This window comes from Streptomyces californicus, assembly GCF_000717645.1.
GTDB lineage: Bacteria > Actinomycetota > Actinomycetes > Streptomycetales > Streptomycetaceae > Streptomyces > Streptomyces californicus.
On the sequence record NZ_JNZZ01000006.1, the window covers coordinates 227,834 to 283,046 of the forward strand.

At 73.7% G+C, this 55,213-nt stretch carries 50 protein-coding genes, 1 other RNA gene and 1 pseudogene (2 of these 52 cut by a window edge); 25 read left to right on the forward strand and 27 right to left on the reverse strand.

Annotated elements, in window-relative coordinates; translation table 11 throughout:
- From IF19_RS0110330 to npdG, 3 genes are all read right to left on the reverse strand, one after another.
- Window positions 1-311, reverse strand: the 5' portion of a protein-coding gene (locus tag IF19_RS0110330) for an ABC transporter permease (protein WP_394297158.1). It extends 826 nt beyond the left edge of the window; only the first 311 of its 1,137 coding nucleotides appear in the window; its start codon is at window positions 309-311; its stop codon lies beyond the left edge, outside the window.
- 179 nt (window positions 312-490) lie between these two features.
- Window positions 491-682: a hypothetical protein gene (locus IF19_RS0110335; protein ID WP_030191442.1), complete on the reverse strand. Its 192-nt coding sequence runs from the start codon at window positions 680-682 to the stop codon at window positions 491-493.
- Window positions 683-903: 221 nt separating this feature from the next.
- A complete protein-coding gene (npdG, locus tag IF19_RS0110340) occupies window positions 904-1,614 on the reverse strand; it encodes an NADPH-dependent F420 reductase (RefSeq protein ID WP_030117950.1) in 711 nt (236 codons plus the stop codon).
- A gap of 245 nt (window positions 1,615-1,859) precedes the next feature.
- Here npdG and IF19_RS0110345 point away from each other — a divergent pair, with 245 nt between their 5' ends.
- A complete protein-coding gene (locus IF19_RS0110345; RefSeq protein WP_030276428.1) occupies window positions 1,860-3,119 on the forward strand; it encodes an MFS transporter in 1,260 nt (419 codons plus the stop codon).
- Between the two features lie 116 nt (window positions 3,120-3,235).
- Here the strand turns inward: IF19_RS0110345 and IF19_RS0110350 are convergent, their stop codons facing one another.
- Window positions 3,236-3,478: a hypothetical protein gene (locus tag IF19_RS0110350; protein ID WP_030117947.1), complete on the reverse strand. Its 243-nt coding sequence runs from the start codon at window positions 3,476-3,478 to the stop codon at window positions 3,236-3,238.
- Between the two features lie 58 nt (window positions 3,479-3,536).
- On the opposite strand from IF19_RS0110350, the gene map reads away from it, so the two are divergent.
- On the forward strand, window positions 3,537-4,394 hold the full coding sequence (gene map / locus IF19_RS0110355) for a type I methionyl aminopeptidase (RefSeq protein WP_030117946.1): 858 nt from the start codon (window positions 3,537-3,539) through the stop codon (window positions 4,392-4,394).
- 282 nt (window positions 4,395-4,676) lie between these two features.
- Complete coding sequence (locus tag IF19_RS0110360; RefSeq protein ID WP_030117945.1) at window positions 4,677-5,342, forward strand: biliverdin-producing heme oxygenase; 666 nt, start codon at window positions 4,677-4,679, stop codon at window positions 5,340-5,342.
- Between the two features lie 201 nt (window positions 5,343-5,543).
- Here IF19_RS0110360 and IF19_RS0110365 read toward each other — a convergent pair whose 3' ends face one another.
- From IF19_RS0110365 to IF19_RS0110375, 3 genes are all read right to left on the reverse strand, one after another.
- Window positions 5,544-6,221, reverse strand: coding sequence for a PhzF family phenazine biosynthesis protein (locus IF19_RS0110365; RefSeq protein WP_030117944.1), 678 nt, complete (start codon window positions 6,219-6,221; stop codon window positions 5,544-5,546).
- A gap of 122 nt (window positions 6,222-6,343) precedes the next feature.
- On the reverse strand, window positions 6,344-7,960 hold the full coding sequence (locus IF19_RS0110370) for an HtaA domain-containing protein (RefSeq protein WP_030276430.1): 1,617 nt from the start codon (window positions 7,958-7,960) through the stop codon (window positions 6,344-6,346).
- Window positions 7,961-8,051: 91 nt separating this feature from the next.
- Window positions 8,052-9,503: an HtaA domain-containing protein gene (locus IF19_RS0110375; protein WP_030276432.1), complete on the reverse strand. Its 1,452-nt coding sequence runs from the start codon at window positions 9,501-9,503 to the stop codon at window positions 8,052-8,054.
- A 259-nt stretch (window positions 9,504-9,762) separates the two neighbouring features.
- On the opposite strand from IF19_RS0110375, the gene IF19_RS0110380 reads away from it, so the two are divergent.
- The 4 genes from IF19_RS0110380 (at window position 9,763) to IF19_RS0110395 (ending at window position 14,040) form a co-directional block, all read left to right on the forward strand.
- Complete coding sequence (locus IF19_RS0110380) at window positions 9,763-10,863, forward strand: heme/hemin ABC transporter substrate-binding protein (RefSeq protein WP_030276434.1); 1,101 nt, start codon at window positions 9,763-9,765, stop codon at window positions 10,861-10,863.
- Complete coding sequence (locus IF19_RS0110385; protein ID WP_030117938.1) at window positions 10,860-12,023, forward strand: FecCD family ABC transporter permease; 1,164 nt, start codon at window positions 10,860-10,862, stop codon at window positions 12,021-12,023. Before IF19_RS0110380 ends, IF19_RS0110385 begins: the two co-directional genes overlap by 4 nt.
- Window positions 12,020-12,859 carry a heme ABC transporter ATP-binding protein gene (locus IF19_RS0110390; protein WP_030117937.1) on the forward strand — a complete coding sequence of 280 codons (840 nt, stop codon included), beginning with the start codon at window positions 12,020-12,022 and terminating at the stop codon, window positions 12,857-12,859. The genes IF19_RS0110385 and IF19_RS0110390 overlap by 4 nt, the downstream gene beginning before the upstream one ends.
- Before the next feature lie 158 nt (window positions 12,860-13,017).
- Window positions 13,018-14,040: an SCO2278 family lipoprotein gene (locus tag IF19_RS0110395; RefSeq protein ID WP_030117936.1), complete on the forward strand. Its 1,023-nt coding sequence runs from the start codon at window positions 13,018-13,020 to the stop codon at window positions 14,038-14,040.
- Window positions 14,041-14,289: 249 nt separating this feature from the next.
- Here the strand turns inward: IF19_RS0110395 and IF19_RS0110400 are convergent, their stop codons facing one another.
- Both IF19_RS0110400 and IF19_RS0110405 read right to left on the reverse strand, forming a co-directional pair.
- On the reverse strand, window positions 14,290-15,036 hold the full coding sequence (locus tag IF19_RS0110400) for a bifunctional DNA primase/polymerase (protein WP_030117935.1): 747 nt from the start codon (window positions 15,034-15,036) through the stop codon (window positions 14,290-14,292).
- 166 nt (window positions 15,037-15,202) lie between these two features.
- Window positions 15,203-15,856, reverse strand: coding sequence for a TetR/AcrR family transcriptional regulator (locus IF19_RS0110405; protein ID WP_030117934.1), 654 nt, complete (start codon window positions 15,854-15,856; stop codon window positions 15,203-15,205).
- Window positions 15,857-16,060: 204 nt separating this feature from the next.
- Between IF19_RS0110405 and ddaH the strand changes: the two are divergent.
- Window positions 16,061-16,897 (forward strand): annotated as a pseudogene (ddaH, locus tag IF19_RS0110410) (dimethylargininase); the annotation flags it as partial.
- Here the strand turns inward: ddaH and IF19_RS0110415 are convergent.
- On the reverse strand, window positions 16,894-17,886 hold the full coding sequence (locus IF19_RS0110415; RefSeq protein ID WP_030117932.1) for a small ribosomal subunit Rsm22 family protein: 993 nt from the start codon (window positions 17,884-17,886) through the stop codon (window positions 16,894-16,896). The pseudogene ddaH and the gene IF19_RS0110415 overlap by 4 nt on opposite strands.
- Window positions 17,887-18,115: 229 nt before the next feature.
- Here IF19_RS0110415 and IF19_RS0110420 point away from each other — a divergent pair, with 229 nt between their 5' ends.
- The gene (locus tag IF19_RS0110420) at window positions 18,116-19,435 is read left to right on the forward strand and encodes a hypothetical protein (RefSeq protein ID WP_030117931.1); all 1,320 of its coding nucleotides are present in this window, start codon (window positions 18,116-18,118) and stop codon (window positions 19,433-19,435) included.
- Between the two features lie 151 nt (window positions 19,436-19,586).
- Here the strand turns inward: IF19_RS0110420 and IF19_RS0110425 are convergent, their stop codons facing one another.
- Window positions 19,587-21,008: a multidrug effflux MFS transporter gene (locus IF19_RS0110425; protein WP_030276436.1), complete on the reverse strand. Its 1,422-nt coding sequence runs from the start codon at window positions 21,006-21,008 to the stop codon at window positions 19,587-19,589.
- 89 nt (window positions 21,009-21,097) lie between these two features.
- Here IF19_RS0110425 and IF19_RS0110430 point away from each other — a divergent pair, with 89 nt between their 5' ends.
- Window positions 21,098-22,126, forward strand: coding sequence for a Gfo/Idh/MocA family protein (locus tag IF19_RS0110430; RefSeq protein ID WP_050492596.1), 1,029 nt, complete (start codon window positions 21,098-21,100; stop codon window positions 22,124-22,126).
- Between the two features lie 12 nt (window positions 22,127-22,138).
- Here the strand turns inward: IF19_RS0110430 and IF19_RS0110435 are convergent, their stop codons facing one another.
- Window positions 22,139-23,806, reverse strand: coding sequence for an alkaline phosphatase D family protein (locus IF19_RS0110435; RefSeq protein ID WP_030117927.1), 1,668 nt, complete (start codon window positions 23,804-23,806; stop codon window positions 22,139-22,141).
- 144 nt (window positions 23,807-23,950) lie between these two features.
- On the opposite strand from IF19_RS0110435, the gene IF19_RS0110440 reads away from it, so the two are divergent.
- From IF19_RS0110440 to IF19_RS0110450, 3 genes are all read left to right on the forward strand, one after another.
- The gene (locus tag IF19_RS0110440; protein ID WP_030117926.1) at window positions 23,951-24,760 is read left to right on the forward strand and encodes an SDR family oxidoreductase; all 810 of its coding nucleotides are present in this window, start codon (window positions 23,951-23,953) and stop codon (window positions 24,758-24,760) included.
- A gap of 261 nt (window positions 24,761-25,021) precedes the next feature.
- Window positions 25,022-25,501 (forward strand): lamin tail domain-containing protein, encoded by a 480-nt coding sequence (locus IF19_RS0110445; RefSeq protein ID WP_030117925.1) that lies wholly within the window; start codon window positions 25,022-25,024, stop codon window positions 25,499-25,501.
- Between the two features lie 143 nt (window positions 25,502-25,644).
- Entirely contained in the window at window positions 25,645-26,499 is an 855-nt protein-coding gene (locus tag IF19_RS0110450) for a PhzF family phenazine biosynthesis protein (protein ID WP_030117924.1), read from the forward strand.
- Between the two features lie 103 nt (window positions 26,500-26,602).
- On the opposite strand, the gene IF19_RS0110455 is transcribed toward IF19_RS0110450, so the two are convergent.
- Together IF19_RS0110455 and IF19_RS0110460 are read right to left on the reverse strand one after the other, a co-directional pair.
- Window positions 26,603-27,655 (reverse strand): hypothetical protein, encoded by a 1,053-nt coding sequence (locus IF19_RS0110455; RefSeq protein WP_050492586.1) that lies wholly within the window; start codon window positions 27,653-27,655, stop codon window positions 26,603-26,605.
- Window positions 27,656-27,923: 268 nt separating this feature from the next.
- Window positions 27,924-28,592, reverse strand: a complete 669-nt coding sequence (locus tag IF19_RS0110460; protein WP_234310373.1) for a TetR/AcrR family transcriptional regulator — start codon at window positions 28,590-28,592, stop codon at window positions 27,924-27,926.
- A 208-nt stretch (window positions 28,593-28,800) separates the two neighbouring features.
- On the opposite strand from IF19_RS0110460, the gene IF19_RS0110465 reads away from it, so the two are divergent.
- The 3 genes from IF19_RS0110465 to IF19_RS0110475 all read left to right on the forward strand — a co-directional run bounded on the left by IF19_RS0110465 (window position 28,801) and on the right by IF19_RS0110475 (window position 32,057).
- Entirely contained in the window at window positions 28,801-30,201 is a 1,401-nt protein-coding gene (locus IF19_RS0110465) for an MFS transporter (protein WP_172674275.1), read from the forward strand.
- Window positions 30,202-30,367: 166 nt separating this feature from the next.
- On the forward strand, window positions 30,368-31,075 hold the full coding sequence (locus IF19_RS0110470; protein ID WP_078625091.1) for a GNAT family N-acetyltransferase: 708 nt from the start codon (window positions 30,368-30,370) through the stop codon (window positions 31,073-31,075).
- A 79-nt stretch (window positions 31,076-31,154) separates the two neighbouring features.
- Window positions 31,155-32,057, forward strand: coding sequence for a glycosyltransferase family 2 protein (locus tag IF19_RS0110475; RefSeq protein WP_030117918.1), 903 nt, complete (start codon window positions 31,155-31,157; stop codon window positions 32,055-32,057).
- A gap of 72 nt (window positions 32,058-32,129) precedes the next feature.
- Here the strand turns inward: IF19_RS0110475 and IF19_RS0110480 are convergent, their stop codons facing one another.
- Entirely contained in the window at window positions 32,130-32,633 is a 504-nt protein-coding gene (locus IF19_RS0110480; protein WP_030121940.1) for a GNAT family N-acetyltransferase, read from the reverse strand.
- A 121-nt stretch (window positions 32,634-32,754) separates the two neighbouring features.
- On the opposite strand from IF19_RS0110480, the gene IF19_RS0110485 reads away from it, so the two are divergent.
- Both IF19_RS0110485 and bglS read left to right on the forward strand, forming a co-directional pair.
- Window positions 32,755-33,768 (forward strand): LacI family DNA-binding transcriptional regulator, encoded by a 1,014-nt coding sequence (locus tag IF19_RS0110485; RefSeq protein WP_030117916.1) that lies wholly within the window; start codon window positions 32,755-32,757, stop codon window positions 33,766-33,768.
- Between the two features lie 327 nt (window positions 33,769-34,095).
- On the forward strand, window positions 34,096-34,875 hold the full coding sequence (gene bglS, locus IF19_RS0110490) for a beta-glucanase (protein WP_030117915.1): 780 nt from the start codon (window positions 34,096-34,098) through the stop codon (window positions 34,873-34,875).
- Window positions 34,876-34,958: 83 nt separating this feature from the next.
- Here the strand turns inward: bglS and rnpB are convergent.
- Both rnpB and IF19_RS0110495 read right to left on the reverse strand, forming a co-directional pair.
- An RNA gene (rnpB, locus tag IF19_RS1000000135380) (RNase P RNA component class A) lies at window positions 34,959-35,366 on the reverse strand.
- Window positions 35,367-35,423: 57 nt separating this feature from the next.
- The gene (locus IF19_RS0110495) at window positions 35,424-35,993 is read right to left on the reverse strand and encodes a Uma2 family endonuclease (RefSeq protein WP_030117914.1); all 570 of its coding nucleotides are present in this window, start codon (window positions 35,991-35,993) and stop codon (window positions 35,424-35,426) included.
- Between the two features lie 179 nt (window positions 35,994-36,172).
- Here IF19_RS0110495 and IF19_RS0110500 point away from each other — a divergent pair, with 179 nt between their 5' ends.
- The 4 genes from IF19_RS0110500 to eda all read left to right on the forward strand — a co-directional run bounded on the left by IF19_RS0110500 (window position 36,173) and on the right by eda (window position 39,573).
- Window positions 36,173-36,922 carry a MerR family transcriptional regulator gene (locus tag IF19_RS0110500; RefSeq protein ID WP_030276437.1) on the forward strand — a complete coding sequence of 250 codons (750 nt, stop codon included), beginning with the start codon at window positions 36,173-36,175 and terminating at the stop codon, window positions 36,920-36,922.
- Window positions 36,919-37,908 carry a hypothetical protein gene (locus IF19_RS0110505; protein ID WP_234313204.1) on the forward strand — a complete coding sequence of 330 codons (990 nt, stop codon included), beginning with the start codon at window positions 36,919-36,921 and terminating at the stop codon, window positions 37,906-37,908. The genes IF19_RS0110500 and IF19_RS0110505 overlap by 4 nt, the downstream gene beginning before the upstream one ends.
- Window positions 37,909-38,015: 107 nt before the next feature.
- The gene (gene yaaA / locus IF19_RS0110510; RefSeq protein WP_030117910.1) at window positions 38,016-38,816 is read left to right on the forward strand and encodes a peroxide stress protein YaaA; all 801 of its coding nucleotides are present in this window, start codon (window positions 38,016-38,018) and stop codon (window positions 38,814-38,816) included.
- Between the two features lie 85 nt (window positions 38,817-38,901).
- Window positions 38,902-39,573, forward strand: a complete 672-nt coding sequence (gene eda / locus IF19_RS0110515) for a bifunctional 4-hydroxy-2-oxoglutarate aldolase/2-dehydro-3-deoxy-phosphogluconate aldolase (RefSeq protein WP_030117909.1) — start codon at window positions 38,902-38,904, stop codon at window positions 39,571-39,573.
- A 97-nt stretch (window positions 39,574-39,670) separates the two neighbouring features.
- Here eda and IF19_RS0110520 read toward each other — a convergent pair whose 3' ends face one another.
- The 4 genes from IF19_RS0110520 to IF19_RS0110540 all read right to left on the reverse strand — a co-directional run bounded on the left by IF19_RS0110520 (window position 39,671) and on the right by IF19_RS0110540 (window position 44,123).
- Window positions 39,671-41,143, reverse strand: coding sequence for a bifunctional RNase H/acid phosphatase (locus IF19_RS0110520; protein ID WP_030121937.1), 1,473 nt, complete (start codon window positions 41,141-41,143; stop codon window positions 39,671-39,673).
- Entirely contained in the window at window positions 41,143-41,886 is a 744-nt protein-coding gene (locus IF19_RS0110525) for a zinc ribbon domain-containing protein (protein WP_179887776.1), read from the reverse strand. The genes IF19_RS0110520 and IF19_RS0110525 overlap by 1 nt, the downstream gene beginning before the upstream one ends.
- Complete coding sequence (locus tag IF19_RS0110530) at window positions 41,883-42,719, reverse strand: Nif3-like dinuclear metal center hexameric protein (RefSeq protein WP_030276441.1); 837 nt, start codon at window positions 42,717-42,719, stop codon at window positions 41,883-41,885. Before IF19_RS0110530 ends, IF19_RS0110525 begins: the two co-directional genes overlap by 4 nt.
- A gap of 360 nt (window positions 42,720-43,079) precedes the next feature.
- A complete protein-coding gene (locus IF19_RS0110540) occupies window positions 43,080-44,123 on the reverse strand; it encodes an ABC transporter substrate-binding protein (protein WP_030117904.1) in 1,044 nt (347 codons plus the stop codon).
- A gap of 214 nt (window positions 44,124-44,337) precedes the next feature.
- Between IF19_RS0110540 and IF19_RS0110545 the strand changes: the two genes are divergently transcribed.
- Both IF19_RS0110545 and IF19_RS1000000137615 read left to right on the forward strand, forming a co-directional pair.
- The gene (locus IF19_RS0110545) at window positions 44,338-45,765 is read left to right on the forward strand and encodes a hypothetical protein (RefSeq protein WP_030121934.1); all 1,428 of its coding nucleotides are present in this window, start codon (window positions 44,338-44,340) and stop codon (window positions 45,763-45,765) included.
- Window positions 45,766-45,895: 130 nt separating this feature from the next.
- Window positions 45,896-46,066 carry a hypothetical protein gene (locus IF19_RS1000000137615; RefSeq protein ID WP_167345052.1) on the forward strand — a complete coding sequence of 57 codons (171 nt, stop codon included), beginning with the start codon at window positions 45,896-45,898 and terminating at the stop codon, window positions 46,064-46,066.
- Between the two features lie 187 nt (window positions 46,067-46,253).
- Here the strand turns inward: IF19_RS1000000137615 and IF19_RS0110555 are convergent, their stop codons facing one another.
- The 4 genes from IF19_RS0110555 to IF19_RS0110570 form a co-directional block, all read right to left on the reverse strand.
- Window positions 46,254-47,201, reverse strand: a complete 948-nt coding sequence (locus tag IF19_RS0110555) for a 3-oxoacyl-ACP reductase (protein WP_030117901.1) — start codon at window positions 47,199-47,201, stop codon at window positions 46,254-46,256.
- A 186-nt stretch (window positions 47,202-47,387) separates the two neighbouring features.
- A complete protein-coding gene (locus IF19_RS0110560; RefSeq protein ID WP_030117900.1) occupies window positions 47,388-48,464 on the reverse strand; it encodes a Zn-dependent alcohol dehydrogenase in 1,077 nt (358 codons plus the stop codon).
- A 196-nt stretch (window positions 48,465-48,660) separates the two neighbouring features.
- Complete coding sequence (locus IF19_RS0110565; RefSeq protein ID WP_030117899.1) at window positions 48,661-49,515, reverse strand: MaoC/PaaZ C-terminal domain-containing protein; 855 nt, start codon at window positions 49,513-49,515, stop codon at window positions 48,661-48,663.
- A gap of 208 nt (window positions 49,516-49,723) precedes the next feature.
- Window positions 49,724-51,160: an MFS transporter gene (locus IF19_RS0110570; RefSeq protein WP_030276443.1), complete on the reverse strand. Its 1,437-nt coding sequence runs from the start codon at window positions 51,158-51,160 to the stop codon at window positions 49,724-49,726.
- A 317-nt stretch (window positions 51,161-51,477) separates the two neighbouring features.
- On the opposite strand from IF19_RS0110570, the gene IF19_RS0110575 reads away from it, so the two are divergent.
- A complete protein-coding gene (locus IF19_RS0110575) occupies window positions 51,478-53,214 on the forward strand; it encodes a BCCT family transporter (protein ID WP_030117896.1) in 1,737 nt (578 codons plus the stop codon).
- Between the two features lie 36 nt (window positions 53,215-53,250).
- Here IF19_RS0110575 and IF19_RS0110580 read toward each other — a convergent pair whose 3' ends face one another.
- Both IF19_RS0110580 and IF19_RS0110585 read right to left on the reverse strand, forming a co-directional pair.
- Window positions 53,251-54,444, reverse strand: a complete 1,194-nt coding sequence (locus tag IF19_RS0110580; RefSeq protein WP_030117895.1) for a lipid-transfer protein — start codon at window positions 54,442-54,444, stop codon at window positions 53,251-53,253.
- 24 nt (window positions 54,445-54,468) lie between these two features.
- Window positions 54,469-55,213, reverse strand: the 3' portion of a protein-coding gene (locus IF19_RS0110585; protein ID WP_030276445.1) for an acyl-CoA dehydrogenase family protein. 1,520 nt of this gene lie beyond the right edge of the window; 745 of the gene's 2,265 nt are visible here — the last part of the coding sequence; its start codon lies beyond the right edge, outside the window; the stop codon is at window positions 54,469-54,471.

The window sequence follows — 55,213 nt, forward strand, 5'->3', positions numbered from 1 at the left end:
TGGAGCGGGTCGCCGGGCAGCGCGTCCAGCCGGGCCACCAGCTCGCGCTCCACGGCGGACGGGGCGACCAGGGTGATCGGGACCTTGTGCGGCTCGGGGGCGTGGAAGGCGCCCATGTAGGAGAGCGCGAAGCCCAGTTGCAGCAGGAGCACCCCGAGCATGACCAGGGCGGAGCGGGTGGAGACGGCGTCGCGCACCTGCCCCAGGAAGCCCCGGGTGCCGTCCCCGCCCCGTGCGGTCGCCCCCGTACCGGTAGGCCCGGTCGCCCCCTCGCCGGTCGCCCCCGGGCTGTCGTCCCTCGCCTCTGCCACGCGGTCCTCCCTCGTCCCTCCCCGCCACGGCAGGGGCGGGGCCGTCACATGCTCGGCCCCGGGCGGCGGGCGCGGTCACGGGCACGCCCGTGAGGGAGAGGGGCTCGACCCGATCGGCCGAACCGGTCGGGCGATCCGGGCGATCGGGGCGGGGTGCGGCGAGGAGGGGAGACCGGGTCTCAGGCCGCGTCGGGGGTGGTGGCGGAGGCGGCCAGCCGATGCCGGCGGACGTAGAACCAGGTCATGTTCGACGAGAGCCCCGCGATGAGCACCCAGACGATCCCGAGCAGGCTGCCCCGGGCGAAGGAGACCACGGCCGCCACGACGGCGAGGACGCAGACGACGAGGGCGTAGAGGGCGATGCGGGGCATGGGGGTCGACTCCTGTCGGAACGGGTCGCGCTCCCTGACGGGAACGGTCGCGGTCCCGTCCAGTGTCCCCCATGCCCCGATGTGCCCGGCCCCGGGGAGTGCCGGGACGGCCCCGCGCGATGCCCCGGGCAGTGGCGGGACCGCCCCGCACCCGGGCGGGCGTCCGGGCGCGGGGCGGTCCCGGGGCCCGTCGGTGGGCGGTGCGCCGGTGCGGGCGGTGCTCAGACGTCGGTGGCGCGCAGGCCGGCGTGGGCCTTGTACCGGCGGTTGACCGAGATCAGGTTGGCGACCAGCGACTCGACCTGGTGCGCGTTGCGGAGGCGGCCCGCGAAGATGCCGCGCATGCCGGGGATGCGGCTCGCCAGCGCCTGCACGATGTCCGTGTCGGCGCGCGCCTCGCCCAGGACCAGCACGTCGGTGTCGATCTCCTCGATGGACGCGTCCTGGAGCAGCACGGCCGAGAGGTGGTGGAAGGCGGCGGTGACCCGGGAGTCCGGGAGCAGGGCGGCGGCCTGCTCGGCGGCGCTGCCCTCCTCGGGCTTGAGGGCGTAGGCGCCCTTCTTGTCGAAGCCGAGCGGGTTGACGCAGTCGATGACGAGCTTGCCCGCCAGCTCCTCGCGCAGGGCCGTGAGCGTCGCCGCGTGGCCGTCCCACGGCACGGCGACGATCACGATGTCGCTGCGCCGGGCGCACTCCGCGTTGTCCGCCCCCTCGACGCCGTGGCCCAGCTCCTGCGCCGCCTGCCCGGCGCGCGCCGCGTCGCGGGAGCCGAGGGTGACCTTCTGTCCGGCGCGGGCGAGCCGGTAGGCGAGGCCGCGCCCCTGCGGCCCGGTCCCGCCGAGCACGCCGACGCTCAGGCCGGAGACGTCGGGCAGGTCCCAGGGGTCCTTGGCGGGGGGCTTGGGCGCGTTGCCGCTGTCCTGTGTAGTCATGGCCCGACCCTACTGCCAGGTAGCGCCCGGGATACCGGCCCGTTCCGCCGGAGCGGCACGCGGTGCGCGTGCCCGGCCGTGACGCGGTGCGGCGGGGCGCTCCGGCCGGGACGCCCGCTCGGGCGGAATACCTGTTTGCCTGGGGCGCCCGGTTGTGCGGATCATGACCCTTCGTGACCTCAGCGCCTCCGCCGCCCTCCCCCTCCTCGCCCCAGCCCGCCCCCGCCCCGCCCCGGCCGGGCCGGATCCGCGCCCTGCTGCCGGACCTCGCGCCGTGGCGCTCCTCGGCGGACTTCCGGCTGCTGTGGGTCCAGGGACTCATCACGTACTTCGGCAGCTTCATGGCGCTCATCGCGCTGCCGCTCCAGATCAAGGACCTCACCGGATCCCCGCTCGCGGTCGGCGCGATGGGCGCGGTGGAGCTGGTCCCGCTGGTGGTGTTCGGGCTGTACGGGGGCGCGCTGGCGGACTCGGCGGACCGCCGCCGGGTCATCCTGCTCACCGAGGCGGGGCTCGGGGTGCTCGCGGCGATCCTGCTGGTGAACGCGCTGCTGCCCGAGCCGCTGCTGTGGCCGCTGTACGTGGTGGCCGGCGGGGTGTCCGCGCTGGCCGGGCTCCAGCGGCCCGCGCTGGACTCCCTGATGGCCCGGATCGTGCCGCACCGGCAGCAGACGGCGGCGGCCGCGCTGAACTCGCTGCGGTGGCAGATCGGGGCCATCGCGGGCCCGGCGCTGGCGGGCCTGGTGGTGGCGTACGCGGGTCACGGCACGGCGTACGGGGTGACGGTGTGCACGTTCGCCGCCTCCGTGGTGCTCTGCCTGCGGCTCTCCCCCGCTCCACCCGCGAAGGAGGCGTCCAAGCCGTCGCTGCGCGGGATCGTCGAGGGGGCGCGGTACGCCTGGAGCCGGCCGGTGCTGCTGGGGACGTACGCGATCGACCTGGCGGCGATGTTCTTCGCCTTCCCGAACACGATCTTCCCGTTCCTGGCGGACGAGCTGGACGCGGAGTGGTCGCTGGGCCTGATGTACGCGGCGGGTTCGGTCGGCTCGCTGGCGCTGGGGCTGACCAGCGGCTGGACGAGCCGGGTGCGGCGGCACGGGCTGTTCGTGGTGTTCGGCGCGGCGGCGTGGGGGCTGGCGATCGCCGCGGCGGGCTGGTTCTCCAGCGTGTGGGTGGTGCTGTTCTGCCTGGCCGTGGCGGGTGCGGGCGACATGCTGAGCGGGCTGGGGCGCTCCACCATCTGGAACCAGACGATCCCGGAGGAGCTGCGGGGGCGTCTGGCGGGCATCGAGGTGCTCTCGTACAGCATCGGGCCGCAGCTCGGGCAGGTGCGGGCCGGGGCGATGGCCGGCTGGACCGGGACCCGCTCGGCCATCTGGACGGGCGGGGTGGCGTGCGTGGCGTCGGTGGCACTGCTGACGGCGGCGCTGCCCAAGCTGGTGCGGTACGACTCGGAGACGGACGAGGACGCGGTGCGGAGGCGGGAGGCCCGGGTCGAGGGATGACCCGGGGCTCCGCCCCGTACCCCGCTCCTCAAGCGCCGGAGGGGCGGGAAGACGTCCTCAGGCGCCGGACGGGCGGGAGTAACCTCTCAGGCGCCGACGAGCTTCGAGGGACGTCCTCAGGCGCCGGACGGGCCGGATTCGCCCTTGCCCTTGTCCTCGTCGTGCCACTTGGGGTCCGTGTCCCACTCCAGGTTCCGCTCGCGGGCCGTGTCCATCGCGTGCTGGGCGGCCTCGCGGGACGGGTAGGGGCCGAATCGGTTCTGCGCCGGGCACTCCGGGCCTTCCTCGACCTTCTTGTGCTCCAGGCAGTAGTACCACTCGCCCGGTTTGCCCACCGTGCGCTTCTTGAACAAGGCCATCGACGGCTCCTTTCCTTATCGCCATGGTGCCCCGAGGTCGCTGGTTAGACTCGCTGACATGTCTGGCCAGTCGCTTCTCGTACCAGGGGAGATCTCTCCCGCCCGTTCCGTACCCGGAAGAATCCGGCGCCCCGAGTACGTGGGGAAGCCGGCTCCGACGCCGTACACCGGCCCGGAGGTCCAGGACGCCGAGACCGTCGAGCGGATGCGCGTCGCGGGCCGTATCGCCGCGCGGGCGATGGAGGAGGCCGCCAAGCTCATCGCCCCGGGCGTCACCACGGACGAGCTCGACCGGGTCGCCCACACGTACATGCTCGACCACGACGCGTACCCCTCCACCCTCGGCTACCGGGGCTTCCCGAAGTCGCTGTGCACCTCGGTCAACGAGGTCATCTGCCACGGCATCCCCGACTCCACCGTGCTGCGCGACGGCGACATCGTGAACCTGGACGTCACCGCGTACATCGGCGGGGTCCACGGCGACAACAACGCCACCTACCTCTGCGGCGACGTGGACGAGGAGTCCCGGCTGCTGGTCGAGCGCACCCGGGAGTCGCTGAACCGCGCCATCAAGGCGGTCCGGCCGGGCCGGCAGATCAACGTGATCGGCCGGGTCATCGAGTCGTACGCCAAGCGGTTCGGCTACGGGGTCGTCCGCGACTTCACCGGCCACGGGATCAACAGCTCGTTCCACTCCGGTCTGATCATCCCGCACTACGACTCCCCGCACGCCACCACCGTGATGCAGCCCGGCATGACGTTCACCATCGAGCCGATGCTGACGCTGGGCACCCACGAGTACGAGATGTGGGAGGACGGCTGGACCGTGGTGACGAAGGACCGGAAGCGGACGGCGCAGTTCGAGCACACGCTCGTGGTCACGGAGACCGGGGCGGACATCCTCACCCTCCCGTAGGCCCGCGGGCCAGTACGTCCTCCGTACGCCCGTACGTCCGTAGGGCGCCCGTCACGGGAGCGCATACCGCACAGAACACCCCAGGGCGCGCATACCGGCACCCTTCGCCATCTCGGTGCGGAGGTTTTTACCGACAGACAGTCGGGAACCAGTTGACTTAGGTAAACCTAAGTAGGAAGATCGGGGCTACGGCACGCGCCGCCGCATCCACGCGGCGGTCGCCTGCCGATATTTCCGTCTCTTTCTGGACTTCCCGTCCCCCTCGGTCCCCGGAGGCCCGCCTTGGACGCAACCGCCACCGTCACTCCCTTCTCGACGCTGATCCGCACCGCGTCGCACGAGCAGCACACCGAGGCCGAGACCTCGACCTTCATGAGTGACCTGCTCGGCGGGCGGCTGGGAGTGGACGCGTACACCCGCTACACCGAGCAGCTGTGGTTCGTGTACCGGGCGCTGGAGGAGGGTGCGGCGGCCCTGCGCGACGACCCGGTCGCCGGTCCGTTCATACAGCCCGAGCTGATGCGCTCGGCCGAGCTGGAGCGCGATCTGGCGCATCTGCGCGGGGCCGACTGGCGAGAGGGCCTGGTGCCGCTGCCCGCGACCGCCGCGTACGCGGACCGGGTCGCGGAGTGCGCGCGCACCTGGCCCGCCGGTTACATCGCCCACCACTACACCCGCTACCTGGGCGACCTGTCGGGCGGTCAGATCATCCGCGACAAGGCGGAGAAGACCTGGGGCTTCGAGCGCAAGGGCGACGGCGTCCGGTTCTACGTCTTCGACGAGATCACCAACCCGGCGGCCTTCAAGCGGGGTTACCGCGAGCTGCTGGACGGCGTGAACGCGGACGATCTGGAGAAGCAGCGGATCATCGAGGAGTGCAAGCGGGCGTTCGCGCTGAACACCGCGGTCTTCCGCGAGCTGGGAGAGGTCTTCCCGCTCAGCGCGTGACCGCCCGGCACCACCGGGTCCGGCTCCACCGCTCCACGGCTCCACCAGGACCTCCTGGTGGAGCCGTTCGCTTTCCGGGCCCGGCGGAGGCCGCTCCTCGCCGCCCCTCGCCGCCCGTCGCCGTTCCGGCCGGGCCCGCCGCCGGTCAGCCGCTTCGGCCCCTCCCGGCCACGGTCAGCCCGGTCAGCCCGGTCAGCTCCGTCAGCCCCGGGAGGCCATCAGGACGCGGCCGCCGACCTCCACCGCGCCGTCCGGCGCGGGGGCGGTGAGGATCTGGGAGCCGCGGCCCTGGGTGATGTTGAGGGCCCGTCCGAGGTGGGCGCTGAGCAGCAGGGCCGCCGCGCCGGTCGCCTCGTCCTCGACGATCCCGGACTCCTCGCCGCGCCTCGGGAAGGCCCGCGCGCGGACCCGTCCGGCCGCCTCGTCCTCCCAGGCCCAGGCGTAGAGCCACCCCTCGCCGGGCGGCGGCCCCGGCAGCGCCTCGACCTCGGCGGCGGACGCGTACCGCTGGAGCGTGCGCGGCGGGACCCACTCGGGGCGGGCCGTGATCCAGGTGAACTCGCCGTCCTGGCGCGCGAACACGTCCCCGACCGCCAACTCCAGGATCTCCAGGTCGAGCAGCCACGCCGTGCCGACCAGCGGGTGCCCGGCGAACGGGAGCCGGACCCCCGGGGCGTGGATGTCCACCCGGCCGCGCTCCGGGTCGTCGACGAACACGGTCTCGCTGAAACCGAGTTGCCGGGCCAGCCGCTGCCGGGACGCCTCGTCGGGGTGGCCCCGCCCGTCGCGGACGACGCCCAGGGCGTTGCCGTGCCGTCCGTCGGGGTCGCAGAACACCCGCAGGACGTCGATGCCTCGGGGTACGTCGTACTCGTTCACGGGGGCATTCAAGCACTGCCGGGCGGCGGGGCGGGAAACGGGCGGGGTACGCCCGCGGGGCCGTACCGGGAGGCTGAGCTGCCGGTACGGCCCCGCGGGGTCGTGCGGGTGGTGCGGGTGCGTCAGGCGGTGGTGCCGCGGCGGCGGCGCGCCGCGAACACGACACCGGCGCCCGCCGCCACGACGACGCCGGAGGCGGCGATCAGGGCGCCGGCCGGGAGGTCGGAGCCGGTGGCGGCGAGGGCGCCGGAGCCGCCCACCGAACCGCCGGCGGAGCCGCCGCCGACCGCGCCGCCGCCACCGGTGGCCGAACCGCCGGTGCTGGAGCCGGAGCCGCCGGTGGAGCCCGAGCCGCCGGTCGAACCGGAGCCGCCGTCGGAACCGCCCGGGAGCTGGGCGTCCTTGTCGAGGGAGACCGCGACGTTCAGCGCGTCGAGCTGGTCGCCCTTCAGGTACATCCCGCTGAACGCCTTGGAGCCCTCCTCGGTGAGGGTCGCCGGGACGCCCTTCAGGTTCACGATGCCGTCCTTGGCGGCGAGCGCGCCCGCGGGCACCTTCAGGTCCGCGAAGGGCACGCCGGTGAGCAGCTTCACCTTGGGCTTCGGGTCAGCCTCGGTCGGGCGCGGCTTGGTGGAGACGTCGGCGAGGAGCTTGCCGCCGGTGCCCTTGACGTCGACCTTCAGGTTGCTGAGGGAGAGGTCGAGTTCGTACTCCCCGGCCGTCTCGTGGCCGAGGAAGCGGACCTTGCCCTGGAAGGCGGCGTTCAGGGTCTTCTTGTCGGCGTCGACGCGGCCTGTGGCCTTGCCGAAGCGGTAGCCGTCGCCGGAGGCGGTGGCGCCCTCGCTGGTCTCGACCTTGCCGTGGGCGATCGGGCCGACGACGTACTTCCGGAACCGCTCCTTGACGCCCCAGTTCAGGGTGCCGTCGACGACCGGGCCGCTGACCGGCTTGGCGGTCTTCGAGGCGGTCGGGGCCGGCTCGGTGCTCGTCTCGTGGGTGGGCTTGACGGAGGCCGGCGGGGTCGCGGGCGGCGACGCCGGAGGGGTGGCCGGGGGCGTGGCCGGCGGGGTGGCGGGGGGCGTGGACTTGGGTGCCTGCTTGACCGAGAGCGTCGCCGGGTCGAGCACCTGGCCCTTCTCGTAGAAGCCCCCGAACGCCTCCGCGCCGTCGGCGGTCAGCTTGGCGGGGATGTCGGCGTAGACCATCGCGCCGTCCGCGCCGCCGCCGGGCTTGGCGGCGGTCATGTCGAGGTCGGCGACGACGGCGTCGTCCTTGGTGACGACGGTGCCGTCCTTCTTCTTGCTGGTGAAGTCGGCGGTGATGACGCCGGTCTTGCGACCGGAGCTGACCTTGACGTCGCTGATCTTGACGTCGAGCACCCCGTGGTGGCCCTCGAACCGGACACTGCCCTTGAACGCCGTGTCGGAGTTGTGCGTCGAGGTGTCGTACGTGCCCTTGCCGTCGGTGAAGGTGAACACCCCGTTGCCGGCGGCCTGCTGGGCGCCGTCCGCCGCGGTGATCTTGCCCTGGGCGATGGGACCGGCGACGTACTTGCGGAAGTCGGCCAGGACGCCCCAGGCCAGCGTGCCGTCCACCAGCTCCAGCTTCGGGGCCGCGGCGGCGGGCGCGGCCTCGGAGGGGCCGTCGGCGGCGATGGCGGGCAGGGCGAAGGTCGCGCCCAGGGCGGCGGCGGTGGCGACGGCCGCGGCGAGGGCTATGGGGCGGCGGGTTGCTGCCATGGCGGTTGATCTCCTTGCGGAACGGGGGGAGGGGGCAGAGAGGCGTGGGGGGCGGGGGTGACGACCCATAAGGCGCGCACGGGTGCCGGGGTCAGGAGGTCGTGGGGGCGTCGGAGCCCGTGGTGGCGTCGGAGCCCGGACCGGAGCCGCGGCGGCGCAGGGCGAAGAAGGCCCCGGCGGCGGCGAGCAGGAGCACTCCGCCGCCGATGGCCGCCCAGGTGCCGGCGCCGGGGCCGGAGTCGGAGGAGGCGGCGGCCGGTGCGGCCGAGGGCTTCTCCGCGGCCTTCTTCACGGGCTCGGCCGCGGCCGCCGTCGGCTCGCTGCCGAGGTCCGGCAGCGCGGGCAGCTGGGCCTTCTCGTCGACGGCCACGGCGAGCGAGACCGGGTCCATCGCGGTGCCCGCCTTGTACATGGAGTTGAACGCCTTGGAGCCTTCGGCGGTGAGGGTGGCGGGCGCCTCGGTGAGGGCGGCGAGACCGTCCTTCGGGGCGAAGTCCTCGGCGGTGAAGGTGACGATCGGGACGCCCTTGGTGGTCGTGCCGCCGCTGGTGACGTCGGCCGACAGGGTGCCCTTGCCCTTGGTGACGGCCACCGTGACGGCGGCGAACGTCAGGTCGAGGTCGTGGGCGCCGGTGAAGCGGACGCTGCCGCTGAAACCGGCGTCGAGGGTCTGCTTCTTCGCGTCGTACGTGCCCTTGCCCTGCGGGAAGCGGAACAGGGCCCCGCCGTCCTGGGCGCCGTCGGCGAGCGTCCACTTGCCCTGGCCGATGGAGCCGGTGACGTACTCGCGGAAGGTGCGGCGCACGCCCCAGTCGACGGCGGCGTCCTCGAAGCGGCCGGCCTTCTCCTTCTTCTCGTCGTCCTTGCCGTCCTCGTCCTTCTTCTTCTCCGGGGCGGACGGCTTCGGCTGCGCTGCCGCGCCCTTGGTGTCGACGGAGAGGCTGATCGGGTCGAGGGGGGTGCCGGCGGTGTAGTAGCCGGCGAAGGCGGAGGCGCCTTCGCCGGTCAGCGTGGTGGGGACGTTGGTGAGGGCGATGGGGGTGGAGCCGCCCCTCATGTCGATCCCGCCGAGACCGAGCTCGGCCAGCGGCACCTGGGAGCGGCGGGAAACCTTGCCGGTCCCCCGCTCCTTGCTGACCATGTCGGCGTGGAGCATGCCGCTGCCGCCGCTGATCCGGATCGTGGGACGGCTGATCGTGAGGTCCAGCTCGTTGCTGCCGTCGGCCTTCTTGTGGCCGGTGAAGTGCACGCCGCCGGAGAATCCGGAGGTGAGCACGCCGGTGTCGGGGGCGTAGGAGCCGGTCGCCGAGTGGAAGCGGAACTGGCTGCCGCCGACCGTGGCCGCGCCGCCGGTCAGGCTCCAACTGCCGCCCGCGATGGGCCCGGTGACGTAGCTCTGGAAGGAGGACTTGATGCCCCAGTCCAGTCGGCCGCCCTGCACCGTGCGGCTTGCCGCTTGCGCGGTGGCGGCGGGGAGCAGGGCCCCCAGCAGAACCGCGAGGAGCGCGACGGCGAGCGCGCGGATGGATCTGGACGACGGCATGAGGGACCCTCCGAGGACTGGATACGCAGGTAAGGCTAACCTAAGGTATTGCCAACCCTCGCCGGAACCCCTCCGGCATCTCCACGACCTCGACACATCCGCTCCACGTCACGGCCGCCTCCGTGCCGCTCCACCGGGGCGGCGACCGGCACGGTTCACCGACGGGCCCCCGCCGGGCACGGCCCACCGGCCGCCCGGGGGGACACGGCCCGTCAGCACGCCACGACCAGCACACCGCAGAACGACAGGACGGTGCCCAGTGCGCATCACGCAGGACTTCGCCCCCCGGGCGACCGGGGGCCCCGCGGGCCCGGACGCCGGACGGACGGCCCGCCGTCGTCCGGCCCGGGGCAGGGCGGTCGCCGCCCTCACCGCCGCGGTGGCCTTCGCGCTGGTGCTGAGCGGGTGCGGCCAAGGGGCGGAGCCCGCGCCGAAGCCGGCGTCCGCCAAGGGCTCCGCCGAGGCGGACCGGGTCGAACCGCTGGCCGCCGCGCCCGCGCCGAAGCTGCCCGTGACGGTCGACTCGGCGGACGGCACGAAGGTCACGATCGACTCCACCGACCGGATCGTGCCGCTGACGGGGTCCCTCAGCGAGATCGTCTTCACCCTCGGCTTCGACCGGCAGGTCGTCGCCCGGGACATCACCGCCACCTTCGAACAGGCGGAGAAGCTCCCGGTGGTGACCCGGGCCCATGACGTGTCGGCGGAGAGCGTGCTCTCGCTGAAGCCGACGATCGTCCTCGCCGACACCACCACCGGCCCGAGCGAGGCGATCGACCAGATCCGCGACGCGGGCATCCCGCTGCTCGTCGTCGAGCCCGCCAAGGAGCTGGCCGACGTCGGCCGCCGGATCGACACCGTCGCCGAGGCGCTCGGCGTGCCGTCGGCGGGCGCCGAGCTGAAGAAGCGGACCGAGGACCGGATCGCCGCCGTCCAGAAGTCCATCCCGGCCGCTCCGGACGGCAGGAAGCCCCGGGTCGCCTTCCTCTATCTGCGCGGTTCGGCCGCCGTCTACCTGCTGGGCGGCGCGGAGTCGGGGGCCGGTTCGCTGCTGGAGGCGGCGGGCGCGGTGGACGCGGGCAAGGAGTCCGGGCTGAAGAAGGACTTCACCGCCATCACCAGCGAGGCCCTCGCCAAGGCCGCGCCGGACGCGATCCTCCTGATGACCAAGGGGTTCGAGTCGGTCGGCGGCATGGAGGGCCTGGTGAAGATCCCCGGCATCGCGGAGACCCCGGCCGGAATGGACCGCCGGGTCGTCACCGTGGACGACGGGATGCTCCTCAACTACGGGCCGCGCACCGACCGGGTGCTGACGGAGATCGTCGAGCAGCTGTACGCGAAGGGCGGCGAGGGCCGGTGACGACCTCGTACGAGGAACGCGCCGGGGACGTGGAGAAGACCCCGCCCCCGGCGACCGCCCCTACTCCCTCGACCGCCCCCGCCTCCTCGACCGCCTCCGCTCCGGAGACACCGGCCGCGCCGGCCGCGTCCCGTCGCAGCCGGACGTTCCTGCTCACGCTCGGGCTCACGGTCGCCCTGGTCGTCGGCTGCCTGCTGTCGGCGGCGATCGGCGCGTACAACATCCCGCTCGGCGACGTCCTCTCCTCCGTCCAGCACCGGATCGGCCTCGGCGGCCAGGCGCTCGACCGGGTCGGCGAGAGCGTCCTGTGGAACGTACGGCTCCCCCGGGTCGTCCTCGCGCTGCTCGTCGGCGCGTCCCTCGGCTGCGCGGGCGCGCTGATGCAGGGCGTGTTCGGCAACCCGCTCGCGGAGCCCGGCGTCATCGGGATCTCGGCGGGTGCGGCGGTCGGCGCGGTCGCCTCGATCGCGCTCGGCCTGAGCTTCTTCGGCAACTGGACCATCACCGTATGCGCGTTCGTCGCCGGGCTGGCGACCGTGCTCCTCGTCTACGCGCTGTCGCGCTCCGGCGGCCGGACCGAGGTGGTGACGCTGATCCTCACCGGCATCGCGGTCAACGCCTTCGCGGGCGCGCTGATCGGTCTGTTCATCTTCTTCGCCGACAACGCGCAGATCACCCAGATCACCTTCTGGCAGCTCGGTTCGCTCTCCCAGGCCACCTGGCCCAAGGTGCTCGCGGTACTGCCGTGCGCGGTGGCCGGGCTCCTCATCGCCCCGTTCTACGCCCGCAAGCTGGACCTGCTGGCCCTCGGCGAGCGCCCCGCCCGGCACCTGGGCGTGGACGTGGAGCGGCTGCGGATCGTGCTGGTGCTGGTGGTGGCCCTGCTGACGGCGGCGGCGGTCGCCGTCGCCGGGATCATCTCCTTCGTCGGGCTGCTCGTCCCGCACCTGCTGCGGATGGCGAACGGGCCCGGCCACCGCTTCCTCGTGCCGGCCAGCGCGCTCGGCGGCGGCGTGATCCTGGTCGCGGGCGACCTCGCGGCCCGTACGGTGGCGGCCCCCGCCGAACTGCCGCTCGGGGTGCTGACCGCGCTGTTCGGCAGCCCGTTCTTCTTCTGGCTGCTGCGCAGGACCCGTCGTAGGCAAGGTGGTTGGGCATGAGGACGCTGAGAGACCTGTTCGCGGTGCGCAGCCGGGAGCTGCCCTCGCCCGTCGCCGTCGGCGCCCCCGCCGTGGAGGCGGTCGGGCTGTCGGTCCGGCTCGGCGGGCGGCAGGTGCTGGACTCCCTCGATCTGACCGCGCACGCGGGCGAGGTCGTCGCCCTGGTCGGTCCGAACGGCGCGGGCAAGTCGACCCTGCTCGCCGCGCTGGCCGCCGATCTCCCCGCCGGGAGCGGCGAGGTGCGCGTCGACGGCCGCTCGACCGCCGACTGGTCCGCGCCCGAACTGGCCCTGCGCCGCTCGGTGCTGCCGCAGTCCGCCGCGCTGTCCTTCCCGTTCCCGGTGGAGGACGTCGTACGGATGGGGCGCGCGCCCTGGGCCGGTACGGAGCGGGAGGACGAGGACGACGCGGCGGTGGCGGCGGCGATGGCGGCCACCGAGGTGACCCGGTTCGCCGGGCGGCCCTTCTCCGCGCTGTCCGGCGGCGAGAAGGCGCGGGTGGCGCTGGCCCGGGTGCTGGCCCAGCGGGCTCCGCTGATGCTGCTGGACGAGCCGACCGCCGCGCTGGACCTGCGCCATCAGGAGCTGGTGCTGCGGATCTGCCGGGAGCGGGCCGCCGCGGGCGACGCGGTGGTGGTCGTCCTGCACGATCTGGGGCTCGCCGCCGCGTACGCGGACCGGGCGGCGGTGCTGCACGAGGGCCGGATCGCGGAACTGGGCCCGCCGGAGCAGGTCTTCGGCGGCGACCTGCTCGGCGAGGTCTACCGGCAGCCGGTGGAGGTCTTCCCCCATCCCCGTACGGGCAAGCCGCTGATCGTGCCGGTCCGTCAGGGCTGAGCCGCCGCCCCGCCCCGTCGGGCCCGCGCGGCCCGGCGGGTCGGGCCGGGTCACGGTGCGGGCGCGGTAACCGGTCCCCGCCCGCGCGCCGTTCGCGGCCCCGGTAGGGTTTCGACGGTCAGTGCGGGCGACGGGATCAGAAGGCGCGGAAGCAACGGATGACGAGACACCCTCGGCTGGGCCGGCTGGCGGCGGGGATCGCGACGGCGACGGTGCTGTGTGTGACGGCGAGCGGCTGCGTCACGGTGCACGGGGAGCTGGCGGTGGTGCCCGGGGCGAAGAAGTCCGAGGCGGCGCGGGCCCTCAAGGAGTTCACCGACGCCTACAACGCGGCGGACAAGGCGTACGATCCGGCGCTGGACGCGGATCGGGTGACGGGCCCGCTCGGCGCGATCAACCAGGCCGGGCTCAAGGCGCGACGGTCGTACAACCCCGACGGCAACAAGCGGCACCAGCCGCTGGTCCTGGACGACGCCGCCTACGTCATCCCCAAGAAGGCGGGCTGGCCGCGCTGGTTCCTCGCGAACACCGACTCCAACCGGGACGAGGACGGCGGCAAGCTGGACACCCGCTGGCTGGTGGTCTTCGTGCGGTCGGGCCCCGACGCACCGTGGAAGGCCGCCTACCTCGCGGTCGTCCCGCCGTCGCAGGTACCGGAGTTCACCGTGGACGGGGACGGGTTCGCCACCCCCGTGAAACCGCGGGACGAGTCGCTGGCCGTGGCCCCGGCGGAGCTGAGCACGTCGTACGCCGGTTTCCTCCAGGACGGCTCGCCGGACGTGTTCGCCCCCTCGTCATCGACCACGGGGTGGCGTGAGACGCGTCGTACCACCGAGCGGGCGGGGTTCTCCTTCCAGTACGTCGACCAGCCGCTGACGGACGGGGCGTTCGCCCCGCTCGGCCTGCGCACCGAGGGCGGCGGGGCGCTGGTCTTCTTCAGCAGCAAGCACTTCGAGCGGCAGACCGCGGCGGAGGGGCTGCGGCCCGAGGTGAGCGCGGACACGAAGGCGCTGCTGTCGGGCGAGGTGAAGAGCAGCCTCACCAAGGAACGCGTCTCCGGCCAGGTGGCGCAGGTGCCGCCGCGCGCCGAGGGGGCCGGTTCCGGCTCGGACACGGGCGCGGGCGGCAAGGTGCGGATACTGAACCGGCTGCCGGGGCTGGTCGCGGCGAAGGGCGCGTAGGCGCGGCGGGCGCTCACCCGGTCACGGGGGGGCGGCCGCCCCCCCCGTGTACGTACGGCGGCGCTCCGATGACCGTTCCCGTGCGGGCCCGCTTCCGTACACGCGCGTTCCCGAAACGCGACCGTACGCGCTCATTCCCGTACGCGTTCGTTCCGGTGCGGGGCGGCCCGTGCGCGCACTCCTGTCGTACGGCGTACGGCGGCCGTCCACGTACGACGCACGTGTCAACGGCCCGCACGTGTCAACGGCCTACCGGCTCAGCGGCCAGGCCACCGCGTCGTGGTCCAGTTCGCTCTGCTCGGCGCTGCCCGCGTACCGCGCGCAGGCGTCGGTGAGCGTCTCCAGCAGGGTCAGCGGGTCGGGCAGCTCGTGCTCGGGACCGCGCTCCCAGCGCACGTCCAGCTCACCGGGGAGCCGGGCGGGCGGCAGGAGGACGTAGCTGCCCCGGCAGTGCCAGCGCAGGCCCGGATGGGCGTCCATCGTCTCCGGATGGCAGTCCAGCTCGCACGGCCACCACTCGTCCTCGTCCTCGGGGGTGCCGCGGGTGGCGGTGAAGAAGAGCATCCGGTCCTCGCCGGACTGCGCGACCGGGCCGACGTGGACGCCGGCGTCGAGAAGGCGCTCCAGGGCCTCCCGGCCCGCGGTGAGCGGCACGTCCAGCACGTCGTGGATCATGCCGGTCGCGGTGATGAAGTTGGCTTGCGGCTGGCCCGCCGCCCAGCGCTCGATCTGGGCGCGGTCGGTCGTCGACTGCGTCTGCCAGGCGAAGGAGACGGGGTGCCGGGCGGGGGTGGGGCAGCCGATGCGCTCGCACGAACATCGGTATCCGACGGGGTGGGCGGCGGGGGCGATGGGCATGCCCGCGTCGGCGACCGCCAGGAGCAGTGCCAGTCTGGCCGTCTCGTCGGGCTCGGTCCCCGACGGTTTGGGGCGTCGCCGCAGCCACTGGGAGATCCTGCTCTCTGTGCCGCGGAAACGGCCGGAATCGGCGCCCATCTATCCCCTCACCTCAGCAGTTCACCTCAGCGTTGCCCATCCATGGTCGCACCATCCTGCGGTTCGGGTGGCCAGAGTTCACCAGCGGGGCCGTGTACCACTGCACCGAGTGAGCACCATCACGTCCGATGTCGCCACATACCGGATAAGACGACCCCGTAGGTGATCATGCGCGGGGGGTGAGCCCACCGATCGCGCAGTCGACGACCTCGTCGGCGTAGGCGTGGGTGAGCGGCAGGGTGCGGAGCAGCCAGCGGTGCATCAGCGGGCCGATCAGCAGCTCCAGGGCGATCCGGGGGTCCACCTCGGCGCGTACGTGCCCGGCCTCCTGGGCGGCCCGCAGCCGGGTGACGTACAGCGCGAGCTGCGGGTCGAGGAGCTGCTGGACGAACTCGGCGCCGAGCTTCGCGTCCACGATGCCCTCGGCGGTGAGCGCGCGGGTGACGGCCTCCAGGACGGGGTTGTTCAGCTCGTCGACGGTGGCCCGCAGGACGGTCTTGAGGTCGGCGGCCAGGTCCCCGGTGTCGGGGAAGCCGGGCGCGCTCCCGCCGGAGGAGGCGGCGCCGTCCGGCTGCGGGGCGCCGCCGGCGTCCTCGGCGGTGCGGCCCGCCAGGTCCAGGAAGGCGTCCATCAGCACGGCGGCCTTCGAGGGCCACCAGCGGTAGATGGTCTGCTTGCCCACCCCGGCGCGGGCGGCGATACCCTCGATCGTCGTGCGCCGGTATCCCTGCTCCGTGACGAGGGCGAGGGCGGCGTCGTGGATGGCGCGGCGGGAGCGGTCGCTGCGGCGGCCGGCGTCGGGTGCTTTGGTGGTTGCCATGCGCCCAGAGTAGCGCCGGGCGAGCCGAGACGTATCGTCTTACGTATCCGTGGTGTCCGGTCCGTCCGCGCCTCTCGCGGCCGTCGCAGCACATGTGGCACCGCCGGTAAACCACCTGATCGGTTCACTGCGGATCCGGCGCGCAGGGCTCACCATGGGCTCACGCACAGACCGTGCGCATCCCACCGTTCCGCGGCCACCGCCGCCGATCGCGAGGAGCCCGAGTTGAACCGTGACGCCACCCCTCGTCGCTACCTGATGTGCGCCCCGGCGCACTTCCGGGTCACCTACTCCATCAACCCGTGGATGGACCCGTCCAAACCCGTGGACCTGCCGCTGGCCCGGACCCAGTGGGAGGACCTGCGCGACCGCTACCGCGCGCTCGGCCACACCGTCGAACTGCTCGACCCCCGCCCCGACCTGCCCGACATGGTCTTCGCCGCCAACGGGGCCACGGTGATCGGCGGCCGGGTGCTCGGCGCGCTGTTCGCGTACCGGGAGCGGTACGCGGAGGCCGGGGCGCACCGGGACTGGTTCCGGGACAACGGCTTCACCGAGATCCATGAACCGGAGCACGTCAACGAGGGCGAGGGCGACTTCGCCGTCACCTCCTCGTACCTGCTGGCCGGGCGCGGCTTCCGGTCGAGTCCGCTCTCGCACGCGGAGGCCCAGGAGTTCTTCGGCGTGCCGGTCGTCGGCCTCGATCTGGTGGACCCGCGCTACTACCACCTGGACACCGCGCTGTGCGTGCTGGACGCGGCGGCCGACGAGATCATGTACTACCCGGACGCGTTCTCCGCCGGCAGCCGGGCGGTGCTGCGCCGGCTGTTCCCGGACGCGCTGCTCGCCCGGGAGGCGGACGCGGCGGCGTTCGGCCTGAACTCGGTCAGCGACGGCCGGCACGTGCTGCTGCCGCAGGGGGCGACGGGGCTGCTCGGCCCGCTGCGGGACCGGGGCTTCGAGCCGGTCCCGATGGATCTGGGCGAGCTGCTCAAGGGCGGCGGCAGCGTGAAGTGCTGTACGCAGGAGCTGCGCGGCTAAGGGATGTCCGGCGGCCAGGGGTCGCCCCAGGCGACGTTCCTGGCCGCCCGGTACTGCTCGCCGTGGCGCTTGGTGACCGTGGTGCGGGCCAGTCCCTCCTCCCGGGTGCACAGCTCCAGGAGCACCTGGCCCTTGCGGATCTGCGGCCTGCGGGTGATCCGGGCGGGCGCGGGGGCGGCGGGGAAGCGGGTGGCGACGACGTAGCTGAACTTCTCGTCCTCGTGGCTGAGCGAGCCGCCCTTGACCTGCCGGTGCAGCGAGGAGCGGCTGACCCGGGCCGAGAAGTGGCACCAGTCGGCCCCGGGCTCGATGGGGCAGGCGGCGCTGTGCGGGCAGGGGGCCGCGATCCGCAGTCCGGCGGCGATCAGCCGGTCGCGGGCCTCGATGATCCGGGCGTACCCGTCCGGGGTGCCGGGTTCCACGATCACCACGGCCTGCCCGGCGGCCGCGACCGCGTCGACCAGTTCGGTCCTGGCGGCGGCGGTCAGCTCCTTGAGGACGTAGCTGACGGTGACCAGGTCGGCCTGGGCCAGTTCCAGGGCCGCGCCGATCCGGGCCCGCTCCCAGCGCGCGTCGCGCAGTCCGGGGGACCCGGACGCCCGGGCCAGTTCCCGGCCGAGGGCGAGGGCCGGTTCGGCCCAGTCCAGGACGGTGGTGGCCGGGCCCTCCCAGGCCCCGGCGACCGCCCAGCTCGCCGCGCCCGTGCCGCCCCCGACGTCGGTGTGGGTGGCGGGCGTCCAGTCGGGCGCTGCCTCGACGAGGGCGTCGAGGGCGGACCGTACGGCTTCGAAGGTGGCGGGCATCCGGTAGGCGGCGTACGCGACGACGTCGGAGCGGTCCCGCAGGATCGGGGCGTCGGTCGGGGTCTCCCCCCGGTAGCTGGCGATCAGCCGGTCGACGGCCTGCGTGGCCTGCTTGGGCGGCAGACCGTCGAGCAGTCCGGCCAGCGCCGCGCGCAGGGACTGGGCGGTGGGGAGGGTGGCGTTCACCGGCGAATTGTAGGCGGCGCCGGCCCGCGGCCCGCATTCCGTCACCCCGGGGCCGGACCGGCGCGAGGGCGAGGTGGCGGGGGCGTGTCCCCGGCCGCCGAGCCGCCGCCACGGTCCCACCTGACCGGCACGGAACGGGAATCCGGCGAACTCCACGCCGCCACCGGGCTGTTGCTACGCTGGCCCGCGCGTGGAGAGCACCGGGTCACGATGGTCCAGCAGGGGAGCCATGAGGCAGAAGATCGTGCGGCTGACGCTGGTGGGCGGTGTGGTATTTCTCGCCCTGCTCCTGCTGCTGGCCACCTGCGGCGGCGACCCGGACCGAGGCGACGGGAAGGGCGCGGCGAAGGGGACGGCGGAGCCGGCGATGCCGAGCGCCGGGCCGGTGACCCGGCTGACCGTCCCGCCCCAGTACGCGACGGGCCGGGGCTGGGAGATCATCGGCACCTCCCCCGACGTGGCCGTCTCCCACGCCACGGGCCTGCTGGCCTACCTGGAGCGGTCCGAGGGCAACCGCTACCGGCTGCGCACCGTCGAGGCCGCCACCGGCGAACTGGGCTGGCGCGGCAAGCCGTGGCAGCAGCCCGACCCGCTGCACTACCCCAAGCTGGCCACGGTGACCAAGGGCGACCGGCAGTACTTTCTGACCTGGTCGTACGGGAAGGTAGGCGACGGTCTGTCGCCGTCGAGCACCTTCATCGCGCTCGACCTGTACGACGTGACGAACGGCAACCGGCAGCGCGTCGAGGTGCCGTGGTCCGGCGCCCCGGACGTCCACACCGACGGCCCCGACATCGTGATCAGCGACGCGAAGGCCAACAGCACCCTGGTGGACCCGGTCACGGGCGAGGTGTCCGAACTGGCCGCGGACAAGCTGAAGTACCCCAAGGGGTGCACCGCCTGCAAGCAGCTCACCGAGGTGCACGGGCAGACCGTCGAGGGGCTGCTCGTGGGCGGGGCGCGGGAGTTCTGGGTGCGCGGCGGCTGGTTCAGCCGGAACGTGGCGCCCAAGGGGACCGACAGGGGCAGCGGGGTGGTGACGTCGACGGCCCCGGGCCAGGTGCTGGCGAAGTGGTCGCCCGCGAAGAAGACCAAGCGGGCGGCGACCCACGAGCTGTGGGCGGTGCACGACGCGGCGACCGGCGAGGTGCTGGCCTCGGTGGAGTGCCACCGGCCGGCCATACAGCCGGGCCGCTATCCGCAGGCCGTCCTCTCCCCCTCGGGCGCGTATCTGGTCGCCGGGAACCTCGCCTTCGACCTGGAGGCCAAGCAGGGCCGCTGCTTCGAGGACGAGGACGGGGCCGCGCATCTGTCGCTGGCCACGGTGACGGACGACGGCATCGCGTACGGGGCCGAGAACGCGCGCGACGCGTCGGAGGCGCTGTCCGGCGGCGGCATCCCGGTCACGATGGACTTCGCGACCTGGAGCACCGAGCGGCTGTCGCGCGACGTGCGGCTGCCGGACACGGAGACGACCGGGGTCGGGGTGTTCCGCTGGACCGACCGGCAGGACCGGGACCGCCTGATCGGCTACCCGCGCACGGGCTGACCGCCGGTACCGGGGCCGCCCGGGGGCGTTCCGCCGACCGGACACTCCGTCGAGCCGGGGACGATCCATCGGGCCGAAGGCACTCCGTCGGCCCGTGAGCGATCCGCCGCCCCGTAGGCGATCCACCGGCCGTCTGCCCGGGGGCCCTCCGTCAGAGGGCGCCCGCCTCCCTGCCCGCGCGCTGCCAGGGGCGGCACAGGAACAGGAAGCAGCCCACCGCCGCCAGCGCGCAGACCACCTGGACCACGGCCATCGGGACGGCCGTGTCCTCCCCCGCGATCCCGACCAGTGGCGAGGCGACGGCCCCGATGAGGAACGAGGAGGTGCCGAGCAGCGCGGAGGCGGAGCCCGCCGCGTGCTTGGTTCGCATCAGCGCCTGGGCGTTGGTGTTCGGCATCGCGAGGCCCATCGCCGACATCAGCACGAAGAGGCCGGCCGCGACCGGGAAGAGCCCGACCTCGCCGAAGACGCCGAGGGTCATGAGCAGCAGGGCGACGGCGGCCAGCACGATCACGGCGAGGCCGAAGCCGAGCACCTTGTCGAGGCTGATCCGGCCGACGAGGAGCTTGCCGTTGATCTGCCCCACGATGATCAGGCCGATCGAGTTGAGCCCGAAGAGCAGGCTGAACGTCTGCGGCGAGGCCCCGTAGATCTCCTGGACGACGAACGGGGAGGCGGAGATGTACGCGAACAGGACGGCGAAGGCGAGACCGCCCGCGACCATGTAGCCGGTGAAGACCCGGTCGGCGAGCAGCCCGCGCATGGTCCGCAGGGCGTCGGAGACCCCGCCGGTGTGGCGGTCGGCGGGCGGCAGCGTCTCGTGCAGCCACTTCCACACGACGAGGGTGAGCACGATGCCGACGGCGGTCAGCACGACGAAGATGCCCCGCCAGTCGGTGATCCGCAGGACCTGCCCGCCGATCAGCGGGGCGACGATCGGGGCCACGCCGGAGATCAGCATCAGGGTGGAGAAGAACCGGGCCATCTCCACGCCGTCGTAGAGGTCGCGCACCACCGCCCGCGCGATCACGATGCCGGCCGCGCCCGCCAGCCCCTGGAGGAGGCGGAAGCCGATGAGGAGTCCGGCGGTGGGGGCCAGGGCGCAGATCGCGGTGGCGAGGACGTAGACGACCATGCCGAGCAGCAGCGGGGTGCGCCGGCCCCAGCGGTCGCTCATCGGCCCGACGACGAGCTGGCCGAGCGCCATGCCGGCCAGGCACGCGGTCAGCGTGAGCTGGATGGTGGCGGCGGGGGCGCTCAGCGAGTCGGTGACCGCCGGGAGCGCCGGGAGGTACATGTCCATGGAGAGCGGCGGCAGGGCGGTGAGTCCGCCGAGGACCAGGGTGACCAGGAGCCCGGTGCGGCGGGTGGCCTTCGCCGCCGCGCCCGCGAGCGCCGGGCCGGGCAGCCCGGCCGGGGCCGTGGCCTGCGGGGCCGCCGGGTCGACGGCGAGCGCCCCCGCGTCGCCGTGCGGGACGACGGGCGCCCCGTCGGTTCCGGGACGGTTCCCGGAGGGGGGTATGTCTCCGGGTACGTCTGCTCGCTGGGCCCGGCTGCCGCCGCTCTCCGGCATTCTCATCTCCACATCGTTGAATCCGCATCTATGCTCTCAGCTCGACCGGAGTGGTCGATACCTTTTTCGGGCGGGCTGGGGTGGCGGACATGGCTGGGGCGGCGGGCGCGGGTGGCGCGGGCACGGGTGACACGGTGCGCTGGGGCGTACTGGCGACGGGCGGCATAGCCGCGACGTTCACGGCGGACGTCCAGCGGCTCCCGGACGCCGAGGTGGTGGCGGTGGCCTCGCGCACGGAGGCGTCGGCGCGGGCCTTCGCGGAGCGGCACGGGGTCGAGCGGGCGTACGGGAGCTGGGCGGAGCTGGTCGCCGACGACGCGGTGGACGTGGTGTACGTCGCCACCCCGCACTCGGCGCACCACGCGGCCGCCTCGCTCGCCCTGCGGGCCGGGAAGCACGTGCTGTGCGAGAAGGCGTTCACGCTCAACAGCCGGGAGGCACAGGAGCTGGTGGCGCTGGCCCGGGAGCGGGGCCTGTTCCTGATGGAGGCCATGTGGACCTACATCGACCCGGTGGTCCGGCGGCTGACCGAGCTGGTCCGGGACGGGGCGATCGGCGAGGTCCGGACCGTCCAGGCGGACTTCGGCTTCGCGGGCGACTTCGCCCCCGGCCACCGGCTGCGCGATCCGGAGCTGGGCGGCGGGGCGCTGCTGGACCTCGGGGTGTACCCGGTGTCGTTCGCGCACCTGCTGCTGGGCGAGCCGGACCGGGTCCAGGCCGAGGCGCTCCTCTCCCCCGAGGGGGTGGACCTGAACACGGGGATGCTGCTCGGCTGGGACTCCGGTGCGTCGGCGCTGCTGTCCTGTTCGATCGTCGGCCACCATCCGACGGCGGCCACCGTGATCGGGACCGCCGGGCGGATCGACGTACCGCGCGACTTCTTCCACCCGGACCACTTCGTCCTGCGGCGGGCGGGCGAGGAACCGGAGACGATCACCTCGGGGCCGGGGCCGCGGGGGCTGTCCGGCATGCAGTACGAGGCCGTCGAGGTGGCGCGCGCGGTGCGGGCGGGCGAGCGGGAGTCCCCGCTCGTCCCGTTGGAGGGTTCGCTGGCGGTGATGCGGACGCTCGACGCGGTACGGGACCGCATCGGCGTCCGCTATCCGGCGGACGCCTGACGTACGCGGCGGCTACGCGGGCGTGAGCCCCGGGTTCCCGGCCTCGGTGGTGAACGAGGCGGCGGTGGTGACGGGCGCGCCGGGGGTCGTGACGGCCGCGACCGTACGGAAGTCGGCGCGGGCCTCCTTCGCCCCGAGGGTGACCAGCGCGTAGCCGCGCCGCCCGTTGTAGTGCTTGAGGTGCGGGTTGGCGCGGGTCTGGTTCTCCCAGTTGGCGGGCCGCTCGGAGCCGTCCTTGCCGCTGGCGATGGAGGTGGTGACGATCTCCGTGCCGATCGTGCGCGAGGCGGGGTCGTCGAAGTCCTTCTTGAGGTCGAAGGCGTAGGAGACGTGGACGTCGCCGGTGAGGACCATGAGGTTCTCCACCCCGGCGGACTCGGCCCCGGCGAGCACCCGCTGCCGGGAGGCGGGGTAGCCGTCCCAGGAGTCCATGGAGAGCTTGAACGCGTCGGTGGGCACGTCGCGCCGCTGGGCGAAGGTGACCTGTTGCGGGACGACGTTCCAGGTGGCGTTCGAGGCCCGCCATCCGTCGATCAGCCAACGCTCCTGGGCGGCCCCGGTCATGGTGCGCGACGGGTCCTCGGACTCGGGCCCGGGGGTGCGCCAGCCGTCGCCGTACGCCTGGTCGCTCCGGTACTGGCGGGTGTCGAGGATGTCGAACTGGGCGAGCCGGCCGAAGGTCAGGCGGCGGTAGAGCCGCATGTCGGGCCCGGTGGGGCGCTGCGGGGTGCGCAGCGGCTGGTTCTCCCAGTACGCGCGGTACGCGGCGGCCCGGCGGAGCAGGAACTCCTCGGGCGGTACGTCGTTCTCGGGGGTGCCGCCCGCGTAGTTGTTCTCGGTCTCGTGGTCGTCCCAGGTGACGATGAAGGGGTGGGCGGCGTGGGCGGCGCTCAGGTCCGGGTCGGACTTGTAGAGGGCGTACCGCAGCCGGTAGTCCTCCAGCGTGACGGTCTCCCGGTTGAAGTGCGCGGGGAGCCGTCGGTCGGTGTAGTTGCGGGCGCCGCCGGTGGCGTTGACCGCGTACTCGTAGAGGTAGTCGCCGAGGTGGAAGACGGCGTCGACGTCCTCGGCGGCCAGGTGGCGGTAGGCGGTGAAGTAGCCGTCGTGGTACGCCTGGCAGGAGACGGCGGCCAGGGCCAGGGAGCCGGGGCGGGCTCCGGCGGCCGGGGCGGTGCGGGTGCGGCCGACCGGGCTGGTCCAGCTGCCGGCGCGGAAGCGGTAGTAGTAGACCCGGCCGGAGCCGAGGCCCTTGACCTCGGCACGGACGCTGTGGGCGAACTCGGCGTGGGCGGTGGCCGATCCGCGCCGCTCGATCCGGCGGAAGCGCTCGTCGCGGGCCACTTCCCAGCGCACCTCGACCCGGCCGCGCGGCAGCCCGCCGCCCGGCTCGTACGGCCGGGGCGCGAGCCGGGTCCAGATCAGGACCGACGACGGGTGCGGGTCGCCGGAGGCGACGCCGAGGGTGAACGGGTTCTCGGTGATCCGCCGGGCGTCGAGTTCGGCGGCGCTCGCCGTACCGGCGGCGGGCAGGTTCACGGCGAAGGCGAGCGCGGCGGCGGCCCCCGTCGCGGTCAGGAAGCGTCTGCGCCCCACGCCGGGTTCGAGCAGCCGTGCGGCGGCGCGGAGTTCGGCGGCCCGCGCGTCCTGATCGGGCGTCATGATGGTCTGTGCGGCTGTCATATGCCCCTCCTCAACCCGGATGCTGTCGGGATTCATGGCAACCGCGCGCGACGACGCACCGTTGTCGCGTGCACAACATCCGCATGGCGGGTCGATGAGCACCGCGTGCCCGATGCGCCGACCTGTCCCGTACGCTGCCGGGCCATGAACAACGAGCAGACGGAACAGGCCGAACGGGCGGGGCGGAACGAGCGGGTCGACGGGGCGGGCCGGAAGGTCGCGGTCGTCACGGGCGCGGGATCGGGGATCGGGCGGGCCGTCGCCCTCGCCCTGGCGGGGGCCGGCTGGTCGCTCGCGCTCGCGGGCCGGCGGGCGGAACCGCTGGCGGAGACGGCGGCCGGGGCCGGGGACACCGAGGCGCTGTGCGTCACCACGGACGTGACGGACGCCGACGAGGTGGACGCGCTCTTCGCCGCCGTACGGGAGCGGTTCGGCCGACTGGACCTGCTGTTCAACAACGCGGGCACGTTCGGCCCCGGCGGCGTGCCGCTGGAGGACCTCGCCGCGGCGGACTGGCGGGCGGTGGTGGACGTGAACCTGACGGGCGCCTTCCTGTGCGCGCAGGCGGCGTACCGGCAGATGAAGGAGCAGGACCCGCAGGGCGGGCGCATCATCAACAACGGCTCGATCTCCGCCCACGCGCCCCGGCCGCACTCGATCGCGTACACCGCGACCAAGCACGCGGTCACCGGGCTGACGAAGTCGCTGTCGCTGGACGGCCGCCCGTACCGGATCGCCTGCGGCCAGATCGACATCGGCAACGCGGCCACGGAGATGACGGAGCGGATGCGGAGCGGAATCCTCCAGGCCAACGGGGAGTTGGCGGTGGAGCCGGTGATGGCGGCGGCGGACGTGGCGCGGACCGTGGTGCACATGGCGGAGCTGCCGCTGGAGGCCAACGTCCAGTTCGCGACGGTGATGGCGACGACCATGCCGTACGTGGGGCGCGGCTGAGCGGGGGGCGCGGAGGCGGGCGGGCGCGGAGACGGGGGGCTGAAGCCTGGGCGGGCGGCGGCTGGGGCGGGTCGTGGCTGAGGTGGGTGGCCGGCCGCCCGAATCCGACCGCGCGTGATCACACATGATCAAAGTGCGCCCGAACTGGCCCGTCCATGGCCGAATTTGCGGGTTCCTTCAACTGTGGCCGAGCAAGCGCGTGCTGTCCGTATGATCGCATCCTGTTACACCTTCACCAGAACGACACAGAAGGAACACCGCATGCGCATACGCACGGCCGCGCCGCTCGCCCTGGTCGCCGCCACCGCCCTGGCCGGCTCGCTCCTCGCCACGGCAGTCCCGGCCACGGCAGCCGCCCACCAGGGCGGACTGCACTTCGGCACCATCCAGTACGACGGACCCGGCAAGGACGACCGGTCGAAGAACTCGCTGAACGCCGAGTGGGTGAACATCCACAACAACGGCAAGAAGAAGGTCCAGCTCAAGGGCTACAAGGTGAAGGACAACACCGGCTACACCTACACCTTCGGCAGCTACACGATCGGCGCCGGCAAGACGGTCAAGCTGCGCACCGGCAAGGGCAAAAACGTTTCGGGCACCGTGCACTGGAACCGGGGCTCGTACGTCTGGAACAACACCGGCGACAAGGCCCGGCTGATCAAGCCGAACGGGAAGCTCCAGGACTCCTGCTCGTGGGGCAAGTCCACCAAGGCCAACAAGGGCGTCAAGAACTGCCACTGACCGACCGGTCGCCCGAGACGCGTCCCGCGCACGGCTCGCGTCCCGGGCATGCCACGCACGGCTCGCGTCCCGGGCGCACCGCGCGCGGCACGGAGTGCGGACGGCCGGGAATGACGGGCGCGGCAGGGCGGTTGGTGAGCTGCATGACTGCTGATTCCGGGCCCGAGGTCCTGCGCTACACCGCCTTCTCCGCCGACCCCGCGGGCGGGAACCCCGCCGGCGTCGTCCTGGACGCCGGCGGGCTGGACGAGGAGCGCATGCTCGCCGTCGCGGCGGAGCTGGGCTACAGCGAGTCGGCGTTCCTGACGGAGCGGACCGGCGAAGGCGCGTACACGATCCGCTACTTCAGCCCGAAGGCCGAGGTCCCCTTCTGCGGCCACGCCACGGTGGCCACCGCGCTGGCCCTGGCGGAGCGGGACGGCCCGGGCGAGCTGGAGTTCGCCACGGCGGCGGGGCCGGTGCCGGTCACCGTCGTACGGGAGGGCGGTGAACTCCGCGCCACCCTCACCAGCGTGGCCCCGCGCATCGAGGAGGTGGCCGATGCGGACCTGGCCGAGGCGCTGGCGGCCCTGGACTGGCCGGCCGCCGACCTCGACCCGGAGCTGCCGCCCCGGATCGCCTACGCGGGGGCCCGGCACCTGGTGCTCGCCGCCGCGACGCGGGAGCGGCTCGCGGAGCTGGCGTACGACTTCGCCCGGCTCGAAGCGCTGATGCACCGGCTGGAGCTGACCACGCTGCAACTGGTCTGGCGTGAGGGCCCCGAGGTCTTCCACGTCCGCGATCCGTTCCCGGTGGGCGGGGTCGTCGAGGACCCGGCGACGGGTGCCGCGGCGGCCGCTTTCGGCGCGTACGCACGGGAGCTGGGGATCGTTCCGGAAGCGTCCGTGCTGACGCTGCACCAGGGGGCGAACATGGGACGTCCGGGCACACTCACCGTGGAGCTGCGCGCGGGAGACCCCCGCGTCCGGGTCAGCGGGACGGGAACCCGGATCGGCTGATCGCTGATCGGCCGGGGAACGTACCAGCGGAGTCGGCCGGATACGGACCGCCTGGGCCGGCCGGTTTCAGACCGTCTGAGCCTGCCGGTGACGGACCGGGGAGTCAGCCGGTGAGGCCCTCGGCTCCGGCGGACTCCCCGACCGGGGCGGCGGGCGGGGAGACACGGCCGTACCAGCGCTCCGTCTCCTCCGGGTCGAGGGTGCGCTCCAGCAGGAGGTCGCCTCGCATGCCGGGGAAGAACCGCCCCGCGGCCCAGGACCGCCGGTAGGACGGTTCGTCCAGGACCAGCAGCCGGACGCCGTCCACGACCGGGATGTCGGCGGGCGCGCCCTCGTTCCAGACCGGTTCGCCGCCCGGGGCCACCAGGTCGAAGGAGCCTTCGGCCATCACCTGCCCCGGGGTCTCCCGGCAGACGGCTGCCTCCTGCGGCGACGGCGCGCGGCCCGCCACATGGCCGCCGCCGATGAGCGTGTCGGCGAGCAGGGTGTGCAGTTGGAAGTTGTCCCCGATGCCGGAGAGCCGCAGGACGTAGCCCGTACGGCTCGTCCGGTGAAGGGCGACGAGGGGTTCGTCGTCCAGCACCCGGAGGGCGTACGCGAGGGAGGTGAACTCCTGGCCGGACGTCTCCGTCACGGCGGTGAGCAGCCGCAGCAGCCCACTCCGGTCGTCGGCCCCGGCGCGGACCGCCCGGTCGTTCAGCAGGGCGACGGCCGCCGACTCCCACGCGCGGAGCGTCCACCAGCCGAGCGCCGGGTCGAGCCCGGCCCGCTCGACGGCCTCCGCGCCCGGCTCCCCGTCGTCCGGTGCGGGGAAGGGCCCGCCGCCGGTCGCGGCCCACGCCTCGGCGAAGGCGGCGGCCTGCTCCAGGGCCCACCGGAGGCCGGCCAGCACGGCCGGGGCGCAGCGCTCGGCGTCGGCGCCGCGTTCGACACAGGCCCCGACGAGGACGGCGACGACGGCACGCGGACCGGGCGGCACCTGCTCCAGTACGGCGGCGAGCCGCGGCCCGCCGTCCAGCAGCTCCGGCTCCCGGGCCTGGCCGAAGGTCTCCTGAAGCCGGCCGAACGCCTTGCGCGACCGCTTGGCGTCCTGCGCCGTCACCGCGGACTCGAAGTCGGCGACGGCACCCCCGAACCCGGCTCTACCGAATATCATTCCAGCACTTTATCGACGCCCCGCCGGAGGCCGCGAAGCCGGTCACCCCCGGCGACACCCGCCGCCGCGGGCGCCCTCCACGGCGGGCGAGACCCTCGGCCCTGCCGCACATCGAGCCCCGTACGGCGCGGAGCTTCCGCCCGACGCCCCCGCAGCCCTCCCAGCCTCCTCGACGCCCCATGCGCCCCCAGTCCGCTCAGCACCCTCAGCCCGCTCAGCACCCTCGGCGCCCTCAGCACCCTCGGCGCACTCAGCGCCCTCAGCGCCCTCAGCGCACGAACACTCCGGCCCGGGCGGCGGCAACGGCGGCCTCCGCGGCGCGGTCCGCCGCCGCCTCGTCCAGCGGGGCGCCGCTGGCGAGCAGCCGGTAGTAGAGGGGCGCCGACACCGCCGCGACGACCTCGCCGGGGTCCGTGCCCGCGGGCAGTTCGCCGCGTTCGACCGCCGCCTCGACGCAGCCCGACCACTCCCCGATCCGCACCGCGTAGAAGCGGTGCAGGGCCTCGGCGGTCCGCAGGTCGCACGTGGCGGCCGCGATCACGGCCGCGAAGACGGCCCCCTGCCGGGCGTCGGTGAGGGTGCTCACCACCAGGCGGGCGTTGGCCCGCAGATCCTCGGCGACCGATCCGGTGTCGGCGCGCGGCACCGACTGCTCGGCCATGTCCGAGAGCAGATCGGCCACCAGCCCGGCGGGGTGGGACCAGCGCCGGTAGACGGTCGTCTTGCCGACCTCGGCGCGCCGGGCGACGTCGGTCAGGTCGAGCCCGTCGAAGCCGTGCTCGGCCAGCGCGTCCCCGGCCGCGCGCAGCACAGCCTCCCGCACCCGGGCGGTCCGGCCGCCGGGGCGCACCGTGCCGGGCTCCGACCCGTCCGAGCCGTCGCCGCCGAGGCCGCCGGAACCACTCCCGGGGCCGTCGGAATCAGATACTGACGTCATAACGGGTCTCCAGTTCCATTAAAGCCACTCCCCCTGTTACGGTGAGCCCACCCTAACGGAACCGTAGAACCGTTTAGGGCTCCCCTGTCAGGAAGGCGTACTCGCCATGCCCTCATCCAGCACCACTCCCGGTGCCGCACCGGCAACCACATCCGCATCCGCACCGGCCGGAGGGGCGAAGACCGCCCCGCGCACCGCCGGCCCCCGGATGACCGGCCGCCAGAAGCTCGTGCTGACGCTGCTGCTCGGCTCCCAATTCATGATCGCGGTGGACTTCTCGATCCTGAACGTGGCCCTGCCCGTGGTCGGGGAAGGGCTCGGCTTCTCCCTGGCCCACCTCCAGTGGATCGCCACGTCCTTCGCGCTCGCCGCGGCGGGGTTCACGCTCCTCTTCGGCCGCGTCGCCGATCTGGTCGGCCGCAAGAACCTGTTCGTCGGCGGCATGGCCGTCCTCGGCCTCTCCTCCGCCCTCGGCGGCCTCGCCACCTCGCCCGAGGTACTCCTCACCGCCCGCGTGCTGCAAGGACTGGCCACCGCCGCCGTCACCCCCGCCGGGCTCGCGCTGCTGACCACCGCGTTCCGCGAGGGGCCGCTGCGGGAACGCGCGCTCGGGCTCAACGGGGCCCTGATGTCGGCCGGGTTCACCGCCGGGGCGATCCTCGGCGGCCTCCTGACGGACCTGCTCTCCTGGCGCTGGGCCTTCTTCGTCAACGTACCGGTCGCGGCCCTGGTGGTGGCGCTGGCCCCGTCCGCGATCACCGACTCCCGGCCGGAGAAGCGCCCCCGGCTGGACGTCCCGGGCGCGGTCACCGTCACCGGCGGGCTCCTGCTCCTCGTCCTCGGGCTCAGCCAGGCCGTCGAGACCGGCTGGACCGCGCCCGTCACCCTGGCCGCCCTCGCCGCCGGCGCCGCGCTGCTCGCCGCGTTCGTCTCCATCGAGCGGCGGGCCGCCGCCCCGCTCGTCCCGGTGCACATCCTGAAGCGGCGGAGCGTCGTCTGGGGCAACACCGCCGGGCTGATCGCCTTCGCCACCGAGACCTCGCTGGTGTTCCTGCTCACCCTGTACCTCCAGGAAGTCCTCGGCTACTCCGCGCTGGCCACCGGTCTCGCCTTCGGCGTCCTCGGCGTCGGCACGGTCGTCGGCGGGGTGCTCGGCGGACGGGCGGTGGGCCGGTTCGGCAACCGGCGGGCCATCGTGCTCGGCGGAACCGTCCAGGCCGGGGCGACCCTCATGCTGGTGGCGCTCGGCACGTCCGGCGCGTGGATCTGGCTGCTGCTGGCCGCCACCTTCGTCGGCGGCGTGGGCAACATGCTGATGATCGTCGGCTTCATGGTGACGGCCACCTCGGGACTGCCGGACGCGGAGCAGGGGCGGGCCACCGGGCTGGCGACGATGACCCAGCAGGTCGGCATCGCCCTCGGCATCCCGGTGATGAGCGCGGTCGTCACCGCCCGGACGGGGGCCGCGACCGGCCCGGACGCCGTGCTGTCCGGCGTCTCCACCGCCGTCCTCGTCAACGCGGCCCTGGTGCTGCTCGGCGCACTGCTCGCCGGGCGTTTCCTGACCGGGGCGAGGCACACGAAGGGTGCGGCCCACGAAGGGCACTGAGGGCGCACCCGGGAGTACGGCTGAGGCGGCGCCGGAGATGGAGCGGGCCCGGCACGGAGCAGGGGGCGGTGCCGGGCAGGGGGCGGGACGGTTCCGAGGGCGGCACAGGTCCGGCGGCGGAACGGTTCCGGGAGCGGCACAGGTCCGGCAGCGGGACAATACGCCCATGGCAGCCGCCCCCGCCCCCCCCCCCGAGCCCCGCGACCCCGGCGCCCGTACCGATCCCGCCGGCGCCCCCGGCGCCCGTGCCGATCCCGCCGCCGACGCCGACCGGGACCCCGGCCCCGGCCCCGGCCCCGCGCCGCTGACCGTTCCGAGCCTGTCCGCCGGAGCCGGTTTCGTCCTGCGCCCCTGGGAGATGAGCGACCTCCCCCTGGTCCGGGAAGCCTCCCTCGACCCGTACATCCCGCTCATCACCACGGTCCCGGCCACCTACTCGGAAGCGGCCGCCGAGGCGTTCGTCCGGCGTCAGTGGGAGCGCGCGGCCACCGGTGCGGGGTACCCGTTCGCCATCGTCCGCTCCCGGGACCGGCGGCCGGTCGGCGCGATCGGGCTCTGGCTCCGCGAGCTGCCCGCGGGCCGGGCCTCGCTCGGCTACTGGCTGGTGCCGTCCGCGCGCGGCCAGGGCATCGCGAGCGCCGCGCTGCGTACGGTGACCGGGTGGGCCCTGCACGACCTCGGCATCCCCCGCCTCCAGCTCTGTGTGGAGCCGTGGAACAACGCGTCCGCCCGGATCGCCGAGAAGAGCGGCTTCCGCCGTGAGGGGCTGCTGCGCGGCTGGCAGCAGGTGGGCGACCAGCGGCGCGACATGGTCGTCTACGGGTTGCTGAACACCGACGGGTCGGTAGATGGCCGGGCGGCGACCGCGAACTGAACAGCGAGGCGTTACGATCGCGGGCACCGCTGCCGACCAGCCATCGACGACCGGCGGCCGAGCCCCAGGAGTACCGAACTTGTCCGCACCACGCATCGGCGTATCCATCGTGACCATGGGAGACCGCCCGCAGGCGGTCGAGGCGCTGCTGGCGTCGGTCGCCATGCAGGACGTCCGGCCCACCCGGCTCGTGATCATCGGCAACGGCACGGCCCTCCCGGACTACACCTCCGTCCCGGGCCTGGACGATCTCGACGGCGGGGTGACCACCATCGAGCTGCCGGAGAACCTCGGCTGCCCCGGTGGCCGGAACGAGGGGCTGCGCAGGCTCGCCGAGATCGGCGACGTGGACGTGGTGGTCGAGCTGGACGACGACGGGCTGCTGGTCGACAAGGACGTCCTGCGCCGGGTCCGGGACCACTTCGCGGCCGACGACCGGCTCGGCATCGTCGGCTTCCGGATCGCCGACGAGCACGGCGAGACCCAGCGCAGGCACGTGCCCCGGCTGCGGGCGGGCGACCCGATGCGCGGCGGCCCGGTCACGGCGTTCCTCGGCGGCGGCCACGCGTTCTCCATGAAGATGCTGGCGCAGACCGGCCTGTGGCCCGCCGAGTTCTTCTTCACCCACGAGGAGACCGACCTCGCCTGGCGCGCGCTCGACGCGGGCTGGAAGGTGGAGTACGACCCCGAGCTGCTGCTCCAGCACCCGAAGACGTCCCCGGCCCGGCACGCGGTCTACTACCGGATGACGGCCCGCAACCGCGTCTGGCTGGCCCGCCGCAACCTGCCCCTCCCCCTGGTCCCGGCCTACCTCTCCACCTGGACGCTCCTCACCCTCGCCCGTACCCGCGACCCGAAGGGCCTGCGCGCCTGGGCCGGCGGCTTCGCGGAGGGGGTCCGCACCCCGTGCGGCACGCGGCGCCCGATGCGCTGGTCGACGGTGTGGCGGATGACGCGCCTGGGACGCCCGCCGGTCATCTGACGCAGTCGCCGGGGGCAGCGACTCACGGGCTCCGGCGGCTCACGAGGGCAGCGGCTCACGGGACTCAGCGGCTCACGGAACCCAGCGGTAGAGCACGTCCGGCTCGTTCTCCTCGTTGCGGGCCCCGTCGTCGTACGCGATGGCGGTGAATCCGTGCCGCTCGTAGAAGGCCCGGGCCGCGGCGTTGCGCTGGAACACGTACAGGCTGAGCCCGCCCCCGGCCGCGCCGCGCACCTCGGCCAGCAGCCGGCTACCGATCCCCCGCCGCAGCGAGTCCGGCCGCAGATAGAGCTGGTCGAGCTCGTCGCCCCCGGCCAGCACGGCGAACCCGAGCACCTCGCCGCCCTCGCCCTCCTGCTCGGCCACCCACACCCCGGTACTGGTGGGCAGCACGACATGGGTGATCCAGGCGAGGGTGTCCGCGTCGCTGTGGACCCGGGGCAGATACGGCATGGCGGCGGCGCGGGACTCCAGGAAGACCCGGGCAACGGCTTCGGCGTCGGCGGGCCCGGCCGGGCGCAGCCGTACGCCTGCGGGTGCGGTCGCGGGCGGTCGGCCGCTCTCATGATCCGTCATACGGGTGATCAGAACACGCGGCGGATCCGCCGGGGAAGGGCCCCGGATCAGCGGCCCGGCCACAGCGCCCACCGGTCACAATGGGGGCTTCCATGCCCGCCGCGAGGGAAGGCCCGTGTCCATGACCGAGGAGCTGCCGCACCGGCACGCCACGCTCGACGAGGTGGCCGCGCTGGCCGGTGTGTCGCGGTCGGTGGCCTCCCGGGTGATCAACCACGCTCCCCATGTCAGCCGGGCCAAGCGCGAAGCCGTGGAGAAGGCGGTCAGGAAGCTCGGCTACGTCCCCGACCCGAAGGCGCGTGCCCTGGCCACGCGTCAGGCGGGTGCGGCCGCGCTGGTCATCTCGCGGGACGACACGGAGGTTCTGACGGACCCGTTCTTCGCCCAGGTCATCGCGGGGGTGGCCGGCGCTCTGGAGGAAGCCGACCTGAACATGATGCTGTGCGTGGCCGCCACCGCCCGCGGCCGGCGGCGGGTCGAGCAGCTCGTGCGCTCGCGCGCCGTCGACGGGGTGATGCTGACGGCGTCGCACGAGGACGACCCGCTGGCCCGGCTCGCCGAGGAGAGCCCGCTGCCGGTCGTCTTCGGCGGGCGCCCGGTGGATGTCGAACCGCGCTGGTACGTGGACATCGACAACGTCGGCGGCGCGCGGGACGCCACCGACCACCTGCTCGCACGCGGGCGGACCCGCGTGGTCACGATCTGCGGGCCGCTGGACACCGAGGTGGCCAGATCCCGGCACCGCGGCTACCGGGAGGCCATGACGCTCGCCGGACTGACGCCTCGTCCGCCCGCGGAGGGGGACTTCTCCGAGGCGGCCGGCGCCGCCGCCATGTCCCGCTTGCTGGAGGCGCATCCGGATCTGGACGGGGTGTTCGCGGCCAACGACAACATGGCGGCGGGCGCGTTGCGCGCGCTGCGCGAAGCCGGCCGGTCCGTGCCCGGGGACGTGGCCGTGGTGGGGTTCGACGACCTCGCCGTCGCGCAGGTCACCGACCCCGCGCTCACCACGGTCCACCAGCCCATCCGGGATCTCGGGCACGAGATGGCCCGGATGCTCGTGGGGCTCATCGCGGGCCGTGAATCCAGCCCGCTGATCCTCCCCACCCGCCTGGTGCGGCGTTCCAGCACGTGACGGGCGGGCGCATCCGCCGGGAGCGGCACCCCTGGGGCCCCGCGCGGACGTACGGACGTCGGCGGGCGGCGCCAGACTCACCGGCACCGCCCACGCCCGCCGGTCGGCACCCACGAACGCCCGGGGCGGAAGACCGGTAGCGCTTCCAGAACAGAGCGTCGTACCGATCCCTTGTCGGCTCAACAGACCGCTGCTACGTTCTGGAAGCGCTCCCAGTTCTGCCCCCGCACGCCGCACCACAGGCGCCCCTCCCCCGCACAGCTGTGCCACCGGCGGGCGCCCCGCCTGTCCCCCCACCCGGGTTTCACGGCACCAGGAGGCCGAGAGATGCCATCCCGTACGAGATCACGTCGGTTCCGCACACCCCACTGGCTGCTCGCACCGCTCGCCGCCCTCGCGTTGCTCCTCTCCCCGATGACCGGCCCCGCGTACGCGGTCGGCGGCAGCTTCACCGACAACTTCGACTTCCATGACACCGGCCGCTGGAGCAAGTCCGACGGCTGGTCCAACGGGGACATGTTCAACGTGGGCTGGCGCGCCGACCACACCTGGTTCAACGGCGGCGTCATGGGCCAGAACCTCGACGTCGCGACCTGCCCCTCCGGCTGCTCGGGCAAGCCCTACGCCTCCGGCGAGTACCGCACCAACGACCTGTACTCGTACGGCCGCTTCGAAGCACGGCTCCAGGCGGTCAAGCGCGAAGGCGTGGTGACCGGGTTCTTCACCTACACCGGCCCGAGCGACGGCCAGCCCTGGGACGAGATCGACGTCGAGATCCTCGGCAAGAACACCACCCAGATGCAGACCAACTACTTCACCGACGGCGTCGGCGGCCACGAGACCGTCATCGACCTCGGATTCGACGCCTCCGCCGGATACCACGACTACGCGATCGAGTGGTGGAACCAGGGCACCATCAACTGGTTCGTGGACGGCAGGCTGGTCCACCAGGAGAACGGCTCCCGCGGCCCGCTGCCCACCCGGCCGATGCGCATCATGACCAACCTGTGGCCGGGGATCGGCGTCGACGGCTGGCTCGGCCGCTTCACCTATCCCGGCACTCCGCTGACCGCCCGCTACGACTGGATCAAGTACACGAAGTACTGATCCGACGAGGGAAGAGGCGACGCCGCAGGAGCTCAACGAGAGGGCCCCTGAACCGCTGCATCGCGGGTCGGGGGCCTGAGCGGCAGACGAGCCGGCCTGTACGCCGGGTTCTGTCTCCCGGTCGCCTCGCGGCGGCCGGGGAGACGGCCATCCATCTAGGACCGGCATTGCTGCCGGCCTCCTGCGGTCTACCCGTGAACTCGGGCGAGCAGCCCTCGAACGTCCACGCAGAGCCGTCCCATCGCTGGGGCGGCCCCTTTTGACCTTGCTCCGAGTGGGGTTTACCTAGCCGCCTGAGTCACCTCAGGCGCTGGTGGTCTCTTACACCACCGTTTCACCCTTACCCGCGACCGAAGTCCCGGGCGGTCTGTTCTCTGTGGCACTGTCCCGCGGGTCACCCCGGGTGGCCGTTAGCCACCACCCTGCTCTGTGGAGCCCGGACGTTCCTCGGGAGGATCCGGAGATCCCCACGCGGCCGTCCGGCCGACTCGTCTGCCGTGATCGCCATCCTACCGGGCTGTACCGGCCGGCCGCCCCGCCCGTGCGGTTCAGCCGAAGTCGCCGGTCTCCAGCTCGAAGGCGAAGGGCTCGGGCAGCGGGAGCGGTTTCCCGTACGGGATCGTGAGGTGCTGGCGGTAGTCGTCGCCCTCCGGGTCGCTGAACAGCGTCACCGAGCTGTCGTCCCGGTCGATGAGCAGATAGAGCGGGATGCCGCCGCGGGCGTAGCAGCGGCGCTTGGCCTCGCGGTCGGCCTGCGGCTTGGTGGAGGTGACCTCGACGACCAGGGCGACGCCCTCGCAGGGCATCCAGGGATCGGCGCCGCGGAAGAGACGGAGCTCAAGAGGGGCGAAGGTACCGTCCGGGATGGCGTGGTTCTTGGGGCAGCCGCCCCCGCTGCGGAGTTTCAGGCCCTTGTTTCCGGAAAACTGCATGCGGGTACGGGCTCGCCTGGCCACTTGGTCGACGATCAGCCCGATGTAGTCCTCGTGGTCCCCGTCCGGCGGCGGCGTCACGACAATCTCCCCCTCGATCAGCTCGGCCCGGAAGCCTTCCGGCGTGTCCAGGGCCAGGAAGCCCTCCAGAAGGACTTCTGCCTGCGTGAGCGGCTCGTGGGCCATGGCAGTCATCTCACGCTCCTTCCTCGGTCGCTCGCCAGACTGGGGCATCGGGGGACCAGCCGTCCGTGAGAGGGGAGTTCTTCCCCCGATCGTGGCACAGGACCGCTCGGCGTGGACGAAGGAGCGAGGGAGAACGCGCCGCTTGACCTTGTCGCGACGTCAACGTTTCTACTGGCCGCATGCGTATCGGAGAGATCGCCGCGCTCGTGGGAGTCACCTCGCGGACCGTTCGGCACTACCACCACATCGGGCTGCTGCCCGAGCCGGCCCGGCAGGCGAACGGCTACCGGTCGTACACCGTCCGGGACGCCGTGCTGCTGGCCCGGATCCGGCGGCTGACGGAGATCGGGCTCTCCCTGGACGAGGTGCGGGACGTGCTCGCCGACGACGCGGGGCGGGAGCTGGCCGAGGTGCTCGGGGAGCTGGACGCGGATCTGGCGCGGCAGGAACGGGAGATCCACGGGCGGCGGCAGGTGCTGGCCGCGCTGCTGGCGGCGCCGCCCTCCTCGGACGGGCCACTCTCGCCCGCCCTCGCGGCCCTCCTGGAGCACGCGCCCGCCACCGGTTCACCGGCCGCCGCGAAGGACCGCGAGCATCTGGCGCTGCTGGACGCGGCGGGCGACGAGGCCGGGGCCGCGGTGTTCGCCGCGTTGCGGCCGCTGGCGGAGGACCCGGCCGTGCTCGGGCTGTACGAGCGGCTGGACGAGTTGGAAGGGGCCCGGGTGGACGACCCGCGCATCGCACCGCTGGCGGCCGAGCTGGTCGCCGCCGTGCCGGACGAGGTGCTGGCCGTGTTTCCGGCGGGGGAACCGTCCGCCACCGGGTTCGGGCGGGTGCTGCTCGACGACTACCCGCCCGCGCAGCGCGAGGTGGTGCGCCGGGTGATGGAGGGGCTGGCCGGGCGGGTGCGGGGACGGGAGGGGGCATGAGCACGGGGGGAACGGCGGGGCTGCGGGCGGCCCGGATCGCGGTGTGGGCGGCGCTGCCCGGCGAACTGTTCCTGGCGGTCTGCCTCGTGGCCGGGGTACGGATTCCGGGCGCCGTCCTGCTCGGGGCCGAGGCGTTGGTCCTGGGTGTGCTCGCGCTGGAGGCGTACGTCATGTGGCCGCTGTACGCCGCCCGGCGGCGGGCCGGTGACGGGCGGCGGGCGGCCGGGGCGGCGGCGGTGCGCGCCGTGGTGCCGGTGGCCGTGCGGCGGCTGGTGGTGCACGAGGTGCGGGCGCTGCACAGTCTCGGGCTGTGGCTCCTGCGCCGCCGCCACCGGGTCCCGGAGGGCGCCCGGCCGTTCCCGTACACCGGACCGCAGGCGTGGATCATGTGGGCGTTCCTGCTCGTCTCCGTCGTGGAGAGGGTGGTGCTGGCCCTCGTGATCCCCTGGCCGCTGGTCCACGCGGTCGTGCTGGTGGTCGACGTGTACGGGATCCTCATCATCCTCGCTCTGCACGCGGCCTGTGAGACGCGGCCGCACGTGGTGGCGGCGGACGGGGCGCTGCGACTGCGGTACGGGGCGCTGTTCGACCTCCGGGTGCCGGCCGCCGTGATCGTCTCCGCCCGGGTGGAGCGGCGTTTCACGGACGGGGGGCTCGTCCGGGTGGACGAGGAGGGGACGCTGGATCTGGCGGTGGGGAGCCAGACGACGGTGAGCGTCGAGCTGACGGAGCCGGTGGAGTTCGTTCGGCCGCTGGGCCGGCGCGGGAGCGCCCGGACCCTCCGCTTCCACGCGGACGATCCCCGGGCGATGGTCGCCGCCCTGGGCCGGGAGCGGTCGACGGAGGCGGATGCGGATGCGGATGCGGCCGGGACGGCACAGGCGGGCGGAAAGGCTGCGGCGGGCGGAAAGGCTGCGGCGGGCGGGAAGGCAGCGGCGGGCGGAAAGGCTAAGGCAGGCGGTACGGCAGCGGCCGGTGGGCGGTGAGCGGTCGGCTCCGGCCGCGTAGCAGCAGGCCGTACCCTTGCCGGGGACCCGGAGAGCCCGTACGCCGACCCGGTCCGCGCTCGTCGTACGTACGAAGGAGAACCGCCGTGCTCGTGCTCTTGCCGCCCTCCGAGGGAAAGGCCGCGTCGGGGCGCGGGGCGTCCCTGAAGCCGGAGTCGCTGTCGCTGCAAGGGCTCGCCCCGGCGCGGGCGGCGGTGCTGGACGAGCTGGTCGAGCTGTGCCAGGCGGACGAGGAGAAGGCCCGTACGGTGCTGGGCCTGAGCGTGGGTCTTGCGGGCGAGGTCGGCAAGAACGCCGAGCTGCGTACCGCCGGGACCCGGCCGGCCGGGGAGCTGTACACCGGTGTGCTGTACGACGCCCTCGACCTGGCCTCGCTGGAGGCGGGCGCGCGGCGGCGGGCGGCCGCGTCGCTGCTGGTCTTCTCGGGGCTGTGGGGCGCGGTCCGGATCGGCGACCGGATTCCGCCGTACCGCTGCTCGATGGGCGTGAAGCTGCCGGGCCTCGGCGCGCTCGGCGCGTACTGGCGGACCCCGATGGAGACCGTGCTGCCCGAGGCCGCCGGGAGCGGGCTCGTCCTGGATCTGCGGTCCTCCGCGTATGCGGCGGCGTGGAAGCCGAAGGGCGAGGTGGCGTCGCGGACGGCGAGCGTACGCGTGCTGCACGCGCAGATCGTGGACGGTGTGGAGAAGCGGTCTGTGGTCAGCCACTTCAACAAGGCGACCAAGGGCCGGCTGGTACGCGATCTGCTGGTGGCGGGCGCACGGCCCGAGGACCCGGCGCGGCTGGTGGAGACGTTGCGGGACCTCGGATACGTCGTGGAGGCCGAGGCCCCCGCGCGGGCCGGGCGGCCGTGGTCGCTGGACGTGGTGGTGACGGAGATCCACTGACCCGACGCCGGCACCGAAGGTCCGGGCGTTGCACCATGCGCAACGCTCGTTGCAGGGAGTGGCTCACGCGCGGCAGGATGACCCCATGACCTCCTCCGCCGTACCCCCTGCCGCCCCCTCCGCCGCGTCCGCCCCGTCCGGCGGCTCCGTCCTGGACCTCGCACCCGTCGTCCCCGTCGTCGTCCTGCACGACGTCGCCGACGCCGTGCCGCTGGCGCGGGCGCTGGTGGCGGGCGGGCTGCCCGCGATCGAGGTGACGCTGCGGACTCCCGCCGCGCTGGCGTCGATCCGGGCGATGGCCGCCGAGGTGCCGGACGCGGTGGTCGGCGCGGGCACGGTGATCTCGCCGGAGCACGTACGGGACACCGTGGACGCCGGAGCGCGGTTCCTGGTCAGCCCGGGGTGGACGGACGCGCTGCTGGAGGCGATGAAGGCGTCCGGCGTCCCGTTCCTGCCGGGCGTCTCGACCACCTCCGAAGTGGTGGCCCTGCTGGAGCGCGGCGTACACGAGATGAAGTTCTTCCCGGCCGAGGCGGCGGGCGGCACGGCTTATCTGAAGGCCCTGTCCGCCCCGCTCCCCCAGGCCCGGTTCTGCCCGACCGGCGGCATCTCGCTCGCCTCCGCGCCCTCGTACCTCGCCCTGCCCAACGTCGGCTGCGTGGGCGGCAGTTGGATGGTCCCGGGCGACGCGGTGGCGGCGAAGGACTGGGACCGGGTGGCCCGCCTGGCGGCGGAGGCGTCAGCACTCGCGGGCTGATCCCCCGGCGGCGGCACGGGGTGATCCCCGCCGTCGGCACACACGGCCCCGCCGCCGCCCCGGGGCGCCCCCTCGTCGGCGGCACCCCGGCCCCCCGCTAACGCAGGTGCGAGGTGTCGTTGAGCAGGCGTACGGAGGCGTTGCCGTCGCCGTAGTACGCGACGGTGGAGATCGAGGCCGCCGACAGCTCCATCCGGAACAGCGCCTCGGGCGGAGCGCCCAGGGCGAGCCGGACGAGCGTCTTGATCGGGGTCACGTGGGTGACGAGGAGGACCGTGCGGCCCGCGTACCGGGCGACGATCCGGTCCCGGGCGGCGGCGACCCGCCCGGCCACCTCCGCGAAGCTCTCGCCGCCGCCGGTCGGAGCGGCGTCCGGGGAAGCCAGCCAGGCGGTGAGGTCGTCGCCGTGGCGCTCCCGCACCTCCCCGAAGGTCAGGCCCTCCCACGCGCCGAAGTCCGTCTCGCGCAGGCCCTCGTCCACGTGGACGTCCAGGCCGAGCCGGGCGGCGACGGCGGCGGCGGTCTCGCGGCAGCGGCGCAGCGGGGAGCTGACGATCTCCTGGACGGTGCCCAGGGCGGCGAAGTGCGCGGCGGCCCGTTCGGCCTGGTCACGGCCGGTGGCCGACAGTTCGGGGTCGGTGCCGCCGCTGCCGGAGAACCGCTTCTGCGGCGTGAGGGCGGTCTCGCCGTGCCGGAGCAGGACGAGCGTGGCGGGGGCCCCGAGGTCGGGGGACGAGCCCCAGCCGGTCTGCGGGGTGGCGGTCGGCTCCGGGGCCGATGCGACCGGGGTGGCTGACGGCTCCGGGGCCGGTGCGACCCGAGCTGTGGACGGCTCCGGGGCCGATGCGACCGGGGCTTCGGACGGCTCAGCGCCCGGTGCGGCGGACGGCTCAGCGGCCGGTGCGGCCGCCCCGGTGACCGGCGCTGCCTCAACCGGCGGCTCCGGCTCCTGCGCGCCCGGCATCGGGAAGAGCCCTTCGGGGGCCGCCGCGCCACGGGCCGCCGCCAGTGCGGCACGGGCCCTGGCGGCGCCCGCCGCCTGGTCGCCGGGCGGCCCCTGGACGGGCGGCGGCGCACTCGCGGTGCGGGCGCTCGGGGTGTCCAGGGCGGCGGTCGAGGCGGACGCCTCCCACGTGCGGCCGTCGCGGCCCGCGTCCATCGCCTCGTTGGCGAGCCGGTCCGCGTGCTTGTTCTGCGCGCGCGGGATCCACTCGTACGTCACGGAGGACGGCGGCAGGATCGCGGCGGCCCGGGCCGCCAGCGGCTTCATGTCGGGGTGCTTGATCTTCCAGCGCCCCGACATCTGCTCGACCACGAGCTTGGAGTCCATCCGGACGTGGACCCGCAGCGCGTCCCCGGCGTCCGGGAACAGCGCCTTCGCGGCGGTCAGGCCGGCGATCAGGCCCCGGTACTCGGCCACGTTGTTCGTCGCGACGCCGATGTACTCGGCGGCCTCGGCGAGCGGTTCGCCGGTGGCCGGGTCGATGACGACCGCGCCGTAGCCGGCGGGCCCCGGGTTGCCCCGGGAGCCGCCGTCGGCCTCGACCACCACCTGGCGGGCGACGCTCATTACAGGCCCGACTCCGAGGTGCGCACCAGGATGCGGTGGCAGTTCTCGCACCGCAGGACCGTCTCGGGGGAGGCGGCCTTCACGTCGTTGACCTCGGCCATGTTCAGCTCCAGGCGGCAGCCCTCGCAGCGGCGCTGGTAGAGCCGGGCGGCGCCGACCCCGCCCTGCTGGGTACGGAGCTTGTCGTACAGCTTCATCAGGTCGGCGGGGACGACCTCGGCGACGACCTGGCGGTCCTTGGCCACCGTGGCGGCCTCGGCGTCCAGTTCGGCGGTGGCGGCGTCGCGGCGGGCGGTGGCGTCGTCGACCTTGGCCTGGACGGCGGAGACCCGCTCGGTCAGTTCGGTGACGCGCTCCTGGGCGGCCTCGCGGCGCTCCATGATCTCCAGGACGACGTCTTCGAGGTCGCCCTGGCGCTTGGCGAGCGAGGCGATCTCGCGCTGGAGGCTCTCCAGGTCCTTGGGCGAGGAGACCGCACCGGAGTCCAGGCGCTGCTGGTCGCGGACGGCGCGCTGGCGCACCTGGTCGACGTCCTGCTCGGCCTTGGTCTGCTCGCGGGTGGTGTCGCTCTCCTCGGTGGTGGAGGCGACCAGCAGGTCCCGCAGCTGGGCGAGGTCGCTGCTGAGCTGCTCGATCTCGGCGTGCTCCGGCAGCGAGGACCGCTTGTGGGAGAGCTGGGCGAGACGGGTGTCGAGGGCCTGGACGTCGAGAAGTCGGATCTGGTCGGCGGGCGCGGCGTTCAGTTGGGGGCTCCAGAGGAATGGTGGGTGGTCCAGGGGTCGGTGACCTGCTTCGAGACGTGGACTCGCAGGCCCCATCCGTGGCGGTCGGAAAGCGCGTCGAGCTGGGCGGCCGCCTGTTCGCACCAGGGCCACTCGGTGGCCCAGTGCGCGGCGTCGACGAGGCCGAGCGGCGAGTGCTGCACGGCTTCGGACGCCGGGTGGTGGCGCAGGTCGGCGGTGAGGAAGGCGTCGACTCCGGCGGCGCGGACGGCGTCGAAGAGGCTGTCGCCGGAGCCGCCGCTGACGGCGACCGTGCGGACGAGGGCCTCGGGGTCGCCGGCCAGCCGGATGCCCTGCGCGGTGGCGGGGAGCCGGGCGGCGGCCCGGGCGGCGAAGGCGGCCAGGGTCTCGGGGTGGTCCAGTTCGCAGACCCGGCCGAGTCCGCGCCGCCCGTGGGGGTCGGTGGCGTCCGGTACGAGGGGGCCGGTGACGCGCAGGTCCAGGGCGGCGGCGAGGGCGTCGGAGACGCCGGGGTCGGCGGTGTCGGCGTTGGTGTGCGCGACGTGGAGCGCGATGTCGTGCTTGATGAGCGTGTGGACGACCCGGCCCTTGAAGGTGTCGGCGGCGACCGTCGTCGTCCCCCGCAGGTAGAGCGGGTGGTGGGTGACGATCAGCTGGGCGCCGAGCTCGCGGGCCTCGTCGGCGATCTCGGCTACGGGATCGACGGCGAACAGCACCCGGTCGATCTCCGCTTCCGGGTCGCCGCAGACCGTCCCTACCGCGTCCCACCCCTCGGCCCGCTCGGGCGGCCAGAGGGCGTCGAGGGCGGCGATGACTTCAGACAGACGGGGCACGGGGGAAAGGCTACCTGTCCGGGGTGGTGCGCCGCCCCTGGCCGCCGGACCCGGGGGCCGGTAACGGCGGCCGGGAACGAATCGTTACTTCCGGCCCCGGACGGCGGTCGCCACCGCACCGGGGCCGCACGGCCGCCGCCGTCGGCAGGCCGTACGACGGCGGTCACCGCACCGGGTCCGTCCGGCCGCCGTCGCGTGGACGGGCGGTACCACGGCGGTCACCGCGCCAGGTCCGTACGGCGAACGCCACGTCGGCAGGCCGCACGGCGAACGCCACGCGCACCGGTCCGTACGGCGACAGCCGCGCGCACCGGGCCGTACGGCGGCAGCGGTCGCCGCTCCGGGGCTGTCCGGCCGACGTCACTTCGCCAGGTCGGCGCGGAGGTCGTCGAGGACCAGACCGGCGGCGGTGACGCCGAGGCCCAGGTACCAGGTCTCGTCGGAGACGTCCTTGGCCCGGCCCTCCTGCACGGCCTTCAGGTTCTTCCACAGCGGGTTGGAGCGGGCGGTGTCGCGCTGGGTGGCCTTCGGGTCGCCGTAGACGCCGGTGAAGATCCAGTCGGCGTCCGCCTCGTCGATCCGCTCGGGGCTGATCTCGGCGGCGAGGTCGTCGATCTGCTGGTTCTTCGGCCGGGGCAGGCCGACGTCCTCCAGGATCGTGCCGATGAACGACGCCTTGGCGTAGAGCCGGAGGCGGTCGGGCATGTAGCGGACCATCGAGACGGTCGGCTTGTCGGGGCCGATGTCCTCGGCGAGCTTCCGGGCCTCGGCGCGGTACGCGGCGAGCGCGGACTCCGCCTGCTCCGTGCGGTCCAGGGCCTGGGCGTTGAGGAGGTAGTTCTCCTTCCAGGTGAAGCCGGGGCGGATGGAGAACACGGTGGGGGCGATCTTGGACAGCTCGTCGTACTTGTCCGCCGCCCGGAGCTGACTGCCGAGGATCAGGTCCGGCTGGAGGCCCGCGATGGCCTCCAGGTTGAGGCTGTTGATCGTGCCGACGCTCTTGGGCTCGCCCGCGTCCTTCTCCAGGTAGGAGGGGATCGCCGCGTCGCCCTCGCTCGGCGCGTAGCCGACCGGCTCGATGCCGAGCGAGACGACGTTGTCGAACTCGCCGACGTCGAGCACCACGACCCGCTTGGGCGCGGCCTTGATCTCGGTCTTCCCCATGGCGTGGGTGACCGTACGGGGGAACTCCCCGGCCTTCGCGTCCGTGCCGTACTCCGCCGTCTTCTTCGCCGCGTCCGCGAAGTCCTTGCCGCCCGTGGCGACGGCGGCCTTCTTCCCGCCGCCCGCCTCGGACTTCGCCGCGTCGCCGTCCGCGCCGCCACCGCTCCCGCAGGCCGACAGGGAGAGGGCCGCCGCCACGGCCAGGGCGACGGCGGCGGTGCCGCGGGATCGGAGGGACATCACTTGCTCCAGGTGGATCGTGTTCGCGCGTGAAGGAGGACACGGCGAGGGTTAGGGCAGCCTCACCATAGTCACGCCACTCCGTATCAGCACACTCACCCCCGCCAGTACAGGGGATTCACGACATAGCCACCCTTATGTGTGAAGACAGGTTTCTCACGTTGTCCGGCTGGACGTGCGAAAACTACCTTTCGTAGCCGGAGGTGACCAGTCCATGACTGCCTGTGCCATCGAGGGCGGATCCGCGGGGGCCGCCGCGACGGCGGAACCCGAGCCGGAGCGCGGAACGGAACCCGATCCGGAGCCCGGACCAGGGCCGGAGACCCGGCCCCTCGCCGAGCCCGGCCCCCGGCCCGGAGCGGAGTCCGTCGCGACGGACCGCCCGGAGCCCCGGACCGGCCCGGAACCCCGCCCGGGACCCGGGCCGGGCCTCTCGGCCCCGGTCCGCACGGGGCCCGGACCGGTCCCGGCGACCGCCCCGGAGGAGGACCCCGCACCCCGGAGCCGCATCGCCGCCCCACCGCCCCCCGCCGGCATCACGCTCACCGCGGACGGGGCCTACGCCGCCCGGCTCACCGCTGCCCCCGGCCCGCCGGGCGAGCGGTCCTGGTACCCGGAGCGGTGGACGCTGGACGGGCCCGAGCCGTACGCGGTGCCCCTCCCCCTCGACCAGCCCGAGGAGCCGGACTCCGAGGTGGCCCCGCTCGCCGACGGGCGGGTGCTGATCCGGCGGCGGGTGGCGGACCGGCAGATGTTCTCGCTGCTCTACCCGACCGGCCCGGGCACCGGCGAACTCCTGCTGGGCACGGTCGAGCACCCGGAGATGACCCTGCTGCCGCCGTCGCCGGACGGCCGGTGCGTGTACGCGCTGGCGGCCGGGGAGCGCGGGTCGTCGCTCTGGCTGGTGGCGGGCGGCCCCCGCGGGCCCGAGGAGGTCGCACGGGTGGCCGGGCACTGCTCCGGCGGCACGTGGCTGGACCGGGAGGGCCGGATGCTGGCGCTGGACCGGCGGGAGCCGGGCGGCGGCCCGGTGAAGGCGGTCGCGGTGGACCTGGGGCGGTGGGGCGAGGTGACGCCGCTGCTCCAGATCGCGCCGGAGAGCGACGACCGGCTGCTGCTCGCGGACGCCGACAGCGGGCTGCTGCTGATCCGCTCCGACGCCCCGGGCCACGACCGGCTCGGCTGGGGGGTGCTGGGGAGCTGCCTGCCGGTCAGGTTCCCGGAGTGCCTGCGCCTTCCGGAGGCGGTGGCGACGCCGTTCGCGGTGCAGCCCGGCCAGATGCTGATGCCGGAGAGCTGTGCGGTGGCGCTGCGCATCGACGGGGCGCGGGGCAGCTGGGTGGGGGTGTGGCGTCCGACGGGCCGGCGGCTGCACCAGTTCGCGGCCCCGCTGGGCTGGCTGTCGGGGGCCGGCTGCTGGAGCCGGGAGGGGGTGCTGCGCCTTCCGTACGCGAACGCGGCGACGTCCTGCGGCGTGGCGATGCTGGAGGCTCCCGAGGACGTGGAACCCTCCTGCGTGACCGGTCGTACGGAGGACGGGGACGACGGAACGGAACCGTCCGCCGCCCTCGCCGCTCCTGTCGTGTGTAAGCCCGTTCCGTTGGGGCAGGCGCCTCTGCACGGAGCCGTCCGACCTGATTGAATTCGGGGCCTGGGCCACGCGACCGTACCGGTCGGGCACCGACGGTGACCGGTACCGGATGGCGGTGGCGGGGCTTGCGACCGATGTACGTGCGAGACAAGTAAGCGATCACGACGGGGTGACTTCCCAGATGTCCGAAGCCCGAAGCGACATGACCCAGCAGCACCCGACGGGGGCCGGCCAGGGGGCCGCGAGCGGTGGTTCCGGAAAGCACCGAGGGGGTGCGTCGGCGGAGACCGCGCCGGTGGAGCCGCACGGCCGCCACCGCCGGCCCGCCGAGGACGAGGTCCGGGCGGCCTGAGCCGCCCGGCAGACGCAGCACCACACGGCTCAACGGGGCCCGGACCGACGGCGACAGCCGGTCCGGGCCTTTTCCGTGCGCCCACTCCCCCATCCTCTGTCTCCCGCTCCGCCCTGCGGTTTCCAAGCCGGTCCGCGCCCTGTCCGCGTAGCTCGTCCCGCACGCCCCTCCCGCGCGTGCTCGGCCGCTACCGCCGCTTCAGGCCGAGGACTTCGGCGGCGGCGAAGGTCTCGTTCGGCGGCTTCCCCGCGTAGTACGGGGTGAGCAGCTCGTCCAGTTCCGCGAAGGTGAAGGTCTCCTTCGCCGCGTCGAACTGCGCGGCCACGCGCGGCCGTTCCACCACGGCGACCATGCCGCCGTGGACGACGAGCAGTTGGCCGTTGACCCCCGCCGCCGCCGGTGACGCGAGGTAGCCGACGAGCGGGGCGACGTGCTCGGGCGCCAGCGGGTCGAGCGTGCCGTCGGCCGGTTCCTGGAAGCCGGCGAAGACGTCCTCGGTCATCCGGGTACGGGCGCGCGGGCAGATGGCGTTGGCGGTCACGCCGTACCGGGCGAGGGCGAGCGCGGTGGAGGTGGTGAGGCCGACGATTCCGCCCTTGGCCGCCGCGTAGTTGGGCTGTCCGGCCGAGCCCGCGAGGAACGCCTCGGAGGAGGTGTTGACGATCCGCCCGTGGACCGGGCCGCCGGTCTCCTTGGAACGGGCGCGCCAGTGGGCGGCGGCGAAGTGGGTGGTGTTGAAGTGGCCCTTGAGGTGGACGCGGACGACCGCGTCCCATTCCTCCTCCGTCATCGAGAAGACCATCCGGTCGCGCAGGATGCCCGCGTTGTTGACCAGGATGTCGAGCGTGCCGTGCGCCTCGATCGCCAACGCGACCAGCTCACGGGCCTGTTCGTGGTCGGATACGTCACCGAGGTGGGCGACGGCCCGGCCTCCGGACGCGCGGATCTCGGCGGCGACCTCCTCGGCGGGGGCGGCGGACGCCTCGCCGGAGCCGTCCCGGCCGGGCTGACCGTAGTCGTTGACGACGACGGCCGCGCCCAGGCGGGCCAGTTCGAGCGCTTCGGCGCGGCCGAGGCCGCGGCCCGCGCCGGTGACGATCGCGGACAGGCCGTCCAGCGGGAGGGGAAGTGACATCACGGTCCTCGGCTTCCTCGGCGTTCCTGACTGACGTGTCGGCTTCTCGGCTTCCGGGCTTATGACCTACTGAGCTTCCGGACTACCGGGCTTCTCCGCTGCCCGGTTGCTCGGCTCGTCGGCTGCTCGGCTACTCGGCTACTCGGCTACGACGATCTGTGCGACTCCCCTGCGGGCGAGGGTCGTTCAGAGCTCGATGCAGGTCCGCAGCGACTCACCCGTACGCATCTGGTCCAGCGCGTCGTTGACGCCGTCGAGCCGGACCCGGTGGGTGATCATCGACTCCAGGTCGATGCGGCCGGCCCGCCAGAGCGCGACGGCCCGTTCGTAGGAGCGCAGGACGTCTCCGCCGCCGAACATGGACGGCAGGATGCGCTTCTCGTCGAAGAACAGCTCGAACATGTTGAGTTGCAGGTGGTCGTCCATGGCCCCGGCCCCGACGACGCAGAGGGTGCCGCCGCGCCGGGTGGTGTCGTACGCGGTACGGGCGGTGGCGGACCTGCCGACGACCTCGAAGACGTAGTCGAAGCCCTCGCCGCCGGTGATCCGCTGCTTGGCGTCGTCCAGTTCGCCGGGGGCGACCGCCTCGGTGGCGCCGAAGCGGAGGGCGGCCTCACGGCGGGAGGCCACGGGATCGACGGCCACGATCTGGGCGGCGCCCCGGGCCCGGGCGCCCTGGATCGCGGAGATGCCGACACCGCCGCACCCGATGACCGCGACCGACGAACCGGCCTCCACCTGGGCCGTGTTGATGGCCGCGCCGAGGCCGGTGGTGACCCCGCAGCCGATCAGGGCGGCGATCTCGAACGGTACGTCGTCGGGGACCGGCACGGCGCAGGCGGCGTCGACGACGACCTCCTCGGCGAAGGTGCCGGTGCCGGCGAAACCGAAGACATCGCCGCCGGGGCGCTTGAAGTTGGGGGTGCCCGCGTTCATGAAGCCCGCCAGACAGAGGTGGGTCTGGCCGCGCCGGCACGACGGACAGACGCCGCAGGCGGGGAGCCAGCAGACGAGGACGCGGTCGCCGGCGCTCAGCCCGGTCACCCCGTCGCCGACGTCGAGGACCTCGCCCGCGCCCTCGTGTCCGGGGACGAAGGGCGCGGGCTGCGGGAGGACGCCGCTCATCGCCGAGAGGTCGGAGTGGCAGAGGCCGGTGGCGCGGATGCGCAGCCTCACCTTGCCGGGGCCGAAGCCCACCGCCTCCACGTCGTCGAGGACTTCGAGCTTCTCCTGGCCTGTCTCGTGCAGTACGGCTGCGCGCATGGCTGCGGCTCCCCTCACATCGTCGGCTGCGCCGGATTCTCCGGAGTGCGCGGGCGCGCTCCGGTGTGCTTCTGTCGTGCCTTGAGGTTGCGCTGGAGGTCGTGCCCGGAGGCGGTGCTGGATGCCGTGCCCGGAGGCGGTGCCGAAGGTCGCGCCCGGGGGCGTGGCCTGAGGCCGTGCCTGGGTCGTGGCGTGTTCAGGAGTGCTCGACGAGCGTGTCCGCGAGGACCGGCGCGTCGTCGCGTTCGGCGGCGGTGACCGTGACGTGGACACGGCCGTCGTCGGCCCACATCCGGATGCGGAGGGTCTCGCCGGGGAAGACCACCCCGGCGAACCGGGTGCGGTAGGCGGTGACCCGGGAGGCGTCGCCGTCCAGCAGGGTGTCGGTGACGGCCTTCAGGGTCATGCCGTACGTGCAGAGCCCGTGCAGGATCGGCCGGTCGAACCCGGCGCGCCCGGCGAAGGCCGGGTCGGCGTGGAGCGGGTTCCAGTCCCCGGAGAGGCGGTAGAGCAGCGCCTGGTCCTCGCGGATCGGGCGCTCCACGGTGCGGTCGGGGGCCCGCTCCGGCGCGGCGAGCCGGTCGGAGGGGCCGCGGTCGCCGCCGAAGCCGCCCTCGCCGCGTACGAAGATCTGGGCGTCGTTCGTCCACAGCGGTCCGTCGTCGTCGCGCGCCTCGGTCCGCAGCACGATGACGGCCGCCTTGCCCTTGTCGTACACCGCCGCGACCCGCGAGGTCTGCTCGGCGCGGCCGGTCGCCGGGAGGGGGCGGTGGACGCGCACGGCCTGTCCGCCGTGCAGGACGGCGGCGAGGTCCACGTCGATGCCCTGCGCCCCCATGCCGCCGAACGCCGCCGTGCCCGCCCCGGCGACGGTGGCGAAGCTCGGCAGCACCTGGAGCCGGGACTCCAGGGTGTAGCGCAGTTCGCCGGGGTCCGTGGCGGGGGTGCCCGCGCCGATACCGAGGTGGTAGAGCTGGACGTCCTTGTGGCCCCAGGCGATCTCGGCCCGGCGGGGTTCGGCGGCGAGGGCCGCCGGCACATCGATGGGCATGGCGAAGCAGCTCCTTGATGTCCTTGACCGTGGAAGACCTCGGCACGGCCGTCCGCACCGTCGGCCGCGCCGAGGTCGCGCGGTGACCGGCAGACCGCGCTCGTTCTAGAACGCGTTCTAGCCGGTGGCCCATGTATAACGCAGGCCCCGGAAGTTGGGAAGACCACTGACGCGCCGTCAGTTCATCGCCGAGAAGCCGCCATCCCTCCTACGCGGTGCGGCGCGCCCTTCGGTGGTTCGGCAGCCAGAGCAGCATCACGACCGTCCCGAACAGCAGCACCCCGCTCGCCGTGCGGAAGGCCATGGCGTACCCGGCGGTGACCTCGGCCGGGTCGCCGGAGCCCGCGGTGCGCGCGGCGGCGACGGTCGAGAGCACCGCGAGGCCCAGCGCGCCGCCCATCGTGCGGGAGGTGTTGACCAGGCCCGAGACGAGCCCGGCGTCGCCCGGGTCCGCGCCGGAGGTGGCGAGGGTGGCGAGCGGGGTGGAGGCGAGGCCGGCCCCGGCCATCATGAGGACGCCGGGCAGGCAGATCGCGGTGAGGTAGGAGCCCTCCACACCCAGCGTGGACTGCCAGCCGAAGCCCGCCGCAGCGATCAGGGTGCCGGCGACGGCGAGGCTCTTCGCCCCGGTCCGCACCATGAGGCGGGGGGCCAGTTTCGAGCCGATGATGACGGCGGCCGAGGTCGGCATCAGCGCGAGACCGGCCTCCAGGGGCGTGTAGCCGAGGACGTTCTGGGCGTACACCGTCATGAAGTACCACATGGCGAAGGTCGCCGAACCCATGAGCAGCATGGCGGCGTTGGCGGAGGAGACGGCCCGTACGGAGAAGACGCGGAGCGGCACCAGCGGGACGGCCGTCCGCGCCTCGACCAGGACGAAGAGGGCCAGCAGCCCGAGTCCGGCGAGCAGCGGCACCAGGGTGACCGCGGCCGCCCACCCCTCGGCCTCGGTCTGGACGATGCCGTACGCGACGGCGGCGAGGCCCGCGGTGGCGAGGACCGCGCCCAGCAGGTCGATGCGGCGGCGGTCGCCCGCGCGCCCCTCGGTGATCCACAGGGCGGCGGCGAGCAGGACGACGGCGCCGACGGGCACGTTGATGAGCAGGACCCAGCGCCAGGAGAGGGCGTCGGTGAGGGCCCCGCCGATGAGTCCGCCGGCCGCGCCGCCGCCCGCTCCGACCGCCATCCAGGTGCCGATCGCCTTGGTCCGCGCCGGGCCCTCGGGCACCGCAGCGGTGAGGATGGTGAGGGTGGCGGGGGCGAGGACGGCGGCCCCGAGGCCCTGCGCGGCGCGGGCGGCGAGGAGTTGCCAGCCCTCCTGGGCGAGGCCGCCCGCGAGGGAGGCCGCGGTGAAGACGCCGAGTCCGACGAGGAACATCAGCTTGCGCCCGTAGATGTCGGCGGCCCGGCCGCCCAGGAGCATGAACCCGGCGAACGCGATCGAATAGGCGTTGACGACCCATTGGAGGCCCGCCGCGCTGAGCCCCAGGTCGGCGCGCATGGAGGGCAGGGCCACATTGACGACGGAGACGTCGAGGACGACGAGGAACTGGCCGGTGCACGCGGCGAGCACCACGGCCCAGGTGCCGGGGCGTATTCGGGAGGGGGTGGGCGGGGCGGAGACGGGCGTGGAGACATCGGGCATGGGGTCATGCTCCCAGGCGGCGTACGACCCGTACATCGGGTAGGGGCCCGGGGCCGCGCCGAGCCGCCCGGGGCCCGGACCGGTTCACCGGCCGAGCCCGGACGCACGTCGCCCGAGTCCCGGGCGCAGCTCACCGGCCGAGCCCCCCGGCCCGGCCGCCCGGCCGCCCGGGCACCCGGCGGCCCACAGCCCTCGCCACACGGCTCCCCGCTCCGGCCGCAGCCCTCGGCCCATGGCCCTCGCTCCCCGGCCCCCGCCCCCGCCCCCGGCGTGGCAGATCCCCCATATCCCCGTATACGCGGCCATAGTGGTTCGCTATGAGTACGGAGAGCGCCCACGTGCCCCCAGGCCAGCCCCCCTCCGGCCCCGCGGATCCCGAATCCGCCGCGGAGCCCGGGTCGGATTCCTCGCCGGACCGGGTGGTGGTGACGATCGGGGCGCTGGGCGTCATCGGCGTCGTGCTGTGGGCGGCCCTGGGCAAGCACTCCTTCGAAAGCACCTCGAACGCGGCCCTCCCCTGGGTGCTCGACAACTTCGCGTGGCTCTTCGTCATCGCCGCCGATGTGTTCCTGGTGCTGTGCCTGATGATCGCCTTCAGCCGCTTCGGCCGGATCCGGCTCAGCAGGGACGACTCGCCGCCGGAGTTCTCCGACTTCTCGTGGATCGCGATGATGTTCAGCGCCGGCATGGGCATCGGGCTGATCTTCTACGGCGTCGGGGAGCCGGTCGCGCACTATCTGACTCCGCCGCCCTCCAGCGGGGCGGACCCGCAGACGGCCGGGGCGGCGAGCGCCGCCATGGAGTACTCCTTCTTCCACTGGACCCTCACCCCGTGGGCGATCTACGGGATCGTGGGGCTGGCCCTGGGGTACGCGAGCTTCCGCAAGGGCCGGGGCAACCGGCTGAGCGCCGTGTTCGTCCCCCTCATCGGCGAGCGCCGGGCGAACGGCCTCTTCGGGAAGGTCCTGGATCTGCTCGCCGTCTTCGCCACGGTCTTCGGCACCGCGACGAGCCTGGGGCTGGGCGCGCTCCAGATCGCCATCGGGCTGGACCTGACGGCGGGCGTCGGTCAGAGCACCGGCGTCGAGCTGGTCATCATCGCCGTGCTCAGCGCGGCGTTCGTGCTCTCCGCCTTCACCGGTCTGCACGGCGGGGTGAAGTGGCTCAGCTCGATCAACCTCGTCATCGCGGCGGCCCTCATGGTCTTCGTCTTCTTCGCCGGGCCGACCGTCTACCTCCTGGACGTGCTGCCGTCCTCGGTCGGCGGCTACCTGGACGAGCTCCTGCCGATGGCCTCGCGCACCGGCGCGTTCGGCGACCAGGACTGGCTGGGCTCCTGGACGATCTTCTACTGGGCCTGGTGGCTGTCCTGGGCCCCCTTCGTCGGCACGTTCATCGCGCGCATCTCCAAGGGCCGCACGATCCGCGAGTTCCTCCTCGCCGTGCTGCTCATCCCGAGCGGGGCGACCGCCCTGTGGTTCGTGGTGCTCGGCGGCACCGGCATCCGGCTCGCCGAGACGGGCGTCGTCGACATGGCCGAGAAGGCGAAGGAGGGGACGGAGGCGACGCTGTTCGCGATGCTGGACGCCCTCCCGGTGGGCACGGTGACGGCCTGGGTCGCGATGATCCTGATCATGATGTACTTCGTGACCAGCGCGGACTCCGCCTCCCTCGTCATGGGCTCGCTGACCAGCCGGGGCGCCCTGCACCCGCGCCGCTGGCTCGTCGTCACCTGGGGGCTCCTCATGGCGGCGGTCGCCGCCGCTCTGCTGGTGGCCGGCGGACTGGAGTCCCTCCAGAGCGCGACGATCCTGGTCGCCCTGCCCTTCGTCGTGGTGATGCTCTTCCTCTGCTGGTCCCTGCTGCGGGAGCTGCGCACCGACCCCGGCGGCGGCCCCAAGCGCAGCGAGGGCCTGCACGGGATGCGGGACGCCGTACGCGTCATGGTCGGCGAGGAGCTGGGCAACCAGCCGGCCTCCCGCCACCGCCATCTGCGCCGCGCGGCCGCCGCCCGTGCGACGAGCGGCGAGGACGACCGGGACGCCGAGAGCTGACGCGGCGCGGCTCGGACTTGAGCCGTACGCGTCAGCTCAGGCGCGCCGCAGCAGGGTGACCACCGCCGCCCCGCCGAGGCCGATGTTGTGGGCGAGGGCGGTCCGCGCCCCGGGGACCTGGCGGGCGCCCGCCTCGCCGCGCAGTTGCCAGGTCAGCTCGGCGGCCTGGGCGAGGCCGGTCGCGCCCAGCGGGTGCCCCTTGGAGATCAGCCCGCCGGACGGGTTCACCACCCAGCGCCCGCCGTACGTCGTCGCCCCGGACTCCACGAGCTTGCCGGACTCCCCCACCGCGCACAGGCCCAGCGCCTCGTAGGTGAGGAGTTCGTTGACGGAGAAGCAGTCGTGCAGCTCGATGACGTCGAGATCGTCCGGACCGAGTCCCGAGGCGGCGTACACCTGCCGGGCGGCCGCCCGGGACATCGGGAAGCCGACCGCGTCGACGCAGCTGCCGGAGGCGAAGGACTCCTCGGTGTCGGTGGTCATGGTCTGGGCGACGATCTCCACGGCCCGGTCCCCGAGACCGTGGAGGTCGGCGAACCGTTCGGAGACGACGACGGCCGCCGCGGCCCCGTCCGAGGTGGGCGAGCACTGGAGCTTGGTGAGGGGGCGGTGGACGGTACGGGAGGCCAGGACCTCCTCGACCGTGTACGGGTCCTGGAACTGCGCGTACGGGTTGTTCACCGAGTGCCGGTGGTTCTTGGCCCCGACGGCCGCGAGCTGCGCGGGCGTCGTCCCGTACCGCTCCATGTGCTCGCGGGCCGCGTTGCCGAAGATCTGGGCGGTGGGCGGGGACGCCTCGAAGCCGTGGGCGGCGGCCATGATCCCGTAGTGCCGGGCGACGGGCGAGCCGGCGAGGTCCCCGCCGCCGCCCGTGCCGCCGCCCAGCGCGCCCCGGGTCATCTTCTCGAAGCCGACCGTGAGGACGCAGTCGCTGCCGCCGCCCTCGACGAACTGCCGGGCCAGCATCAGGGCGGTGGAGCCGGTGGCGCAGTTGTTGTTGACGTTGTAGACGGGTATGCCGGTCAACCCCATCTCGTAGACGGCCCGTTGTCCGGCGGTGGAGGGCTGGAAGCAGTATCCGGCGGGGACGTGCTCGACCTGGTCGTAGCGGACGCGGGCGTCCTCCAGGGCGGCGGTGGCCGCCTCGCGGACCATGTCCGGGTAGCTCCAGTCGCGGGTCTCGGGCTTCTCGAACTTCGTCATGCCGACGCCGACGATGTACGCCTTCATGGTCCGACTCCTCCTGTGGGGTGGTCAGTCGCGGGGCAGGCCGAGGATGCGCTCGGCGACGACGTTGAGCTGGATCTGCGTGGTGCCGCCGGCGATGGTCAGGCAGCGCGACATCAGGAAGCCGTGAAGGGCCCGCTCCCCCGCTCCCGGTTCGTCCACCGCCCCGTCGGGGCCGAGGATTTCGAGGGCGAGTTCGGCGACCTTCTGCTGGTGGACGGTCTGGACGAGCTTGCGGACGGAGGCTCCGGCCCCCGGCGCGCGGCCGGAGACCTGCTGGAGCGTGGTGCGCAGCCCGATGCAGGCGAGCGCGTGGGCCTCGGCGGCGAGCAGGCCGATCCTGGCGCGGCTCACATCGTCGACCGCCCCGGCGCCGACCGTCCCGTCGCCGGTCGGCCCGTCACTCTCGGCGGAGCGGGCGATGAGCGCTTCGAGCCCGGTGTCGAAGGTCATCTGGTCGGCCATGTGGACGCGTTCGTTGCCGAGGGTGTGGCGGGCGACCCGCCAGCCGTCGCCGACCTCCCCGACGACGGCGTCCGGGGGCAGGAGCACGTCGTCGAAGTACACCTCGTTGAAGAGGGACGCCCCGGTGATCTCCTTCAGCGGCCGGATGCCGATGCCCCGGGACCGCTTCATGTCGACCAGGAAGTAGGTCAGGCCGCGGTGTTTGGGCGCGTCCGGGTCGGTGCGGGCGAGCAGGATGCCGTGGTCGGCGGTGCGGGCGGCGCTCGTCCAGACCTTCTGTCCGGTGATCCGCCACCCCTCGTCGGTC

What these genes read in the sequence shown, in the direction of transcription:
- IF19_RS0110575 (WP_030117896.1), top strand. Translation starts at nt 51,478, where the DNA reads ATGAGTACGGAGAGCGCCCACGTGCCCCCAGGCCAGCCCCCCTCCGGC.
- IF19_RS0110335 (WP_030191442.1), bottom strand. Translation starts at nt 682, where the DNA reads ATGCCCCGCATCGCCCTCTACGCCCTCGTCGTCTGCGTCCTCGCCGTC.
- IF19_RS0110405 (WP_030117934.1), bottom strand. Translation starts at nt 15,856, where the DNA reads ATGGCAACCACCAAAGCACCCGACGCCGGCCGCCGCAGCGACCGCTCC.
- IF19_RS1000000137615 (WP_167345052.1), top strand. Translation starts at nt 45,896, where the DNA reads ATGTCCGAAGCCCGAAGCGACATGACCCAGCAGCACCCGACGGGGGCC.
- IF19_RS0110390 (WP_030117937.1), top strand. Translation starts at nt 12,020, where the DNA reads ATGAGGACGCTGAGAGACCTGTTCGCGGTGCGCAGCCGGGAGCTGCCC.
- IF19_RS0110395 (WP_030117936.1), top strand. Translation starts at nt 13,018, where the DNA reads ATGACGAGACACCCTCGGCTGGGCCGGCTGGCGGCGGGGATCGCGACG.
- IF19_RS0110485 (WP_030117916.1), top strand. Translation starts at nt 32,755, where the DNA reads ATGACCGAGGAGCTGCCGCACCGGCACGCCACGCTCGACGAGGTGGCC.
- IF19_RS0110520 (WP_030121937.1), bottom strand. Translation starts at nt 41,143, where the DNA reads ATGAGCGTCGCCCGCCAGGTGGTGGTCGAGGCCGACGGCGGCTCCCGG.
- IF19_RS0110545 (WP_030121934.1), top strand. Translation starts at nt 44,338, where the DNA reads ATGACTGCCTGTGCCATCGAGGGCGGATCCGCGGGGGCCGCCGCGACG.
- bglS (WP_030117915.1), top strand. Translation starts at nt 34,096, where the DNA reads ATGCCATCCCGTACGAGATCACGTCGGTTCCGCACACCCCACTGGCTG.
- IF19_RS0110430 (WP_050492596.1), top strand. Translation starts at nt 21,098, where the DNA reads ATGGCTGGGGCGGCGGGCGCGGGTGGCGCGGGCACGGGTGACACGGTG.
- IF19_RS0110480 (WP_030121940.1), bottom strand. Translation starts at nt 32,633, where the DNA reads ATGACGGATCATGAGAGCGGCCGACCGCCCGCGACCGCACCCGCAGGC.
- IF19_RS0110440 (WP_030117926.1), top strand. Translation starts at nt 23,951, where the DNA reads ATGAACAACGAGCAGACGGAACAGGCCGAACGGGCGGGGCGGAACGAG.
- IF19_RS0110465 (WP_172674275.1), top strand. Translation starts at nt 28,801, where the DNA reads ATGACCGGCCGCCAGAAGCTCGTGCTGACGCTGCTGCTCGGCTCCCAA.
- IF19_RS0110505 (WP_234313204.1), top strand. Translation starts at nt 36,919, where the DNA reads ATGAGCACGGGGGGAACGGCGGGGCTGCGGGCGGCCCGGATCGCGGTG.
- IF19_RS0110570 (WP_030276443.1), bottom strand. Translation starts at nt 51,160, where the DNA reads ATGCCCGATGTCTCCACGCCCGTCTCCGCCCCGCCCACCCCCTCCCGA.
- IF19_RS0110540 (WP_030117904.1), bottom strand. Translation starts at nt 44,123, where the DNA reads ATGTCCCTCCGATCCCGCGGCACCGCCGCCGTCGCCCTGGCCGTGGCG.
- IF19_RS0110450 (WP_030117924.1), top strand. Translation starts at nt 25,645, where the DNA reads ATGACTGCTGATTCCGGGCCCGAGGTCCTGCGCTACACCGCCTTCTCC.
- IF19_RS0110555 (WP_030117901.1), bottom strand. Translation starts at nt 47,201, where the DNA reads ATGTCACTTCCCCTCCCGCTGGACGGCCTGTCCGCGATCGTCACCGGC.
- IF19_RS0110350 (WP_030117947.1), bottom strand. Translation starts at nt 3,478, where the DNA reads ATGGCCTTGTTCAAGAAGCGCACGGTGGGCAAACCGGGCGAGTGGTAC.
- IF19_RS0110580 (WP_030117895.1), bottom strand. Translation starts at nt 54,444, where the DNA reads ATGAAGGCGTACATCGTCGGCGTCGGCATGACGAAGTTCGAGAAGCCC.
- map (WP_030117946.1), top strand. Translation starts at nt 3,537, where the DNA reads ATGTCTGGCCAGTCGCTTCTCGTACCAGGGGAGATCTCTCCCGCCCGT.
- IF19_RS0110470 (WP_078625091.1), top strand. Translation starts at nt 30,368, where the DNA reads ATGGCAGCCGCCCCCGCCCCCCCCCCCGAGCCCCGCGACCCCGGCGCC.
- IF19_RS0110425 (WP_030276436.1), bottom strand. Translation starts at nt 21,008, where the DNA reads ATGCCGGAGAGCGGCGGCAGCCGGGCCCAGCGAGCAGACGTACCCGGA.
- IF19_RS0110435 (WP_030117927.1), bottom strand. Translation starts at nt 23,806, where the DNA reads ATGACAGCCGCACAGACCATCATGACGCCCGATCAGGACGCGCGGGCC.
- IF19_RS0110565 (WP_030117899.1), bottom strand. Translation starts at nt 49,515, where the DNA reads ATGCCCATCGATGTGCCGGCGGCCCTCGCCGCCGAACCCCGCCGGGCC.
- IF19_RS0110400 (WP_030117935.1), bottom strand. Translation starts at nt 15,036, where the DNA reads ATGGGCGCCGATTCCGGCCGTTTCCGCGGCACAGAGAGCAGGATCTCC.
- IF19_RS0110500 (WP_030276437.1), top strand. Translation starts at nt 36,173, where the DNA reads ATGCGTATCGGAGAGATCGCCGCGCTCGTGGGAGTCACCTCGCGGACC.
- IF19_RS0110455 (WP_050492586.1), bottom strand. Translation starts at nt 27,655, where the DNA reads ATGATATTCGGTAGAGCCGGGTTCGGGGGTGCCGTCGCCGACTTCGAG.
- IF19_RS0110460 (WP_234310373.1), bottom strand. Translation starts at nt 28,592, where the DNA reads ATGACGTCAGTATCTGATTCCGACGGCCCCGGGAGTGGTTCCGGCGGC.
- IF19_RS0110420 (WP_030117931.1), top strand. Translation starts at nt 18,116, where the DNA reads ATGAGGCAGAAGATCGTGCGGCTGACGCTGGTGGGCGGTGTGGTATTT.
- npdG (WP_030117950.1), bottom strand. Translation starts at nt 1,614, where the DNA reads ATGACTACACAGGACAGCGGCAACGCGCCCAAGCCCCCCGCCAAGGAC.
- eda (WP_030117909.1), top strand. Translation starts at nt 38,902, where the DNA reads ATGACCTCCTCCGCCGTACCCCCTGCCGCCCCCTCCGCCGCGTCCGCC.
- IF19_RS0110375 (WP_030276432.1), bottom strand. Translation starts at nt 9,503, where the DNA reads ATGCCGTCGTCCAGATCCATCCGCGCGCTCGCCGTCGCGCTCCTCGCG.
- IF19_RS0110370 (WP_030276430.1), bottom strand. Translation starts at nt 7,960, where the DNA reads ATGGCAGCAACCCGCCGCCCCATAGCCCTCGCCGCGGCCGTCGCCACC.
- IF19_RS0110445 (WP_030117925.1), top strand. Translation starts at nt 25,022, where the DNA reads ATGCGCATACGCACGGCCGCGCCGCTCGCCCTGGTCGCCGCCACCGCC.
- IF19_RS0110560 (WP_030117900.1), bottom strand. Translation starts at nt 48,464, where the DNA reads ATGCGCGCAGCCGTACTGCACGAGACAGGCCAGGAGAAGCTCGAAGTC.
- IF19_RS0110495 (WP_030117914.1), bottom strand. Translation starts at nt 35,993, where the DNA reads ATGGCCCACGAGCCGCTCACGCAGGCAGAAGTCCTTCTGGAGGGCTTC.